General features: G+C 65.3%; 80 protein-coding genes (2 of these 80 cut by a window edge). 12 read left to right on the forward strand and 68 right to left on the reverse strand.

The genetic code is table 11. From position 1 onward, the window contains the following. Positions 1-222: the start of a potassium channel family protein gene (locus tag ASF30_RS10135; protein WP_235480320.1), read on the reverse strand. It extends 510 nt beyond the left edge of the window; the window shows 222 of its 732 coding nt (coding positions 1-222); its start codon is at positions 220-222; the stop codon falls past the left edge of the window. Between the two features lie 109 nt (positions 223-331). On the opposite strand from ASF30_RS10135, the gene ASF30_RS10140 reads away from it, so the two are divergent. Then, positions 332-922, forward strand: a complete 591-nt coding sequence (locus tag ASF30_RS10140; protein WP_055905589.1) for a hypothetical protein — start codon at positions 332-334, stop codon at positions 920-922. 55 nt (positions 923-977) lie between these two features. Then, positions 978-1,574, forward strand: coding sequence for a hypothetical protein (locus tag ASF30_RS10145; RefSeq protein WP_157497176.1), 597 nt, complete (start codon positions 978-980; stop codon positions 1,572-1,574). Between the two features lie 141 nt (positions 1,575-1,715). Here the strand turns inward: ASF30_RS10145 and ASF30_RS10150 are convergent, their stop codons facing one another. Beyond that, positions 1,716-2,387 (reverse strand): hypothetical protein, encoded by a 672-nt coding sequence (locus ASF30_RS10150; RefSeq protein ID WP_157497178.1) that lies wholly within the window; start codon positions 2,385-2,387, stop codon positions 1,716-1,718. A 93-nt stretch (positions 2,388-2,480) separates the two neighbouring features. Between ASF30_RS10150 and ASF30_RS10155 the strand changes: the two genes are divergently transcribed. Then, positions 2,481-2,768, forward strand: coding sequence for a hypothetical protein (locus ASF30_RS10155; RefSeq protein ID WP_157497180.1), 288 nt, complete (start codon positions 2,481-2,483; stop codon positions 2,766-2,768). Here the strand turns inward: ASF30_RS10155 and ASF30_RS10160 are convergent. Continuing rightward, positions 2,765-3,238, reverse strand: a complete 474-nt coding sequence (locus tag ASF30_RS10160; protein ID WP_055905600.1) for a hypothetical protein — start codon at positions 3,236-3,238, stop codon at positions 2,765-2,767. The two genes, ASF30_RS10155 and ASF30_RS10160, sit on opposite strands and share 4 nt — an antisense overlap. 263 nt (positions 3,239-3,501) lie before the next feature. Between ASF30_RS10160 and ASF30_RS10165 the strand changes: the two genes are divergently transcribed. Continuing rightward, a complete protein-coding gene (locus ASF30_RS10165; RefSeq protein WP_055905603.1) occupies positions 3,502-3,708 on the forward strand; it encodes a hypothetical protein in 207 nt (68 codons plus the stop codon). A 224-nt stretch (positions 3,709-3,932) separates the two neighbouring features. On the opposite strand, the gene ASF30_RS10170 is transcribed toward ASF30_RS10165, so the two are convergent. The 11 genes from ASF30_RS10170 to ASF30_RS10220 all read right to left on the reverse strand — a co-directional run bounded on the left by ASF30_RS10170 (position 3,933) and on the right by ASF30_RS10220 (position 12,693). After that, entirely contained in the window at positions 3,933-4,370 is a 438-nt protein-coding gene (locus ASF30_RS10170; protein WP_055905606.1) for a hypothetical protein, read from the reverse strand. Then, positions 4,367-4,795 (reverse strand): hypothetical protein, encoded by a 429-nt coding sequence (locus tag ASF30_RS10175; RefSeq protein ID WP_157497182.1) that lies wholly within the window; start codon positions 4,793-4,795, stop codon positions 4,367-4,369. The genes ASF30_RS10170 and ASF30_RS10175 overlap by 4 nt, the downstream gene beginning before the upstream one ends. A gap of 91 nt (positions 4,796-4,886) precedes the next feature. After that, positions 4,887-5,471, reverse strand: a complete 585-nt coding sequence (locus ASF30_RS10180; RefSeq protein WP_055905612.1) for a hypothetical protein — start codon at positions 5,469-5,471, stop codon at positions 4,887-4,889. Positions 5,472-5,568: 97 nt separating this feature from the next. Beyond that, on the reverse strand, positions 5,569-6,063 hold the full coding sequence (locus tag ASF30_RS10185) for a hypothetical protein (protein ID WP_055905615.1): 495 nt from the start codon (positions 6,061-6,063) through the stop codon (positions 5,569-5,571). Next, on the reverse strand, positions 6,060-6,440 hold the full coding sequence (locus ASF30_RS10190) for a hypothetical protein (RefSeq protein WP_055905618.1): 381 nt from the start codon (positions 6,438-6,440) through the stop codon (positions 6,060-6,062). Before ASF30_RS10190 ends, ASF30_RS10185 begins: the two co-directional genes overlap by 4 nt. Then, positions 6,437-6,985, reverse strand: coding sequence for a hypothetical protein (locus ASF30_RS10195; protein WP_055905621.1), 549 nt, complete (start codon positions 6,983-6,985; stop codon positions 6,437-6,439). Before ASF30_RS10195 ends, ASF30_RS10190 begins: the two co-directional genes overlap by 4 nt. Then, the gene (locus ASF30_RS10200) at positions 6,982-7,368 is read right to left on the reverse strand and encodes a hypothetical protein (RefSeq protein ID WP_055905624.1); all 387 of its coding nucleotides are present in this window, start codon (positions 7,366-7,368) and stop codon (positions 6,982-6,984) included. Before ASF30_RS10200 ends, ASF30_RS10195 begins: the two co-directional genes overlap by 4 nt. Then, complete coding sequence (locus ASF30_RS10205; RefSeq protein WP_055905629.1) at positions 7,355-7,573, reverse strand: hypothetical protein; 219 nt, start codon at positions 7,571-7,573, stop codon at positions 7,355-7,357. The genes ASF30_RS10200 and ASF30_RS10205 overlap by 14 nt, the downstream gene beginning before the upstream one ends. After that, a complete protein-coding gene (locus tag ASF30_RS10210) occupies positions 7,566-7,802 on the reverse strand; it encodes a hypothetical protein (RefSeq protein WP_055905632.1) in 237 nt (78 codons plus the stop codon). The genes ASF30_RS10205 and ASF30_RS10210 overlap by 8 nt, the downstream gene beginning before the upstream one ends. Continuing rightward, positions 7,799-8,173 carry a hypothetical protein gene (locus ASF30_RS10215; RefSeq protein WP_055905634.1) on the reverse strand — a complete coding sequence of 125 codons (375 nt, stop codon included), beginning with the start codon at positions 8,171-8,173 and terminating at the stop codon, positions 7,799-7,801. Before ASF30_RS10215 ends, ASF30_RS10210 begins: the two co-directional genes overlap by 4 nt. 125 nt (positions 8,174-8,298) lie before the next feature. Beyond that, positions 8,299-12,693, reverse strand: a complete 4,395-nt coding sequence (locus ASF30_RS10220) for a hypothetical protein (protein ID WP_055905637.1) — start codon at positions 12,691-12,693, stop codon at positions 8,299-8,301. Between the two features lie 128 nt (positions 12,694-12,821). Between ASF30_RS10220 and ASF30_RS10225 the strand changes: the two genes are divergently transcribed. Next, positions 12,822-13,493 (forward strand): DUF2510 domain-containing protein, encoded by a 672-nt coding sequence (locus ASF30_RS10225; RefSeq protein ID WP_055905640.1) that lies wholly within the window; start codon positions 12,822-12,824, stop codon positions 13,491-13,493. Between the two features lie 15 nt (positions 13,494-13,508). On the opposite strand, the gene ASF30_RS10230 is transcribed toward ASF30_RS10225, so the two are convergent. The 23 genes from ASF30_RS10230 to ASF30_RS10335 all read right to left on the reverse strand — a co-directional run bounded on the left by ASF30_RS10230 (position 13,509) and on the right by ASF30_RS10335 (position 24,931). After that, positions 13,509-14,132, reverse strand: coding sequence for a hypothetical protein (locus ASF30_RS10230; protein ID WP_055905644.1), 624 nt, complete (start codon positions 14,130-14,132; stop codon positions 13,509-13,511). Further along, positions 14,129-14,833: a hypothetical protein gene (locus ASF30_RS10235; RefSeq protein ID WP_055905647.1), complete on the reverse strand. Its 705-nt coding sequence runs from the start codon at positions 14,831-14,833 to the stop codon at positions 14,129-14,131. The genes ASF30_RS10230 and ASF30_RS10235 overlap by 4 nt, the downstream gene beginning before the upstream one ends. Beyond that, a complete protein-coding gene (locus ASF30_RS10240) occupies positions 14,830-16,194 on the reverse strand; it encodes a hypothetical protein (RefSeq protein WP_055905649.1) in 1,365 nt (454 codons plus the stop codon). The genes ASF30_RS10235 and ASF30_RS10240 overlap by 4 nt, the downstream gene beginning before the upstream one ends. Before the next feature lie 177 nt (positions 16,195-16,371). Further along, on the reverse strand, positions 16,372-16,596 hold the full coding sequence (locus ASF30_RS10245; RefSeq protein ID WP_055905651.1) for a hypothetical protein: 225 nt from the start codon (positions 16,594-16,596) through the stop codon (positions 16,372-16,374). Then, positions 16,593-17,285: a hypothetical protein gene (locus tag ASF30_RS10250; protein WP_055905654.1), complete on the reverse strand. Its 693-nt coding sequence runs from the start codon at positions 17,283-17,285 to the stop codon at positions 16,593-16,595. The genes ASF30_RS10245 and ASF30_RS10250 overlap by 4 nt, the downstream gene beginning before the upstream one ends. Further along, a complete protein-coding gene (locus ASF30_RS10255; RefSeq protein WP_055905657.1) occupies positions 17,282-17,884 on the reverse strand; it encodes a hypothetical protein in 603 nt (200 codons plus the stop codon). Before ASF30_RS10255 ends, ASF30_RS10250 begins: the two co-directional genes overlap by 4 nt. Positions 17,885-17,956: 72 nt before the next feature. Further along, positions 17,957-18,118 (reverse strand): hypothetical protein, encoded by a 162-nt coding sequence (locus ASF30_RS22670; RefSeq protein WP_157497186.1) that lies wholly within the window; start codon positions 18,116-18,118, stop codon positions 17,957-17,959. Positions 18,119-18,225: 107 nt separating this feature from the next. Then, entirely contained in the window at positions 18,226-18,408 is a 183-nt protein-coding gene (locus ASF30_RS10260) for a hypothetical protein (protein ID WP_055905660.1), read from the reverse strand. A 7-nt stretch (positions 18,409-18,415) separates the two neighbouring features. Continuing rightward, the gene (locus ASF30_RS10265) at positions 18,416-18,673 is read right to left on the reverse strand and encodes a hypothetical protein (RefSeq protein WP_157497188.1); all 258 of its coding nucleotides are present in this window, start codon (positions 18,671-18,673) and stop codon (positions 18,416-18,418) included. 87 nt (positions 18,674-18,760) lie between these two features. Next, positions 18,761-19,468 (reverse strand): hypothetical protein, encoded by a 708-nt coding sequence (locus ASF30_RS10270; protein WP_055905666.1) that lies wholly within the window; start codon positions 19,466-19,468, stop codon positions 18,761-18,763. 5 nt (positions 19,469-19,473) lie between these two features. Beyond that, complete coding sequence (locus ASF30_RS10275) at positions 19,474-19,917, reverse strand: hypothetical protein (protein ID WP_055905669.1); 444 nt, start codon at positions 19,915-19,917, stop codon at positions 19,474-19,476. 13 nt (positions 19,918-19,930) lie between these two features. Next, positions 19,931-20,428 (reverse strand): hypothetical protein, encoded by a 498-nt coding sequence (locus ASF30_RS10280; protein ID WP_055905672.1) that lies wholly within the window; start codon positions 20,426-20,428, stop codon positions 19,931-19,933. A gap of 92 nt (positions 20,429-20,520) precedes the next feature. Beyond that, positions 20,521-20,994: a hypothetical protein gene (locus ASF30_RS10285; protein WP_055905674.1), complete on the reverse strand. Its 474-nt coding sequence runs from the start codon at positions 20,992-20,994 to the stop codon at positions 20,521-20,523. Beyond that, positions 20,991-21,392 carry a hypothetical protein gene (locus ASF30_RS10290; protein WP_235480321.1) on the reverse strand — a complete coding sequence of 134 codons (402 nt, stop codon included), beginning with the start codon at positions 21,390-21,392 and terminating at the stop codon, positions 20,991-20,993. Before ASF30_RS10290 ends, ASF30_RS10285 begins: the two co-directional genes overlap by 4 nt. Continuing rightward, positions 21,347-21,643, reverse strand: a complete 297-nt coding sequence (locus tag ASF30_RS10295; RefSeq protein WP_055905678.1) for a hypothetical protein — start codon at positions 21,641-21,643, stop codon at positions 21,347-21,349. Before ASF30_RS10295 ends, ASF30_RS10290 begins: the two co-directional genes overlap by 46 nt. Before the next feature lie 320 nt (positions 21,644-21,963). Further along, positions 21,964-22,356 (reverse strand): hypothetical protein, encoded by a 393-nt coding sequence (locus ASF30_RS10300; RefSeq protein WP_055905681.1) that lies wholly within the window; start codon positions 22,354-22,356, stop codon positions 21,964-21,966. Beyond that, positions 22,356-22,655: a hypothetical protein gene (locus ASF30_RS10305; protein WP_055905685.1), complete on the reverse strand. Its 300-nt coding sequence runs from the start codon at positions 22,653-22,655 to the stop codon at positions 22,356-22,358. The genes ASF30_RS10300 and ASF30_RS10305 overlap by 1 nt, the downstream gene beginning before the upstream one ends. Further along, positions 22,655-23,071, reverse strand: a complete 417-nt coding sequence (locus ASF30_RS10310; RefSeq protein ID WP_055905688.1) for a hypothetical protein — start codon at positions 23,069-23,071, stop codon at positions 22,655-22,657. Before ASF30_RS10310 ends, ASF30_RS10305 begins: the two co-directional genes overlap by 1 nt. Further along, on the reverse strand, positions 23,068-23,289 hold the full coding sequence (locus tag ASF30_RS10315) for a hypothetical protein (RefSeq protein ID WP_055905692.1): 222 nt from the start codon (positions 23,287-23,289) through the stop codon (positions 23,068-23,070). Before ASF30_RS10315 ends, ASF30_RS10310 begins: the two co-directional genes overlap by 4 nt. Continuing rightward, on the reverse strand, positions 23,286-23,657 hold the full coding sequence (locus tag ASF30_RS10320; RefSeq protein WP_055905696.1) for a hypothetical protein: 372 nt from the start codon (positions 23,655-23,657) through the stop codon (positions 23,286-23,288). The genes ASF30_RS10315 and ASF30_RS10320 overlap by 4 nt, the downstream gene beginning before the upstream one ends. Next, complete coding sequence (locus ASF30_RS10325) at positions 23,654-23,974, reverse strand: hypothetical protein (RefSeq protein ID WP_055905699.1); 321 nt, start codon at positions 23,972-23,974, stop codon at positions 23,654-23,656. Before ASF30_RS10325 ends, ASF30_RS10320 begins: the two co-directional genes overlap by 4 nt. 154 nt (positions 23,975-24,128) lie before the next feature. Further along, positions 24,129-24,713: a hypothetical protein gene (locus tag ASF30_RS10330; RefSeq protein ID WP_055905702.1), complete on the reverse strand. Its 585-nt coding sequence runs from the start codon at positions 24,711-24,713 to the stop codon at positions 24,129-24,131. Continuing rightward, a complete protein-coding gene (locus tag ASF30_RS10335) occupies positions 24,710-24,931 on the reverse strand; it encodes a hypothetical protein (protein WP_055905705.1) in 222 nt (73 codons plus the stop codon). The genes ASF30_RS10330 and ASF30_RS10335 overlap by 4 nt, the downstream gene beginning before the upstream one ends. Before the next feature lie 194 nt (positions 24,932-25,125). On the opposite strand from ASF30_RS10335, the gene ASF30_RS10340 reads away from it, so the two are divergent. Continuing rightward, positions 25,126-26,166, forward strand: coding sequence for a hypothetical protein (locus ASF30_RS10340; protein WP_055905708.1), 1,041 nt, complete (start codon positions 25,126-25,128; stop codon positions 26,164-26,166). Positions 26,167-26,232: 66 nt separating this feature from the next. Here ASF30_RS10340 and ASF30_RS10345 read toward each other — a convergent pair whose 3' ends face one another. Genes ASF30_RS10345 through ASF30_RS10395 form a run of 11 tightly spaced genes read right to left on the reverse strand, consistent with a single transcriptional unit; the run spans position 26,233 to position 31,100 of the window. After that, positions 26,233-26,730: a hypothetical protein gene (locus ASF30_RS10345; protein ID WP_055905711.1), complete on the reverse strand. Its 498-nt coding sequence runs from the start codon at positions 26,728-26,730 to the stop codon at positions 26,233-26,235. After that, complete coding sequence (locus ASF30_RS10350; RefSeq protein WP_055905714.1) at positions 26,723-27,229, reverse strand: hypothetical protein; 507 nt, start codon at positions 27,227-27,229, stop codon at positions 26,723-26,725. The genes ASF30_RS10345 and ASF30_RS10350 overlap by 8 nt, the downstream gene beginning before the upstream one ends. A gap of 11 nt (positions 27,230-27,240) precedes the next feature. Continuing rightward, on the reverse strand, positions 27,241-27,741 hold the full coding sequence (locus ASF30_RS10355) for a hypothetical protein (protein WP_055905716.1): 501 nt from the start codon (positions 27,739-27,741) through the stop codon (positions 27,241-27,243). After that, a complete protein-coding gene (locus tag ASF30_RS22990; protein WP_055905719.1) occupies positions 27,738-28,139 on the reverse strand; it encodes a hypothetical protein in 402 nt (133 codons plus the stop codon). Before ASF30_RS22990 ends, ASF30_RS10355 begins: the two co-directional genes overlap by 4 nt. After that, positions 28,136-28,474: a hypothetical protein gene (locus ASF30_RS10365; protein WP_055905722.1), complete on the reverse strand. Its 339-nt coding sequence runs from the start codon at positions 28,472-28,474 to the stop codon at positions 28,136-28,138. Before ASF30_RS10365 ends, ASF30_RS22990 begins: the two co-directional genes overlap by 4 nt. After that, positions 28,471-28,743 carry a hypothetical protein gene (locus ASF30_RS10370; protein ID WP_055905725.1) on the reverse strand — a complete coding sequence of 91 codons (273 nt, stop codon included), beginning with the start codon at positions 28,741-28,743 and terminating at the stop codon, positions 28,471-28,473. The genes ASF30_RS10365 and ASF30_RS10370 overlap by 4 nt, the downstream gene beginning before the upstream one ends. Beyond that, positions 28,736-29,128 (reverse strand): hypothetical protein, encoded by a 393-nt coding sequence (locus tag ASF30_RS10375; protein WP_055905728.1) that lies wholly within the window; start codon positions 29,126-29,128, stop codon positions 28,736-28,738. Before ASF30_RS10375 ends, ASF30_RS10370 begins: the two co-directional genes overlap by 8 nt. Continuing rightward, complete coding sequence (locus tag ASF30_RS10380; RefSeq protein WP_055905731.1) at positions 29,125-29,511, reverse strand: hypothetical protein; 387 nt, start codon at positions 29,509-29,511, stop codon at positions 29,125-29,127. Before ASF30_RS10380 ends, ASF30_RS10375 begins: the two co-directional genes overlap by 4 nt. A 50-nt stretch (positions 29,512-29,561) precedes the next feature. Then, entirely contained in the window at positions 29,562-29,744 is a 183-nt protein-coding gene (locus ASF30_RS10385) for a hypothetical protein (protein ID WP_055905734.1), read from the reverse strand. 53 nt (positions 29,745-29,797) lie between these two features. Further along, positions 29,798-30,667 carry a hypothetical protein gene (locus tag ASF30_RS10390; protein WP_055905737.1) on the reverse strand — a complete coding sequence of 290 codons (870 nt, stop codon included), beginning with the start codon at positions 30,665-30,667 and terminating at the stop codon, positions 29,798-29,800. Positions 30,668-30,713: 46 nt separating this feature from the next. Next, positions 30,714-31,100: a hypothetical protein gene (locus tag ASF30_RS10395; protein ID WP_055905740.1), complete on the reverse strand. Its 387-nt coding sequence runs from the start codon at positions 31,098-31,100 to the stop codon at positions 30,714-30,716. Between the two features lie 75 nt (positions 31,101-31,175). Between ASF30_RS10395 and ASF30_RS10400 the strand changes: the two genes are divergently transcribed. After that, a complete protein-coding gene (locus ASF30_RS10400; protein ID WP_055905743.1) occupies positions 31,176-31,820 on the forward strand; it encodes a hypothetical protein in 645 nt (214 codons plus the stop codon). A gap of 10 nt (positions 31,821-31,830) precedes the next feature. On the opposite strand, the gene ASF30_RS10405 is transcribed toward ASF30_RS10400, so the two are convergent. From ASF30_RS10405 to ASF30_RS10470, 14 genes are all read right to left on the reverse strand, one after another. After that, on the reverse strand, positions 31,831-32,391 hold the full coding sequence (locus tag ASF30_RS10405) for a hypothetical protein (RefSeq protein ID WP_055905746.1): 561 nt from the start codon (positions 32,389-32,391) through the stop codon (positions 31,831-31,833). Positions 32,392-32,454: 63 nt separating this feature from the next. After that, a complete protein-coding gene (locus tag ASF30_RS10410) occupies positions 32,455-33,030 on the reverse strand; it encodes a hypothetical protein (protein ID WP_055905749.1) in 576 nt (191 codons plus the stop codon). A gap of 35 nt (positions 33,031-33,065) precedes the next feature. Beyond that, positions 33,066-33,629, reverse strand: a complete 564-nt coding sequence (locus ASF30_RS10415) for a hypothetical protein (protein WP_055905752.1) — start codon at positions 33,627-33,629, stop codon at positions 33,066-33,068. A gap of 62 nt (positions 33,630-33,691) precedes the next feature. Continuing rightward, entirely contained in the window at positions 33,692-34,219 is a 528-nt protein-coding gene (locus ASF30_RS10420) for a hypothetical protein (protein WP_055905755.1), read from the reverse strand. Next, positions 34,219-34,659 (reverse strand): hypothetical protein, encoded by a 441-nt coding sequence (locus tag ASF30_RS10425; RefSeq protein WP_055905758.1) that lies wholly within the window; start codon positions 34,657-34,659, stop codon positions 34,219-34,221. The genes ASF30_RS10420 and ASF30_RS10425 overlap by 1 nt, the downstream gene beginning before the upstream one ends. After that, entirely contained in the window at positions 34,659-35,447 is a 789-nt protein-coding gene (locus tag ASF30_RS10430) for an ImmA/IrrE family metallo-endopeptidase (protein ID WP_157497193.1), read from the reverse strand. Before ASF30_RS10430 ends, ASF30_RS10425 begins: the two co-directional genes overlap by 1 nt. A gap of 17 nt (positions 35,448-35,464) precedes the next feature. Continuing rightward, positions 35,465-35,668: a hypothetical protein gene (locus tag ASF30_RS10435; RefSeq protein WP_055905764.1), complete on the reverse strand. Its 204-nt coding sequence runs from the start codon at positions 35,666-35,668 to the stop codon at positions 35,465-35,467. Positions 35,669-35,804: 136 nt separating this feature from the next. Next, positions 35,805-36,212 (reverse strand): hypothetical protein, encoded by a 408-nt coding sequence (locus ASF30_RS10440; protein ID WP_055905767.1) that lies wholly within the window; start codon positions 36,210-36,212, stop codon positions 35,805-35,807. After that, positions 36,212-36,514: a hypothetical protein gene (locus ASF30_RS10445; RefSeq protein WP_055905770.1), complete on the reverse strand. Its 303-nt coding sequence runs from the start codon at positions 36,512-36,514 to the stop codon at positions 36,212-36,214. Before ASF30_RS10445 ends, ASF30_RS10440 begins: the two co-directional genes overlap by 1 nt. After that, the gene (locus ASF30_RS10450; RefSeq protein WP_055905773.1) at positions 36,511-36,828 is read right to left on the reverse strand and encodes a hypothetical protein; all 318 of its coding nucleotides are present in this window, start codon (positions 36,826-36,828) and stop codon (positions 36,511-36,513) included. The genes ASF30_RS10445 and ASF30_RS10450 overlap by 4 nt, the downstream gene beginning before the upstream one ends. Then, on the reverse strand, positions 36,825-37,358 hold the full coding sequence (locus tag ASF30_RS10455; RefSeq protein ID WP_055905777.1) for a hypothetical protein: 534 nt from the start codon (positions 37,356-37,358) through the stop codon (positions 36,825-36,827). Before ASF30_RS10455 ends, ASF30_RS10450 begins: the two co-directional genes overlap by 4 nt. A gap of 16 nt (positions 37,359-37,374) precedes the next feature. After that, on the reverse strand, positions 37,375-37,581 hold the full coding sequence (locus ASF30_RS10460; protein ID WP_055905781.1) for a hypothetical protein: 207 nt from the start codon (positions 37,579-37,581) through the stop codon (positions 37,375-37,377). Continuing rightward, positions 37,578-38,120: a hypothetical protein gene (locus tag ASF30_RS10465; protein WP_055905784.1), complete on the reverse strand. Its 543-nt coding sequence runs from the start codon at positions 38,118-38,120 to the stop codon at positions 37,578-37,580. The genes ASF30_RS10460 and ASF30_RS10465 overlap by 4 nt, the downstream gene beginning before the upstream one ends. An 82-nt stretch (positions 38,121-38,202) precedes the next feature. Continuing rightward, complete coding sequence (locus ASF30_RS10470) at positions 38,203-39,657, reverse strand: hypothetical protein (protein ID WP_055905787.1); 1,455 nt, start codon at positions 39,655-39,657, stop codon at positions 38,203-38,205. A 135-nt stretch (positions 39,658-39,792) separates the two neighbouring features. Here ASF30_RS10470 and ASF30_RS10475 point away from each other — a divergent pair, with 135 nt between their 5' ends. The 4 genes from ASF30_RS10475 (at position 39,793) to ASF30_RS10490 (ending at position 45,591) form a co-directional block, all read left to right on the forward strand. Further along, positions 39,793-40,281, forward strand: coding sequence for a hypothetical protein (locus tag ASF30_RS10475; protein WP_055905790.1), 489 nt, complete (start codon positions 39,793-39,795; stop codon positions 40,279-40,281). A gap of 314 nt (positions 40,282-40,595) precedes the next feature. Next, positions 40,596-43,091, forward strand: a complete 2,496-nt coding sequence (locus tag ASF30_RS10480; protein WP_055905793.1) for an endo-1,3-alpha-glucanase family glycosylhydrolase — start codon at positions 40,596-40,598, stop codon at positions 43,089-43,091. Positions 43,092-43,153: 62 nt separating this feature from the next. Then, positions 43,154-44,332: a hypothetical protein gene (locus ASF30_RS10485; protein ID WP_055905796.1), complete on the forward strand. Its 1,179-nt coding sequence runs from the start codon at positions 43,154-43,156 to the stop codon at positions 44,330-44,332. A gap of 110 nt (positions 44,333-44,442) precedes the next feature. Beyond that, the gene (locus ASF30_RS10490) at positions 44,443-45,591 is read left to right on the forward strand and encodes a hypothetical protein (protein ID WP_055905799.1); all 1,149 of its coding nucleotides are present in this window, start codon (positions 44,443-44,445) and stop codon (positions 45,589-45,591) included. A 71-nt stretch (positions 45,592-45,662) separates the two neighbouring features. Here the strand turns inward: ASF30_RS10490 and ASF30_RS10495 are convergent, their stop codons facing one another. Then, on the reverse strand, positions 45,663-45,920 hold the full coding sequence (locus ASF30_RS10495) for a hypothetical protein (protein WP_162240750.1): 258 nt from the start codon (positions 45,918-45,920) through the stop codon (positions 45,663-45,665). A gap of 214 nt (positions 45,921-46,134) precedes the next feature. On the opposite strand from ASF30_RS10495, the gene ASF30_RS10500 reads away from it, so the two are divergent. Then, a complete protein-coding gene (locus ASF30_RS10500; protein WP_055905809.1) occupies positions 46,135-46,686 on the forward strand; it encodes a hypothetical protein in 552 nt (183 codons plus the stop codon). Between the two features lie 61 nt (positions 46,687-46,747). Here ASF30_RS10500 and ASF30_RS10505 read toward each other — a convergent pair whose 3' ends face one another. The 5 genes from ASF30_RS10505 to ASF30_RS10525 form a co-directional block, all read right to left on the reverse strand. Then, positions 46,748-47,101, reverse strand: a complete 354-nt coding sequence (locus ASF30_RS10505; protein ID WP_157497195.1) for a hypothetical protein — start codon at positions 47,099-47,101, stop codon at positions 46,748-46,750. A 67-nt stretch (positions 47,102-47,168) separates the two neighbouring features. Then, complete coding sequence (locus ASF30_RS10510) at positions 47,169-48,245, reverse strand: hypothetical protein (protein WP_055905815.1); 1,077 nt, start codon at positions 48,243-48,245, stop codon at positions 47,169-47,171. Further along, positions 48,242-48,847: an exonuclease domain-containing protein gene (locus tag ASF30_RS10515; protein WP_055905818.1), complete on the reverse strand. Its 606-nt coding sequence runs from the start codon at positions 48,845-48,847 to the stop codon at positions 48,242-48,244. The genes ASF30_RS10510 and ASF30_RS10515 overlap by 4 nt, the downstream gene beginning before the upstream one ends. Positions 48,848-48,849: 2 nt before the next feature. Next, the gene (locus ASF30_RS10520; protein ID WP_055905821.1) at positions 48,850-49,323 is read right to left on the reverse strand and encodes a hypothetical protein; all 474 of its coding nucleotides are present in this window, start codon (positions 49,321-49,323) and stop codon (positions 48,850-48,852) included. Positions 49,324-49,325: 2 nt separating this feature from the next. Next, positions 49,326-49,444: the final stretch of a S8 family peptidase gene (locus ASF30_RS10525; RefSeq protein ID WP_055905825.1), read on the reverse strand. Its footprint extends 1,273 nt past the window's final position; the window shows 119 of its 1,392 coding nt (coding positions 1,274-1,392); its start codon lies off the right edge, out of view; the stop codon is at positions 49,326-49,328.

Here is a 49,444-nt window from a genome sequence, read left to right on the forward strand (position 1 = left end):
CAACCGGTGTTCCGCCAGGTAGAAGTTGACGAGGTAGTCGACGACGAACACCACCCAGGTGATCCAGATGATCACCTCAGCGATCGTCACACCGGTGGCGTCCGGGTTTGCGAGGACCTCATAGGAGTACGCGGCGAGGAACACGAGGGCGGCGACCGCCAACGGTGCATCGACGAGCTCCTGCCAGTCGGCTTGGGTGGTGCGGCGGAGGCGGGCGAACACGGGGGTCCTTTCGGTTGTCCTCACCTGCATGTGCGGCACAAACCGGAACTGCCGTCATGGCATGCTGTCAATCCACCCGGCGTCCGCACATGAAGGTGTCATGGAGAAAATGAGCGAAGAAGACAACCGCGCCCTCAGCGAGCTCGTGGACGAGATCTACTGGCTGCGGTGCGAGTTCGCGTACGAGTCGCTGGTGCTGCCGGACGCCCTGCAGTACAAGACGTTCCCGAAGTCCCGACGCAGGTTCGCCGACGAGCAGATCAAGCGGATTCAGCTCTCCGCCGGCGGTAAGGTGGCCGCCGCCTACGCTGACACCTCCTACCTGTCGCTCAACCATTCCTCCAAACGTCTCGGCATCCCGCACTCCGACGAGGAGTCATGGAAGATCGAGAACAAGGTCGTCCGACACGCATCGGAGGAGCGATTCGCTCTTCGCCGTGCCGCATCGTACGAGGCCGATGTCCTCGAAGCCCACCTCACCGGACACGAAGCGAAGAAGGTACAGGTCATCCTGTTCGAGCAGGCTGCTCGGCTCCGCGAGGCTGCGAAGGGGGAGGCGTACAAGCTGGGCCTGTGGGTGCAGACGTACGAGCGCGCCGAAGGCATGGAGGAGCGCTCCGGGAAGCATGCCCTCCGAGCGCTCGGGATGGACGAACTCCTCACCAACCACGGGTACGCGACCTCGGTCGCCAGCCGCTGACCAATCGCGGCCGGCATTCGCAGATGGTTCCGCACATGTTGGTGCCATGGACAACATGACCGACGCAACCGTCAAGGCACTCAGCCTGCTGGTGGATGACATCTACGCGCTCCGGTGCCTGTTCGCGCACCAGTCGCTCGAGCTGACCGAACTGCTGAAGTTCAAGACGTTCCCGCGGTACCGCCGCCAGTTCGCCGAAGAGCAGGTCCTCCGCTTCCAGGAGATCGCCGCGGGCGATGCTCACCTTGCGTACTTCGGCACGTCCACCCTGTCGCTCGAAGGGGCGATGAGACGTCTCGACCTGCCGCACAGCGACGAAGTGTCCTGGCGGTTGGAAGACCCGCTCCGTCACGCCTCCGAGGAGCAGTTCGAGATGCGCCGCGGCGCAGCCTACGAAGCAGACGTGCTGGAAGCGCACGTGTCGACCGCAGCGCCGAAGAAGGTGGTGTCCGGCATTCAGGAGCTCGCGTTCTGGCTCCGGAAAGCAGCGGCCGGTGAAGCCGGCGCTGCCTACAAGCAGATCCAGGAAGTCGCCAAAGCGAGAGGGTTGACCGGTTTCGCCGGGCAGCACGCGCTGGAAGCGATCGGCCTCGACTCCTGCCTCACAAACTCCCAATACCTGACCGAGATCGCAACACACCGAACCCGGTGACGGCGACCCCAACTAACATTCGAAAGACCATGGCAGACATTCACATCTCCCCCACACCCGACCCCGACAAAGGCATCCCCTTGGTGGTGTTCATCGAACCGCCAGCGTTGTCAGGCGGCGACAGCTGACCGGGCCCGAACGCTACTGAACTTCGGAAGGCTTGGAGGCCGTGTTCGGAGCGAACATGCTCCACCTCTCGGTGACGTAGCCGAGTTTCGAGGCAGTGACTTCGAGTTCCACAGCATGTCCAATGTCTGCGGCGACCTGAACGTAGGTGCTCTTCGTGGCACCGCGGATCGCAACCCGGTCCCGAACCCACTGATACGTGAGCTTCGGCTCAGGTGAGATCGTTGAGAACACCGACTCGGTCAGCGTCTCCCCGACAACTCTGGCTCCGGCAACTGCCGGCCAGAGCTCACCAGTGAAACGCCCGATCTTCGCGGTCTTCACCTTCGAATTGCTCACCCAGGTCCGTGCTGCGTACCCGGCCCGATGGGCGGTGACCTTCACGTTCGTGACGGTGGTCCCGTCCTCCCATTTCTCCTTGTACGCGGCTCCGGTCGCCCCCTTGATCGGCTTCCCGTTCCTCAGCCACTGGTAGGTGACACTGGTCGGTTTCGGTGACCAGGATGCCGGCGCTTTCGCCTTCAGCGTCAGGCCGACCCGGTGCTCGCCGGAGATGGTGGGTGCTGCGCTGCCGGAGAACGATTTCAGCGGGGCGGCCATCGCAGCTGATGGTGACGCGACTGTGAAGGCGAGAGCGGCTGCGAGGACGAGTGGGAGGAGGCGACGTTTCGACATTGAGGTGCGCATGTTCGGGAGTCATGTGGCGAACGGCACCAGAACGGTCGATGACCGCGCATGTGGGTGGTGAAGAAATCACGCCCTGACCGGAAGGCTGCCCCTGTGACCTCTTACCTCGCCATCAATGCGGAGACCTTCGTCCCCGTCCACTTGATCGAGCGGTTCAACATCGAGCTGGTTCTGTCCGACTATCCGAGCGACCCGGAGCAGCAGTACCGGATCATGATGAAGATCGTCGGCACGAAGGGCTCGCAGGCGATAGCGCCCCGATTGAACCTCGATGTCGCCCAGGGCGCTCTCAGGCACCTGGTCGAAGCGATCGCCGCATCGGGTGACGGGGCGATCATCGAGATGATCCCCGCGATGAAGGGTGAGCTGAAGGCTGCTTAGCCCTGGTCCGGCTTCGGCCGGTCATCCTCGACTGCGGCTGGGGTGGCGGCGTCCATTGCAGCCATCATCGCTATCATCGCCCGCACATGGCTGCGAACCCGGCGGAGGAACAGAAGGTACAGCCCCGCTGACACCAACGTCAGCACGGCGCCGATGAGAATCGGTCCGGTCCACAGCCACGTCTGATGTGCAACTGTCAGGAGCACGGGCGTGCCGATGGTGATGGCAGCAGACAGCCCGATCTTTCGGAACGTCGGTGCTGGCGGCTGAGGCGGTCTGATTACCGAGCTCGGCAGCAGTCCGACTGCACCGCCGACTGCGGCGCCGAGCATGATCCTGAGCGCGAAATCATTCGCACCAGGGAGGAAGGTTGCTGCGCCCACCACGAGGACCAGCACGAGCAGTGCACGGCGTACATGCTCGATCACCGGGATGTGGTGTGCGGCAGGTGCGGTCTCGTCGACGGTCAACAGCTCTCCTTGGAAGATCACCGCCAGTGTCCCACACTCCCGGCTGAAGCACCGGGCACAGAACGACCCGCCTCGCGGACATGTCTACACGGGGCGGGTCGATGCCCTCTGAATGTTTGGGCTGTTGCTTGAAGGGTACGCCGGTGGCGCGAAGATCACCAGTGTTCTCCACCCCGGCTGTAACTCCGTCGTGACAGGTGTTCCGGATGTGAGACAGGTGGCCAGGATTTAGGCGTGCTCCGCGACGTCTGTACCCTCGACAGGTGCAACAGATCACCTTCACCCCCGATGACGACCTGCGAGCTCGGGCAGAGGAAGCCCAGCAGCGACTGCAGATGGACTGGCAGGAGTTCCTGGCGACAGCTACGGACGTGTTCCTGGATGCGATGGTCGCCGCGGATTCGGGGATCTCCGCAGAGGAAGCAGCGAACCGCCGGACGCGCGGCCGGCACCTGAGGATCGTCGACTAGCTCAGCTCGTCACGATCGGGACCTCTCAGTGCCGCTTCCGGCAGAACTGGCAGGCGGGGACGTGCCCGTTGATGGCGAGGGTGCCGCCTCGGATGGCGAACCCTGACCCTGGGCTGAACCAGATGGCCAGGCACTTGTACTTCCCGCACGAGCATTGCCGCACTGACGGTGTGACCCGCGTACGGTACCGGTGAAGGTGGAGATGGAGATGGACTCGTGCCATGTCAGCGGGACCTGGGGCGCCGGATCGGTTCCTTGTTGGACAGCAGCACGTACCACTTGTCGTTGGTGTGGTCGTAGGCGATGACGAACTTCACCGTGCTTTCCGTCGTGTAGTAGTCGCTGCCGCCGTAGTGGGTGGCTTCGACGTGGAACCGGGACACCGTGGCTGTCTTGCTGTACCCGGCGTCCTCGACCCCGTAGGAGTACTTGGTGACTCGGGCGGTCCGCTCCGTGCTCACGACCTGCCTGGCGGTGAACGTCGCGATGAGTGTCCCGTTGTCCTGCTCGATGACGGTGTCCGGTTCCAGCTCCGCCCAGTGGGAGGACGGTTCGGAGTAGTGGGAGAACTCGAACGTCTCCCGGGTGCCGGTGATCTCCCGGAGGCGGTCGACGGTGAGTTCGGTGAGGAGACGCTGGTCGCGCGGCCAGTTGGCGGTCATCGGATGCTCTCGGGGGCGTCGCCGAACCAGTGGGCGGGTGCGTTCCGGAGTCGTTCCAGCTCGGCAGCGAGAGCGGCCTCGCGGATGGTGGCGTCTTCGAGGAGCTGGTTCCGGGTGTCGGCGAGCTCGGCCAGGTCAGCGTTCTGGGAGGCGAGGGCTGCGAGACGGGCCAGCAGATCTCCGTCCACAGTCTCGTCGGCCCCGACAGAGGCGACGCCAGTGTTGAAGCTGGGGATGTGGACCGGGGTGCCGAGGTAGGAACCCCAGGCGCCGACAGGCTGGTTCGCGGACGCTTCACAGGCGGCGGTGATCGCATCGCGGAGGTCAGCGACGAACCGCCACGCATCCTCAGCGAACCCGCGATCCGAGTCGTAGTACTGGTCGAGCAGCTTCTCGAGCTCCATCACGGAGACAGATACGGGCATCGTCAATCCTCAGGTCCGGGCAGCAGGCGCTGCGACAGCACCTACATGTGCGGAATGAGGACGTTTCGCGTTGCTCTGCTGAAGGAAGGGGTCAGTCGATGACGACCACGTCATAGCCCTTGGCGGCCGCCCACGCCTCAGCGGCGACAAGCGCCGACGCTTGGTCCGGGGTGGCCTTCGTGATGGTCGCCTTCGTGTTCGAGGCGAGCACGCCCCAGACCATCCCGTCGGAATTGGAGTAGACGTGGATGACTGCGACCACGCCGCGCCCCGCTTGGTCAGCCTTCGTGTTTAGGTACTCACGCACGGCCTCAACCCCTTCGCCGGCGTCGGCGTTGAACACGTCCACGGCTGGTGCGGCGCCGGACACAATGTCGGCCTTCACCGAGTCCGGCAACGGCTGCGCCGGGTCGACAGTCATCACGGTGCCGTCAGCCAGCGCGTAATCCTTCGGTGCGTCCTGCGCCAGCACCTGCTTCTCGAACTCAGACAGCCGCCCGTCACCGTTCTTGTCGCCGGGGACCAGCGTCGGTGTTGGTGTCGCCTCGGCGGTCGCGGCGGGCTTCATGGTGAAGTCAGCCCAGGAGTTGCCGGGTGCCGGCGTGGAGCATGCTGCCAGCGCGGTGATGGCCGCGGCGGCGAGCAGGGTCGCCCCGGTGATGCGTGCGGTGTTCAAGTTCGCTCCCCCAGTGGTTCTCGGTCGAGAGTATCGACGTCCTTCGGTTCCACCTCCTACATGTGCGGCATGCCGCGGTTCAGCTGCTGTGCTGGTGTCAGGGGCGGGCGATGTCAGCGATCCGCTGCAGGTGCCGGACGAACTCATGCGTCATGGTGGACGAGTCCGCCGCCATGCACTCGGCGAAGATCTGATTCAGCTTCGCCCGGAGCTCGGAGGCCTCATCGGTGTCCGGCTGGTCAGGCTTTTTCGGGAACCCGGCGTCGGCGCCGAACACGTCCCGGAGGCCGGCGCCGGCTTCGTGCGCGAACTGGGAGATGTCGGAGGCGGTGACATCGACGCTCTCCTCCTCTGGGTGGCCGACCTTGCGGTGGCCGTCGAGGTTCCAGACCCGGTTGAGCGCCCAGCCGGCGCCGTCGCCGAACGTCCCGCCGACCTTCGGCCGCGCTGCGGTGAGCTCACCGATGCGGTTGCCGAGGCGGACGACGACACCTTCGAGCGGGACCCCGTCATGGTCGATGCCGTGCTTCTCCGCCTGCATCTTGATGCTGACGCCCAGGTTGACCAGGTCGTTGAAATCCTGCTTGCTCATCGGGTGCTCCTTGTGTGGGGTCGCGGGTGCTTGCTGCGGAGGTGGGCGACCCGGTCTGCTTCAGCTTCCTGGTGGGTGTCGAACGGTTCCTTGGAGTCCCATCCGCAGATGAGGCAGCGAGCGGCGTACTTGCGGACCTCAACAACTCCGGTGCGAGCGTCGAGCTCGGGGACCAGGTCGTCCAGGTACTGCCACCGGTTCGGGCCGTTGGGTTCGTCGTCCGGGGTGACCCAGGCGACGTCCTTGCCGGTGTGGTCGGGTGTGCCGATGTGGTGGACGGTCGCCCACCCCCATCGGGACATGACGTGGTCGCCGGCGACTGGTGTTTCGGATCTCTTGCGTCGGCCGGCGGTGAACGTGACAGGTGGTGTGGTCATGAGCGGGCTGCTTCCTGGTGGTCGATGGCGTCGATGATCTTCAACGCCACGGCGGCGACTTGCACCATCTCGGCGCGGATCTTCTGCGGGTCCGTTTCAGCGAACGCTTCTTCGATTTCTTCGCGGAGGATGTGCTCCCAGGTGAGAGTGCCTTCCTCGGTGTGCCGGTCGGTGCGCTCTTTGGCGTCGTTCGCGATGACCCATTGCAGTTCGCCGTCGCCGCCGACCGGGAGGTCGGGGCGGTACCCGTGGAGGGTGACTGACCTGTGGGCTTCAGCCACAGCTTCCGATGCGGCTGTGCTGAACCGTTCATCGCGGGGCGGCTCTTGCCGCCGTTCGGTCAGCTGGTACCTGTAGACGGTCTCGCCCTCGGAGGCTTCGAAGTATTCGACGTACTCCGTTTCGTCGATCTCCGCATATGTGACTTCGAAGGTCGTCGCTCCATGAATCAGAGCACCGAGGCTGAGCTCTTTCAGGCTGTGCATCCAGAAGCATCCGTGGTCGTCGGCGGTCACCTCGTCGAGGAACCGGATGGGACGGCTCACAGGGTCACCTCGATGGTGCGGGCGGCGGTTTCGGTCTCCAGTTTCGCGACGTGTGCGGTCCAGTAGGCGACAAGGTCGCGGGCGGACAGGAGGGCGCCCGCGTGACGGGTGGTGTCAGCGATGAACACCCGCTTGAACTCCTGTGCTGTGGTCAGGTACTGCGGCAGGTACTCGTCGGGGATGTCGGCCGCGAACCCAGCAAGTTGGTTGGCTGCTGCGATGAGGGCTTCCTCGGCGATGTGCGCGTCGGATGCCTCGACGATGTCGGCGACGGTCGGGTGGTGTCCGAGGTTGGCGATGTCGAGGCCGCAGTCGCATTCCAGCCACACCCCGTCGTCCGTCGCCCGGTATGCCACCGAGGTGGTGTGATCAGCGATGGGCACGTCCGTACCCCCCGAGTCCCTGGTGTACGGCCTGCGCGGCGGCGTACTCAGCCTCTCCGAGCTCGCGCTGGACGGCGTTGACGACCCCGTCGTTGGTGAAGTCGTCTCCGGAGACGACTTCGAGGAGGACGCGGAGTTTCATCACCCGGTCGATGTGGAGGAGGCCGGCGTTGACGGCACGGATCTCGGTTTCGCGGTCAGCCATGGTGGTGCCTTTCGGTTCGGTTGTGGAACAGGTCGTCGTCGTACTCCCAGCCGTAAGCGGCTGCGCATCGGGCGCAGACGAAACCGGCGGTCCTGTAGGTGCTGCAGGATTCCTCGTGGGCGAAACCGTCGGTGCAGTGCGCCCATCCGGACCCGCAGCACGGGCAGACGGGTGACCCGTCGTAGTCGGCGGGGTTGCGGAGCTCCGCAACGGCGGTCGGGGCGGTCATCGGGCGCGGCTCCGTTGGACGGTCACAGCCATCCAGGCGGCCCAGGGGACGAAGACGGCTCCGATGGCGGTTGAGCTCCACAGATGCGCGTCCCAGATGATCGAAGCGACCATCGGCAGGACGATGCCGCCCACTCCGGTGGCGGCGATGTTGACCCAGCTGTCACGGGTGCGGAGGTGGCTGACCGCCCAGGTGAGGAGGATGGCGGAGGCGGCAACTGAAAGCCGCATCATGACGAACAGAGCCTCACGGCGTTCCGGGGCGATGATCGCGGCGGCGAACGCCACGAAGACGATCGCGAGTGCAGCCTTCCGGATGACGTCGGATACTCGGATACGGTCGTCGTCGGTCGACGTGTCGATGGTGGTCATCGGTGCCCTGCCTTCTGCATGGCGCGCTTGCGGGTTGCGCGGGGCTGGGCGGTGGAAGTCTTCACAGCTCCCACATGTGCGGAACAGCCGGTTCCTGCTCGGCGGCGTTGAGATCTCCGGGCGGCTCAGCCCCTCGTGGCGGTGAGGGTGCAGGTGACGATGTCGCCGGGGGCGAGGTGGAGGCTGACGCTGGGCCCTTCGATGGTGATCCCTGATGCTCGGGTCTTCGAGGTGCACACCGGGGTGGGGTAGCCGGCGAACCCGTCAGCTTGCACTGCCTGGAAGTACCACAGGTCTCCGGCGGCTCGGATGAAGCTGGAGTACCCGGGCGCCTCAGGTGTGGCGTCCAACCGGAAGTCGTTCTGGCCGTCTTCGTCTTCGTCGCCGTAGGACAGGTTGCCGTCGAACTTGAACGACCCAGCCCCGCCGGTGACGTTCTGCGTGACGATGATCTCCCCGGCTGTCGGTGCGAACCCGGTCGCCGAGTAGGTGACAGGTTCGGTGTCTGTGGTGGTGAAGCTGTCGACCTGCGTTTCGCCGTTCCAGGCGGTGACGGTGACGTTGATCACATGGTCGATGTCTTCAGGCTGCAGTTCGTACATGCCGGAGTTCGCGTAGATGATCGGTTCGCCGTCGCGGAGCCACTGGAACAGCAGGTAGTCGGCTTTCGGTGCCCAGGACCAGTCAGTGTTGACGGTGAGGGTGGCGCCGTTCTTGTGGATGCCGGAGATGGCGGGGTTGATGACAGCCGGAGCTTGCGGCCCCCCAGCAAGGACCGTCATCTGGTCGCTGCCTGAGTGCCAGGTCCTCTCGTCCCAGCCGGACATGACAGCGGTGGCTGTGGCGGAGATGATGTGGCCGGCGTCCGTGGCCCTCTGCGTGTACCGGTTGTAGTCGGGGTTCTCGAACGCGACGCCGTCCCGCATCCAGGTGAACCGGAAGAACGCCGGGATGGGGAAGCTGTGGGTGGCGGGCTCCGCTCGGAGCTCGGCACCGACCACGCGGTCGCCGGTGAGTGTCGGGGTGGCGTCGCCGTAGAAGAGTCCGTTGGTGGCTTCGTCGCCAGCGGATGCAGCTTTCTGGTCGATGACGCCGGAGCGGTGGGCGGTGGTCTCGACAGAGATGACGTGGCCCTTGTCGGTGGTGCGCTGGGAGTAGTGGTCGCGGGTCTCCCCCGCCACTGCGACTCCGTCGCGGAGCCACTGGTACGTGAACGACGTCGGCGCCGGCGTGTACGCGGCGGCCGCCGGGACTGCAGTGAGCATCCCGGTCATCGTCCGGTACCCGGCGACGGTAGGGCGGCCGCCGGCGGTGACAATGAACGCCCCGGTGGTCACGGGAGCGGCAGCTGATGCTGCAGTCTTCGTGGCGTACCCGTACCGGCTCGCGGTGACCTTCACGGTGACCGACGTGCTGTTGTCGGCCAGCTGCTGCGCGTACGTCTTCGCGGTTGCCTTGGCGATGGCGGCGCCGTTCCGGTACCACTGGTACGTGTACGTGGTGGCGGCCGGCGACCAGGTGCCGGTGCTGGCGGAGAGGACGGATCCGACCTTCCGGGTGCCGGAGACAGCCGGGGCGGTCTTCACGGCGAACCCGGTCAGGGACCCGATGGACACGGTCGGTGCGCTGGAGACGCTGCGAGCCAGGTAGCCGGTGCGGTGCGAGGCGACGTGCACGGTGAGCTTCTTGCCTTTGTCGGTGGCGGTGACGACGTACGTCTTGCCGGTGGCGCCGGCGATCGCAGCACCGTTCCGGTACCACCGGTAGGTGTAGCTGGTGGCGGCCGGAACCCACGTGGAACGGGCTCCCGCGGTCAGGGTGCGGCCGACGAACGGTTCGCCGGTGATCAGCGCCGGGGCGGTGCCGGTGAACACGTTCACAGTCGCGGCACCGGCGGCGGCCTTCCAGGTGCGGGACGTGGTGCCCTTCCGGTCAGCGGCGACGTTCACGGTGATGACCTTGCCGACATCCGACCCGGTCTGCTTGTAGGTGGCGGCTGTCGCCTTCGAGATGGCGGCCCCGCTCCGGAACCACTGGTACCGGTACCCGGTCGGTTTCGGCGACCAGCCGCTGTTCGGATGCGCCGTCAGCGTGGACCCGTTCGCGCGGGTGCCGGTGATTGTTGGGAGGCCGTCACCGACGAACACGTTCAGGCCGACGGTCTTCGCGGCGGACGGGCTGGTGGTGATCAACGGCAGGTATCCGGCGCGGACTGCAGTGACCTTGACGGTGATGACGCGGTTGGTGTCAGCGGCGGTCACCACGTAGGTGGCGGCTGTCGCTTTCGAGATGGCGGACCCGTCGCGGAACCACTGGTAGGTGTACCCGGTCGGGGCCGGGGTGACGGATACGGCCTTCGCCGCGGTGAGCTTCTGCCCGATCTGCCGGTAGCCGGATACGGACGCGGTGAGTGAGCCCTTCAGGGACGGGGCTGCCGGGACGATGACTGACGATGAGAGTGACGTCTTGGGTTTGTAGCCGTCAACCCACCCGGCGACGTACGCCATGATCCGATGGCCGATGTCGGCGGATGTCAACTTGTAGGTCTGCGTCCGAGCGTCTGTGATGGCGACGCTGTCCCGGTACCACTGGTACACGTATCTGGTCGGCTTCGGAGACCAGTCGGTGCCGGCGTGAGCGGTCAATGTCTGGTCCAGGCCGGGGGTGCCAGTGATCGTGGCTTTGGTGGTCCCGGTGACACTCGGGGTGGGGAGGATCGTGGCGGCGGCGCTGGTGCGGGTGCGTGTCTCGTAGCCGTCACGGATCGCGGTGACCGCGACGGTCAGGGTCGTTCCGACGTCAGTCGGCTGGACCCGGTACGTGCCGGTGTTTCCGACCTGGTCTGTGATCGGTGAGCCGTTCCGGTACCACTGGTAGGTGTATTTCTGCGCTGCGGGTGACCAGCCGGCGCCGTTCGTGGCAGCGACCGTCTCGTACGGCCATGCGTGACCGGTGATAGTCGGTTTCGCGTCACCGGTGAACTTCGACTGGTTGACGTCGGTGAGCGTGACAGTGACGGAGGCGCTGCCGGATGCCTTCGAGTTCACCTTCACCTTGACGCCGCCGGAGCGGGACGTGAACGTGTACCCGGGCGGGAAGGTGAAATTGCGGGCGGAGGCGGTGCTGAACGGGAGAACTTCGCTGGCGGACCCGACCGCTTTCAGGATGCGGACGCCGGCGCCCATGTTCCCGAGACGGGCGTAGACGGAGTTGGCGTCGCGGCCTTGCGCGTTCCGGTATTCGACGTAGTAGTGCTCCCCGTTGTTCGGGTCGGTGATGTCGATGCCGCGGACTCCGGATGTCGCCGCGGCAGCGCCGATCGTAAAAGTCCCGGTTGCTGTCTTCGTCGGCGCGGTCAGGTACGCCTGCTTCAGGTCGGCGGTGGAGAGGATCCTGAGACGGGCTTTGCTGGTGATGTTCAGGGCGGGGGTGTTCGCGTTGCCGTGGCAGGACGGGTCGCAGAACATGTAGCCGCGGCCCATGACGTCGTACAGGTCCGCGTACTCGTTGAATGAGCACCCGTTGGTGTACGAGTTGGTGGTCTGGACGTACCCGTCGTACTTCGGGAACGGGCATTCCTGCAGGTTGGCGTGGAGGAGGCTGAGGTTGTGGCCGAGCTCGTGGGTGACGGTGAGCTCGTCGACGTACCCGCCGCCGAGCGCCGCCCAGGCGAGACCTCCGGATGCGAGGCCGGACCCTACCGAGCCGAGGCCGCCGTCGAGCCCGCATTCGTCGGGGCTGATGACGAGGAGGTGCTGCGCGGCGCTGGAAGCGGTTCCGGGGTTGCTGTAGTAGAAGTTGGTTCCGGTGCGGCCGAACTTCTTCGCCCCTTCAGCCCACAGGGCGGACTGGTTGCAGCCGTTCGCGGAGCTGTACCGGATGATCTTGTTGATCTTCACACCGGACACCTTCCCGGCGGACTGCTCCTTCCAGAACGCCGAAACGCGGGTGATCACACCGGCCAGGTACGCGTCAGAGGTGTTCGGCCAGTTGCCGTTATCGGCGACGACAGCGATGTCCAGCGCATGCGCGACAGGTCCGGTGGCCGTGGGCTCTTGCGCAGCGACGGTTCCAGACCTTGCGGTGAGCGGGTCGCCGGCGGCTGATGCAGCCGCAGCGATCGTCTTCCCGGTGCTCGAGGTGGCTTCGACGGTTCCGACCGCTGCCACGTCAGCGTCGTCGAGGACGGCCGCGGACGGGATGGCGACGATGTCGACGGTAGCGCCGGAGGCGGTGTCCACGGGGATGAGCGACCCGTCGACAGGGACGAAAGAGCCGTCGGCGGTGACCACCTGGAAGCCTGCGAGATCATCAGCTGTGCCGACGGCCCCTGCTTCAGCTTCGAAGCGGACGAGGCTGCCGGTGATGTGGACGTTGACGTCCGCGGAGGGGTTCGTGACTGACGGTGCAGCGAAAGCGGGAACCACGGTGCCGCCGGTGATGGCGGCGACAGTGGCCAGGGCGATGGCCGCGAACCACCGGCTCGTGTGGTTCCGGGCGGCGGTGGCAGTGGAGCTCATGCTCCAAGGACATGTGGCGGCTCTGCTGGGAGCCGCTCGGGAGAACGCTGAACAGAGCGCGTGTCGCTAGCGCTGCCTACCTATGTCGTTCCGAGCAGATACTCTCAATCCGTCAGAGGAGGATCCCGGTGCAGATAGCCGAAGGTTGGTACGACGACCAGGCCACGCCCGGTGTGGAGCGGTGGTGGGACGGAAACACCTGGACCGGCGCCACGCGCCCGTCGTCCAGTCAGGTGCCTCCACCGTATCGACCGACTGAGCCGACCGTCACCCTGGCGCCTCCGGTCGGGGCGCCGGTTGTCGCTCTTCCGGCTAAGCGGAGCAGCACCCTGCTGGGGCTGATATCGGGGATAGCGGGAATCGTCGGGTTTGTCCTGTCGTGGTTCTGGATGATGCCCGGCGTGCTGGTGTCCGGCGCCGCAGTCGCCGCTGGAATCGTGGCCTTGGTCCGGGCGAAGCAGCAGCACCTAAAGCGTGCGTGGGCGGTCGTGGCCGTTTCGGTCGGCGGGGTTGGGTTCCTGCTGGCGGCGTTCTGGGTTTTCAGCCTCACAGACGGGTACAAGGAGCTGTACAACTCCAGCGCCGTCACTGAGGTCGAGGATGGCATCACCGCCGATTGGAACCGTGATGCGATCGAGAACGACCGCGCCTTCCGGGCCGTGGAGACGGAATGCCCGCCTGCTTCGTCAATGGTTGATGGAGATCTGTGGCTCTGCACTACCACTTTCGACGACAGCACTACGCTCGGTGTGACCGTGACGTTTGCGGAGGGGAAGTACACGTGGGATCTCACCCAGTGAGCCCGCGGGGTGTTGTCAGCGGTTGATTTCCCGGCCTGCCGGGTCCACCCAGTCGGCTGTGGTTCGGTTGGGGAACACCTCGAACGGTGGCAACGGGTCGGACAGGTGCCGGGTGACGTACCCGCCGGCGTCGACCCAGTCGAGCCCTGAGAGGGTGTTGATCGCGTTCAGGAAGTCGATCGCTCGGACAGCCATCACCGTGTGGCGCATGTACCCGTCGGGTTCAGAGTCGTAGATGCCGAAGCTGACGGTGGCTGCATGGTTTGACGGGATGACGACTGGGTTGCCGCGGTCGGAGAAGAACGTGCCGGGGCCCTGGATGCGGGTGTCGAACGCGAGGTCGGGTCCGAGCAGTCCGATGATCCGCCAGTGGTTCCGGTCGGGTCGGGCGCTGCGTCGTTCGGCGAGGCGAACGTCGGTGAACTTCACCTCCAGCTCCTGTGTGATGACGTGGAGGATGTCGGAGAGGAGGACGATGGTGGCTCGCGGGTCGGTGTCCGGTCGTCCCTTGATGCGGATGGTCACCATCAGGTAGTTGGGGTCTCCGGCGGATCCGAGGTCGAGCTCGTACAGCCCGTCGCTGGACTCCAGGGTGATCTGCTGTGTGGGTGCGGCCAGCGCACCGGTGCTCGCGGTCACGGCTTCGTGGGGCGGTAGTCGGAGTACCGGGTGGTGACCTGGCGGACGAGGTAGATGTCCGGCTGGGCGGCGACGTGCACGTCGTACCACTTCTCGGCTTCCTCCTGCGTGCCGACGCGGAGGTTCCCCGGCCATGCCGGGTGGCCGAGGCACAGCCACTCCTCAGTGGTGTCGGCGGCCTTCTCGTACGCGGGACGTTCGGGGATGAGGACAGGCTGGCGTTCCGGCTGCAGCGGTGCGGTCTCCGGGTCCGGGTTCGACCAGATGTGCCACACCGGGTCGCGAAGGATCCAGGCTGGCTCGATCGAGCCGATGCCGTCGGTGCCTTCCATGTCGGACCAGCCACCGAAGTTCTGGTAGATCTCCGGGGAGTCTCCAGTGCCGGCGACGATGATCGACCGCTGCGGGAGTTCGCCGAGGCTGTGCTCGGTCATGACCGCGGTCGCGGTGTCCCCGGGCGCCCACACGCGGGCGATGTTCTTCCGGTCGCGGACGGTGGCGATGACGATGATCGCCTCGTTGTCGTAGCCTCGGCCGGCATCATGGTCGGCTTCCGGGTCGACAAGACACCACTGGCTCCCCCACTTGCGGTAGATGTTCGTGCTGATGAACATGCCGTCGTTCGACCAGAGGACGATGATGCCGCCGGACGGAATCTCGGCGAGCTGCTCGACGGTGGTGATGGGGGTGCCTTGTGTCATGCGCTGAGGGCTCGCTTTCGTACGTTGGAGGACTGCTTCGTGTTGGAAAAACGCTTGGGGGGAGTGCTTGCTTCGGCGAACTCGGCTGGCCAGTTCGTCTTCAGGTACGCAGTGGCGAACGCCACCTGAGCGAACGGGTAGGCGTGAGCTGCGGTGAACAGGGACGGAGCGTCGCGGTTGATCGAGTCGACAATCTTCGCGGTGGTCTCTTCGGAGAACGCCAGCTTCGGAGATCCGTCCGCTGCGGTGTCTCGCAGCGCTCCGGACCGGAAGTCCTCCATCGTGCGGGTCCACAGGTCCCCGTCCTTCTTCGCCACTGCTCGCCGGAGTATGCCTCGGCCCCGGATGTCCAAGCCTGCGACAGCGGTTCCGAGCCGCATCAGCTGCTCCAGGTACGTCCAGACACCGCGGGTGTCGTCGAGGATGCTGGCGATCACAGCACGTTCAGCCGGGTCGGTGGTGTACTCCGAGTAGTCGAGCAGGTCACCTGAAGCCCGGCCGGCGAACAAGTCGGTGAGGCCGGCCTCGAGCGGTGCGGGACGGAACAGTGCGATGGTCGCGGCGAGATCGTGGAGTGAACCCGGTTTCACCCGGGCGGCGAAACCCTGAACACCGGCAGAGTCCAGGCAGAAGCACTCGTTGGTGTCCCCGTTGGCGATTGCATCCCAGGTCTTCCGAACGCGGGAGTCGTCCATGTTGGTGTGGGCGAGGAGGGCGGATGCGTCGATCCGGGTTCCGGTGCGCTGTTCGATGAGCTGAACGGTGTCGGTCACGATGTCGATGTGGGCCAACCGGAGGATCTGGACGGTCAGCGGTTCGGCGCCGAGGTCCACGACCTCTTCGAACCAGCGGGGCGACTCAGACCTCCATGTTGAGGAAATGAAGCCGTGCAGCTTGTCGCCGCCGCGGCCGACGGGGAGACCCACCTCCGGGAAGTTGTTCCGCCCCTGGCTGATGAACAGGTCGAACAACAGGTTGGTGGCGATCGGGTCGACAGCGGTCACACCGAGGACGTACAGGATGATAGAGCCTGCCGCGGTTCCGCGTCCCGGGCCGACGACAACGTCCTCCCGTTCTGCGGCTTCCACGATCGCGTGCATCGTCAGGTAGTGGTCCACGAACCCGACGGTGCGGATGTACGCGAGCTCGTCGTTCAGCCTGGTCCGCACGGTGGCCGGAAGGTCTGTGCCGTAGCGGCGCTCAGCTCCTTGTCGGACGAGGGTGACGAGGTGCTGTGCGTTGGTCGCCTCTGGGTCATCCGCAAAGCCGATGCTTGTGGCGGCGTGAGCAGCTGTGTACTTCTCACCGGTCTTTCCGGCGCGGGTGCGGGCGATGCTCTTCGCCTTGCGGTTCTTCGTCATGGTGCTCTCCATCTGGTCGGTCCCGCGCCACAACCGTTCTGGAAGGTGGTGTGTGTGTCGTCTGCGATTCCGTGAACCTTCCCCTCTGCGGTGGCAGCCGCGCGGGGGCGAGACACCTCAGGTGGAGGCGAGCAGATCCGCCTCACCACCTGCATGCGCGGATACGCCAGGTTTTGATCAACCTGCCGAGGTCGTGCTCGCTCCACAGGGGCGCGAGACATCCGCCGTCGCTGTCCCATCTGACTGGGAGATCACCTGCTCCAACGCGATGATGGCGAGCGTGATCCGGTGTCGGACGATGGCCGAGGTGATGTCGTTGCGGTCCAGGGTGCTTCTGAGAGCGTCCGCGATGTGCGGGTAGTCCTCCGGCTGGACCGCCCTGGAAGTGAATCCGTCAGTCATCGGCCGAGGGCCCGGTTTCGGAGGAACTGCATACGCTCCTTCGAGACGGGGGTGCCAGGTCGGCTGTGGGTCGCTTCGAGCTTCCGGGTGACCCGGTCGTAGACGGCTTGCTCGTCGAAGACGTCGGCCGGGTCAGCGTTGATACGGGCGGTGCCGGTGAGGTACTCGAACAGGTCCAGGAACCGGCGCTCCGCCACCTCCGGCGCCCACCCTTCGATGCGTACCGGCAGCTGGGTGACGAGGTCGTCCAGCTCCCACCGGTCTGCCCGGGGCATGAGTGCGTTCCGTTCGGTCAGGAGGATGCGGGTGTCCGCTTCCTTGACCGCCGCTTTGATCTCCGGGGTGATGGTCAACCCGAAACGGGCGGCGATCGCATCTGCGACCTTGTTCTCCACCCGCTTGTACTCGGGAAAGAACTGCTTCAGCGGGGTGATCATGTCGCCGACGTACGCTTCGGTGCCGTCGTGCAGCAGCCCGTACAGGGCGGTGTCCCGGTCGGTGAACTGCTCGCTGACGAGGACGCTGTGCTCAGCGACGGAGTAGAACGAGTCGATCTGCCCGTTGAACCGGCACAGCAGCGACAGCCCATGCGCGATGTCTTCCAGGTGGATGTGGTCCGGGTTCGGGTCCATCGGGGTGAACCGCTGCCCGGTGTACGTCTGCATCCAACCCCACTTCACGTCCGTCATGCGACGCTCGCGGCGGCCTGGCGGGCGAACAGGTGCGGGGCGACGGCAGCTGCCTTGTCGACGAACTCGGTGAAGTCGCGTCCTCTGACTTCGGATGGGTCGAGAGTGCGGGTGTAGCCGCCCACGACGTCGACTCGGTTTCCCCGGTTGTCGGCGACGTGCTCCGCGAGCAGCCTGTTGTGCCGTTTCACTCCTCCGGCATGCCAGGGGCTGTAGTGGTCGACGACCCTGACGGCTACCGCCTTGAAGACGGTGTATCCGTCCTGGAACTCGAAGCCGTCGTCGATTGTGACGGTCTGCTCGGTGGTTCCGGTGAACTCGGTCGGACCGGTCACGGTTGCAGCGCCGACCGCGATCACGGCGGGCAGTGTCTGGGCGGGCCTCCCGGTGTACGGGTCGATGATCTGTTCGGGGATGCCGATACCGGCGGCGAGGAGAGCTCCGACGACCTTGTCGGCCAGTTCGATCCTGTCGAGGTCGGCGACGTTGATGTGCTCGAGGGCGTCGACGATGACGTTCTTCGCGGCGCTCACCTCGGCGGGTTCGTAGAACTCCGGAAGTTTGTCGGCGGCGATGGTCGCAGCGGTGGTGAAGGTCACGGGGCTCCTCAGTGAAAGGTTGTTGCCCCCTTCATGTGCGGAACCGCGTGATTGTGCTGGCTGTCGCCCGCCCTAGCTGTTGACGTTCGCCTCGTACTCGGCGTCACGGTAGCCCTCAGACCACTTCTCCTGCTGAGCGTCGCGGAGCACCTTCACAGCCTCATCAGTCGGCTCAACATCCCAGAGCCCCTGGGCGCGGAGGATGTCCCGGACGATGTTCTTGTCGGTCTTCACAGCGGTGGCCTTCCTGTCTTCTCAGGACCTACATGCGCGGATGGTGGATGTTGTGACGGGCTAGGGCGCGGTAGTTCGGATGGCCGCCCACGTCACCACATCGAGGATCACTTCCTGGATGCCCGCTCGCGCCGTCTCAGCACGATGCCGTACATCCCTTGGGTCGCAGCTACCGCCAGGAAGATCCACGCCAGCCATCGCTTGTCATCCTCGTAGATGAAGGCGAGCACGGAAAGCCCGGCCCAGACCAGCGTCAGCTGGAACTGGACACCGCTGGTGCGCCATGACATCTCGACGTCAGCTGTTTGAGGCGTACGCCTGAAGGTCCTGGTCGCTGTACCAGCCGGTGCGGCCGGTGGCGGGGAACAGCACCTGGGTGCGGCTAGCCTGCCGGCGGATGACCCACGCCCACGAGTCCGGTCCTGCGCCGACGTGCTGGACCTTCTCGTCCGTGTGCTCCGGCAGTTCGCTGTCGGGGAGCTGCGGACCGCCGGCGGTCATGATCACAACAGCAGGGGTGTCTGAAGGTCCGTCTGCGGACGGGTTCGAGGTCATGCTCTCTCCGAGTTCTGTGGATGATGTGGCGCCGGCGTCGACGAGGTCAGCGTAACGGCTACCCACTCACCGCCGCGGCGTGTGTGGTTAGGAGTTCTGTGCGGCGGCCGACAAGTCGTACACCACGTTCTTGCCTTCGAATCGGACGCCTGTGGCCAGCGGTGGGAGATTCTCAGTGAGCGGCGCCGCCGTTTCCAGGTTGACGTTCGCGGAGAACATACCCTGCTCCGATCTCTGGGTCAGGTACTGGATGACGTCCTGCTTCACCGTCGGGTACAGGTTCAGGTCGTCGAGGTCGATCTTCGCGAAAAGGTTCGCGTCCTTGTTGGTGGCGTCGGTGCCGAGGAAACCCATCTCCATGCCCGGGTCGCGGTCCCAGAACTGAAGGTAATGCGGGGCTACTCGGGAGAAGATAGAGATCGACCAGGTCGCGTAGCGCACCTCCGGGAGCGGCACAGTGTCCGTCAAGGCCTCATCACCGAGTGCCGGGTTCAGCAGCCCGCGGTACTTCACCGGCCTCTCGAACCGGAGGAAGCTGAGGTTGCTGTCGACTTCGAAACGGATAGCTTGCTGTGCCCTTAGGAACCGCTTGTTTCGTGCCTGGATGAAGAACCCGCCACCGACAATGAACAGTGGAAGGAACCCGACGGTGATGCCGAACCAGCGGACAGATTGGCTGAACAGATCCGTCGGGACGTCGTGCCGGTTCAACAAAGCGATCGCCGGAACCAAACACACCGAGACGATGGCAAGCAACCCGATTGAGATGAAGATGTCTGTTTTGCTGATGCGCATGTCGTTCAGCCTTTCGTCTCGTTGATCGCTTTCGCGAGGTTGATCGCGAGGGTGTTCGTTTCCGCCCAGTCCTCCGAATGGTTTGAGAGCGCCGCGCCGAGGATCTCGATCTGCGCGTTGATGATGTCGGGGCTGGACAAGCGGACGAGTCCAGAGGCTGCGTAGGCGTCGTTGCCGCCGAGTTTCGCCCACCGGACGACCGCCTTGCGGACGCGGGGGTGGACCGGGTAGTCGCGGACGATGTCGAGCTTGTTGATGGCTCGACCGATCTGCTCACGGCCGTAGATCTCAGGATGGGTGTTCAGGTCAAGCTCGCCGAAGTCACCGGTGGACCCGTCGTCGAACTTCACCCGGTACGACCACGGTTCAACGAGGTCGGTGACGGTGCCGCCCCGGCCGTCGACATGCCGGATGCGGTTGCCGGGGTGGAACTTGTCGATGTCGCTCATGCACGTTCTCGGTTCAGGTTGCGGGGCGGTCGTTGATCGCAGCGACGAGCTCGCCGACGAGATTCTCGTCGAACGTCCACATCAGCTTCGCGTCGTACGCCCACCATGCGTCAGTACGCCGGAGGTGGTCGTCGAGGTCTCCTGAGAACCGTCCTTCGAGGCGGGTGTACTCCGAAGCGTCAATGTGCGGCTCAGCGACCCAGTCGGAGAACGCTTCGATGGCCTGGTCGATCGACTGGGCGGGACCGGCGAAGTGCACGGGGACGGTGTTTCCGTCGCGGGTGACGTCTTTGCTGCGGGTGACGATCTCGCCGGCGGCGCGGAGCTCACGGAGGTGCCGGCCGGGGCTTTCGAACTCGGTCGCACCCATGTATTCCAGCTGCACGTGGGAGTCGAAACCGGTCTTGAACGTGCGGGCCTGCACGCCCATCCGATGCGTACGGTAGAACGAACGCGGGGTAGCCGGGTCGATGACGGGGGCGGCCGGTGTCTTCTGGAACGGGTTCTTCATGTCACCAACATGCGCGGACGCCGGTCGTCTTGTGCGGCGGCGCGCCGAGCCGTTGAGTCATGTCGGGCGCTCTGATGCGCTGCCAGGCTCCGTCAGTCTCCTGCAGACCGGACGAACTCTCGTCGGGTCGATTGGTCGTCAGGGTCACCGACGTTGATGACGAGCTTCACCGTGTTCGGGTCTGGCTCGATGACGATGATCAGGTTGCTGATCGTGGTGGGGTCGGACGGGTCGAGCTGGCCGTCGATCCAATCGAAGGTGATGTCGACCTGGGTGTCGTCGGTGGACGTCCGTTCCCAGACTCCTGCGCCAGATCGGTGCTTGCCTCGGAAGTTCCAGCCGATGACGTTGTCGATCGACGCCGTGCCGTCAGTGTTCAGGATGATCGTTTGGCCTTCGGCGGCGCCGATTCCCGACCATGATCCGGTGAGCTCGCCGTTCTCGACGAACCGGTCTGAAGCGACGATGTGCGTGAAGAGGAACGCTGCCACCGGGACCAGAACTAGCGCGGCGGCGCCGAGGAAGATCAGCAGAGGCGCATGGCGAGACCAGTCTGAGCGAGTCATCGCAGGCGCCGGCTTCCCACATGACCTGCGGCGCGAATCACTCGCCCGTCTCGGTCAAGCTGCGGCAACTCCGGGTACATTCCCGCGGTGGTCGTGTAGCCGGCACGGGATTCGCGGATCGCTTTGACCATCGCGGTGAAGTAGAAGACCAGGGTGAGCACGAAGGATGCGACAAGCAGGCCGATCAGGATGGACAGCCACCAGGTGACGGCCTCGGCGGTGCCGCCGACAGCGAAGTAGCCGATGAGGCACACCACGGTCAGGCTGAGCATCACGTGGGTGGTCGGGCGGAGCGGCCGCGCCCATTCGAACGCAGTCCAGCCTTTCAGCATCGGCGTATCAGTGTCCGTGGTCACGCCGTTGCCAGAGCGTGCTGCTGCAGCGCCGCCTCCGAGCATGTCGGGCAGTAGCGGGCGGTCTCGTGCTGGTTCGCCAGCATGTGCGGGAGCCGATCGAAGTCGACGATGAGGGTGTCCCAGGCAACCTCGGCGCCGCACAGGGCGAGGGTATCCGCACCGCCGCCCTGCTTCATGCCCACTTCTGTGAGCTGACGGATGTGGTTCGGGCTGGTCGGGGTGGCGGTGACTCGTTCACAGAACGCAAACACCGGACCGGCCGGCTTGGCGGTCTTCTTCTTGATGCCGAACACGGGTCTCCTCAGAGGTGGCAGACCGGCTCGTGCCGGCGTCTTCTTCACCACCATCATGCGCGGTAGGCGACAGTTCCGTCGACAGCCTGAGCTCAGCGGTCACCTGTGGCGAGGACGGTGAACTCGGCGCCCTCCATGAAATCGGCTAGGCGGTAGCTGGTCATCGTGTCACGCTCACCGGTCACCGACCAGACGAGACCGTTGCTGCCCCACTGCTCCTCGCGGAGGGCGACGACAGTCTTCGATGAGAAGGACGGGTGGGTGGGTGGCCATGACGACGGCGCCTACGGTCATCGTCTGCAGCGCGTTGGCGGGGATCTTCATAGGTGCTCCTCAGGGTTGTAGTCGGCGGCGAGCTGGATGCCGTCCTGGTGGTCGACAAAAGTGGGGTTCGGGTAGCCGTGGCGGAGGCTCCAGAATGTCACGCCGTCCCGCCTGTTCTTCGCCGGGTCGGCTTCGGTCTTCTTTGATCCGCCGATGGACCTCAGCGGGATCTTCCCGCCCATGCTGACGCCGCCCGCGTAGCGGTGCAGCACCTTGCCGGCGCCGACGGTGACAGCGGCGTCCTTCGGGAACCCGAGGAACAGATCGACGGGCCGGAGGGTGTGGTCACGGCGGAGATGACCCTTGATGGCGTCGACGGCTTCAGCGTCGGTGTCTCCGACGCGTTCCCCTCCGCACACCGGGCAGGTCCGGGCGATCAGAGCATCCATCAGCAGACCGGCATCTGCGCAGGCGCAGTGGAGCGGCCTGTACGGGCATCGTGGTGGTCGGCGATCCGGTCCATCACATGAATGATCAGGATGACGGTGCCCATGAGCGCGGCGGCCGCCACACCAGCCCCCACGGGGAAGGTGATGACCGTCGACCAGTCATCATTCAACGGGCCGGTGATGAGCGCGCCTGTCGTGATGGCGACAGCTGTGAGGAGGATCGTGGCACCAGTGAACGCCGCCCCGAACCGAGCACTGGAGCGGAGGTCATCCGCGCGGCGTTCCTCGGGTGAGAGCATCAGCTTTCCTCGCCGAGCTCGTCGGAGAGAGACATCAGCTCATGGAGTGCCTGCCTGCGCTTCTCCTGTTGAGGTTCGCCGTCCCGGTAGTACGGGTTGGGGATCCTCCCGCCGCCGATAGCGACGGCGTGCTGGTCGATGTACCCGTCGAGAGGTCCGTCGTCGGCCTGGACGCGCTTCATCGCGTGGTCGATGACCGCGTGGCGGCCCTCGTCGAACTTCTTCGCGTCGCGGAGTCGGAGCCAGTCGGAGTCGAGGATCGCGGCGACGATCCGGTCGCGGTCCTGGACGGACATGAACGTGGTGACGGACCGGGCGAGCCCGTCCCCTTCGGTGAACGATGCGGTGATCGTGTCGTAGCCGATGGCGCCGCCCAGGTCGACCTCGTCGGCGATGCGCTGGTAGTCGATGCTCATGCTGGTTGCTCTTTCCGGTGGGTGCGGAGGTGGGCGCGCATCTTCATGCGGGACAGGAATGCCGGCTCGCGGCTCTCTGCGGGGTCGAGACCGCCGGTGACGTAGCCGCATCGGCATTGGATTTCAGTGCGGGCGGCGAGGAAGTAGGACGCGTACGCGAAGGCGAGGTAGATGACGGGGAACGCGATGAACCCGATGAGGATGCCGAGCCAGATCATGCGTTGCTCCAGGTGAGGATAGGCGCCCAGATCTGGCGTCCGTTGTGGAAGGTGATGGTGGATTTGCGGCGGCGGGCCCGCTGGACACGGGATCCGTGCCGGCCGACGGCCTTCACAGGCATCGACGGTTTCGCCCGCCCTGCCGGATGGACAGCCGACCAGCCGGGGACGTGGTCGCAAGGGCAGGCGATCTGCCCCCAACCGCCGGTGACCTTGCCGTCGAGGACTTCGTCGGTGCAGTTGCCCCACGCGCACAGGATCCTGGTTGCACGGTCGCGGTCGGCGCGGAGCTGGGCCATCCTCTGCTCGTGGGTGACCTCCGGCATGCGGCGTTCCTGCCTGGCCTCGGTCTTCGTCTTCCGGGTCATCGGTCCACCTCAACGGTGGCGTCCGGGTGGGCGTTGCAGGCGTCGAGCAGGTCGTGGAGGAACAGCAGGGTCGTCTTCACGGTGCCCCACTTGTTGTCGGGGACGTACTGTTCGTGGTGCTCGGGGCGCGCTTCGATGTCGGCGATCGCCGGGGCGAGAGCGGCAGCGAACTCAGCGGCGGTCTTCCCGTGGAACTCTGCGATGTCGCAGCCTGCGTCACGCCACATCTGCGAGGTGTTCCGGGTGTGGTTGCGCCAGTACAGGTCCTCGAAGAGGCCTTCGCTGTTCTCAGCGACCAAGGTGACGTCGTAGCTCATCGTTCAGAGTTCCTTCCTTCTCCCACCACCATGTGCGGATCCCCGCCGATTCGGGGACAGGAAAGCCCCGCGGCGCTGGGCCGCGGGGACTCTCCATGGGAAACAGCAGGAGACTTTGTTCCTGCACAGCCTTCAGGCATGTGGCAACCGACGGTCACACGCCGACGAGGTGCATCTGCGCTCTCCGCCCGATTGCTTCCAGTTCCGCGGCGAGATCGTCGAACAGCATCCGGTCCCATGCGACACCTGGCAGCAGGAAGTCCAGCTGCGCCGAGATGACCTCCACGTCGGCGCCGATGCCGACGACGAACGGGACGGTGGCGGGGAACGGAGCGTCAGACACTGCCGCCCACCGTTGCTTCTGGTCTTCGATCGCGGTGAGCGCGTCGTGGAGGTCGTCCACCTGCATCCCCGGTTTCAGCAGCAGGGTGCCCTGCTGGAGGAGGTCTTGGCGGCGGCCGAACCCCATCCCGCGGCGGGCAGCCCGGGTGGGTGCGGCGGCAGCGATCATGGTGCGGAGGTCGACGGCCGTCGCGATCGGACGGAACTGCCACAAGGTGCGTTCGATGTCGCGGAGCAGCCACAGCCGGTCTCGCATGTCCGCGAACATGGTGAACGGATGCAGGCCGGCTTCGCCGATGAGCTCTGCAGCGTTCTCTACCAACATGGTGAGCCGGGAGGCGATCACTGCCGGGTCGGCGGCAACGGTGAGGGTCCGGGCGCTGAGCCTGGTGTTCATCGGCCGAGTGAGGCGACGTCCGTGAGCTCGTACATGTAGATGGTTCCGACGCTGTCGGCGCCGGTCATCCAGCGGGACTCGACGATGAACTCGCGGCCTTTGCCGTCCTGGATGCGGGAGCCGTGCATCAGCTTCCGGTGGGTGCGGATCTGGTCGACGTAGCCGAGAGCGTCCTTGTGGACGGTGTCGAGCGGGGCGGTGAGGGTCGGAGCGGACACGTGTGTCTCCTTGGGTGCGGCGGGGTGGTGCAGGGTCATCGAAAGGGCATGTGGCGACCCGGAGACCGATGTCGGTGGCGCACAGGAGACTCGGAGCTCACTCCCGGACTGGGGCATGTCGTTGACCGAACAACGGCGCCGCCGTCCGTAATGTGCGAACCTGACCGCCGCTCCACCAGCAGAAAGATGTCTCCTTGACAGCCATCCAAGAACCACAGCAAGCCGACCAGCCCGGATCTCCCGACAGGACCGGGAAGAACCGGAAGGCGATCATCGTCTCCGTCGCCGCCGCCGTCGTCCTCGCGATCATCGCGGTGATCGTCATGGTCACCGCCTCGAACCAGAAGCCCGACGCGGAAGCCACCGCCCAGAACTTCGTCAACGCCCTCGCCGCCGGCGACGCGGACACCGTGGCGAAGCTGACCAGCGCTGACGATGTGCCCAAGGCGTCGGTCGCGGCGTTCGCCGGCGCCAAGTCGTACATCACCGACGTGAAGCTGAAGGCTGCACCGGAGAAGCCGAACACGGACAAGTCCATCTCTCGGGAGCTCACCTACACGCTGGATGGCAAGAAAGGGTCCGCCGTGTTCAACGTGAAGCCCGGCAAGGACGACACATGGTCGGTGGTACCCGTGTACATGGGCGGTGTCACCGGCTGGGGAGTCACCGATGGTGTGGTGACCGCAACCGTCGGAGGCCAGAGCATCGCCGACGCTGACCGACTCCTGCCTGCCGTGTACCCGATCACAGCCAGCACCGACTCGCCGTACTACAGCGTCACAGACGCTGACACCGTCGCTGTGTTCTCCGACCCGAACGACCCGTTCTCCGTCTCAGAGCAGAACACCGACGCCATCAGCGCGAAGCTGAACGACCAGTTCGCGGCGATCATCACCGACTGCGTCTCCACCGACGACGCCAACCCGGACGGATGTGGGTTCACCGCCGACATCGTTTTCGCCATGGATGACCCGGACGCGACCATGGACTGGAACATCGTCAAGGAGCCCACTTTGGCTCTGACCGACAAGTACGCCCTCTACAACATCGAAGGCAGCTTCAGCGCTGAAGGCCAGGTGGCCCACCCGGACTTCACCACGTTCCTCGATGAGTTCGAGTACGGGTTCGTCGGGAACTGGGACTGGAAGGACGGAGAGCCGACCATCACCAACCTGGAACGGGACGATAACTCCTACACCTTCAACGGGGACACGACGGTCGCCATCACAAACTGATCATCCACAAATGATGAACGCCGCCTCGACACTGTCAGGGCGGCGTTCTTCGTTGAGGCGCGCGTATCAGGCGCCGTCAACGGCGACTCGGTACGAGCTGGTGATCGCCGCCAGTCGGCTGTCGTTGAGGCGGTGAATGGTGGCGATCGCAGTCGCCCAGGTGACGCCGTATGTGCCGGCGATGTGGTGGGCGAGGGCTGTGGATCTGACATCACCGCCGTTTGCCAGGATCCAGGCGAGGATCTCGTCGGTGTTCACACCTGCTCGCTCGTCCGCGAGCTTGCGGTTGAGTTCAGCGGCCCCGCGAAGGCGTTCCTGCTGTCGTTGTTCTGCACCGGGCAGCGGCACTCCAGGCCGCAAGCCGAGCGCCACCCTCAGGATGATCTCCAGCGTGTCTGCGGCGTCGGACAGTCCACCGTTGTAGCCGCGGTCGAAGACTGTCCTGACCGGCTTGCCGGTGCGGAAGGTGTCGGCGAGCTCGATGATCGCCTCCACCAGTTGCCCATGGGCTGCGTGCGGTTGGGTGTTCTCGGAAGTGAGCTCAGCGATCGTCGGTTCAGGCATAGTCGGTGTCCTCGTCGTAGTAGCCGACCATGAACTTCATTATCTGTCGGCCGCGGAACACAGTCACTTCCTGCTTCCGGCGCCGGGCCCTTTGGACACGGGAGCCGTGACGGCCGACAGCTTTCACCGGCATGGATGGCTTACCCATCCCGGCCGGCCATTCGCTGTTCCAGCCGGGGGTGTTGTCGCAGGGGCAGCCGGGCTGACCGAACCCGCCGGTCACCTTCCCCTGCTCGTCGAGGGAGACGGTGCAGCTGCCCCACGCACAGGTCACGTGTGAGCCGTTCCTACGGCGTGCGCGTGCCTGCTCCTTGGCAGCCGCGCGGAGCTGTCCACCGAACGCAGGGTGGTTGGAGTCCATGCCGAGCTGCTCGGCGAGCTTCGACTCGTACGCCGGTTCGTAGCCCGGCTGCTCGGTGAGGGCCTTGAACGCAGCCATCTCCGGGGTTCGCCAATATCGGACGTCGTACCGGATGCGGGTCTTGCTCTTCCTGGTCACGAGGCTGCCTTTCAGCGGGAAGTGGGGATCGGGTCACCGTCGAGGTCGGTCGGCGGTGCGATGTCGTCGAGGCTGAACGTCACCTCGGCCGGTGCGAACCAGCCGTGGTGGCGGATCACGGCTTCGGAGATCACGTCGTCGACCGTCTTGCAGTGCTTCTCAGCGAGCTGCTCGGCGAGGATCGTGGCGGCCGGGGACAGTTTCACGACGGACGGGTCACGGTCGTACCATTCGACGTAGTCGCCGAGGCGTTGGAAGTAGCGGCCGAGCCCGGTCACCTGAGCCCAAGCCGGGCCGAGGTTGGCACGGTCAGCTCCGAGCTCCGCGACCGCGTCACCGAGCATGTGCTCGTTGTGAGTGTGGTCGGCGAGGGCGTGAAGGACCGCAGCGACCTGGTTCCGGGTCGGCGCCGGATCACCGTGCAGGTACACAGGGCTGGACAGCTTCTGGGCTTCCAGCAGACGATCAGCAGGGTGCTGGCCGGCGAGGACGAACGGGTCGAGGTCGGTCATCGGGTTCCTCTCGGGGCGAGCTCGAACGCGACGGCCTGGAGCGCGTCGATGGTGTCGGCTTCCGGGTCATGCAGGTAGTCGGTGATGATGGCGCGGGCTGCAGCGATCTGGTCGCGCAGGACGGCGTTCTCGGCAGCCGGGTCGGGATCGGCCGGCGCTGGCAGCGTCAGGATTCGGGTTTCGAAGTCGAGGTTGACCGCGCCGGTGTTCTTCGCGTAACTGAGGCCGAACTTCGCCTGGGATACGGTGGTGCCGGCGGTCAGCGCCAGCTCGCGGAGTGCTTCGCTGACAGTGATGCCGGGGTTCCTTCCGACGATCTCCACCATGAGGTCTTTCATCGCCTCGAGGTGCTCGATCTGCTCGGTGCGGAGCATGTCGTCGATGGTCTTGAGGTTCACGCCTTGGCCGCCTTCCGGGTGCTGCGGATGTCCCGGCGAAGCGCACGACGGTAAGCGCGGCGGAAGCCGAGCTCGTGCAGGTCTCCGGGGATCCGCGACCAGATGGCGCGTTTCGCATTGGACCCGTGCGACTGGTCGTCCCAGCCGAGGGCCCGGGCGATCGAGTCGATGTCGGCCACAGCTTCAGCGGCCGCGTCGCGGGTACGGGTCACCCAGTCGTCGAAGTCGAGATCGCCGGCATCCAAACGTTTCTGCGCGTACCGGCGGATCTTGTCGACGGCGTTCCGGGCTTCGCGGAGTTCAGCGAACCCCGCAGGGAAGGTTGGGCCGCTCATCGGTCGCCTCCGTCGTCGGGGTCTGTGGGAGACGTGACTTCGTAGGTGACGAGAAGTTCGGCGGCGTTCGCCAGGTATCGAAGTTCCGTCAGCGTCATGTCGAAGGAGCCGGCGAGGTACGCGCGGGCGACGGGTTCCGTGACGCCGAGGCGCTCTGCGATGACGTCGAGCGGGACGGTTGTGGCGTCGCGGATCTGTTCGAGCAGTTCCACCTGGGCTGAGTAGTTGCCGACGGCGGTGTCAACGGCAGCATCGGTGAGATCAGACATCGGCGGTCTCCTGCTCTTGGACGATTGCTGCGATGTCGCTGCGAAGCTGGCGGTTCTCGGCGTGCAGCTCCCGGTTGCGGGCGACTGTCACAGACTCTGTCGAGGTGGAGCGGGCGTACACACGGATGAGGTGCATGATCCCGACGGCGCCGCGCGCCATCTCCAGGTTCTTCGGCGCCCACGCGCGACGGAGCCTTTCGGCGATCTCGGTTGCGTCAGACAATGCTGTGGAGCGCGCTTCAGCGATCTCGGCTGCCGCGCCAGCACGGAGTCTGGTGATCTCGGCGACGAGATCGTCGTAGTCGGGGCGGGGTGTGCCGAAGCAGCCGCCGCAGTCGCACCCGGTGACCGGGAGGGTGTCGTGCGGAACGAGCTCGAAAGTCATCGGCCGGCCAGGAGGGCGCCGGCGGCGACACCGGCGGCGTACGCGTCCGACTGCACTTTCAGGAGCCCGGCGAGGACTCCCTCTTCGTTGTCGACGAGGCTGACCTTGCCTTCCTCGCTGCGGAGCGGGTACGTGTGCGCGTTCTTCGCCACCTGATACTTGACCAGCAGCTCACGCTGCAGGGCGTTTCCGATGTCGGGAACAGTTTCCCCGTTGACGGCGCCGGCGATCATGCCGGTGCGCATGATCCCTGTGCTCATCCGCTGGTACCACGGGGTGGCGATCAGCCTGACGACACCGTTCGCGATCGTGACGGCGGTGATGTCACGGGCGCGGCCGATCACGGACTTGTCCTGAACGGGCCTGCGCTTGGGCTTGGGCATGGTGTGCTCTCCTGATCGGCGGTGTTGATCCGCCACCTACATGTGCGGAATCAGCGGGTGCTGACGAGGAGGATCGACTGCCCGGCCGGGACTTCGTGGAGCCGGAGGCCGAGCGTGTCGAACGCGTCGGAGATCACCGTCTCCGGGGTGTCCGGCCCGATGCCGAGGACGGCATCCAGGTCGGCGGTGTCAGCGAGGGCATGCGCGAGGTCGCGGATGGCGGCAGCGGTCATGGTCGTGGTCCTCCAGTGCGGGTGGGTTCGCAGAGGAGCCATGTGGCGACCGGTCAGCTGGCGGGGGAACGCTCGATCCACGCACTGTCGGAGTGGTGCGCCCACTTCTTGCCGGTGATGACGTACTCGGCGGCGCCGGGGTGCAGCCCGGCGGTCACCTTCCGGCGGCCGCCCTCGACGGTGACGGTCCACACCTGACGCGGGTCGTACTGGGAGGCGGCAGACTCGTCGACGGTGGTGGGGACGCTGTTCTCGATGCGCGGCTCGTAGATGCTGTAGAACTTACCGAGCGACGGGACGAGGTTCTCGTCGTACCCGTTATCGGCGCAGTACGCCTCGAGCTCATCAGCGAACTTGCCGTCCGGGAGGATGTCCTGCGCCCAGAGGACGCCGGTGTTGCCGGACATCTCCTTGGAGACCTGCTCCCAGGAGAGCCCGTTGGTGATGTGCAGGTTGTTCCAGACGGACACGGAGCTGGGAGACCAGATGTTGCCGGCGAGTTCGGCCCCGTGCCTGCTGAAGAACTTCTTGATGGTCTGCTCGTTCTCGCGGACCCACAGGCGGCCGCGGAGCACAGCCTCGGGGCTGTCCTGGTCGCCGCCGCGGGAGGCGGCGATCTGGTCCCAGATGGCCAGGTCGGGGAACGTGACAGTGACCTTCGCCATGTGAGGGTCGGAGGATGCGATGTTGACGCTGACGGCGGCCGCGCCGGGGATGACGGATTCGACGTCAGGCTGCCCGTCGTCACCGGCTTCCAGCCACCACTTCTCCTTCAGAAGCGCTGTGAAGTCGGTGGTGAACGGGTCGGCGGTCACAGTCACCTCGGCCGCGGAGTTCTCGACCCCGTAGAACTGGCCGGACCCGTCGGGGTTGCGGACGATGTCCTCAGGGGTTCGGTTCGAGCGGCGGCGGAAGATTTCCATGATGCCTAAGTATGCGGCGCGGTCCAACACCCGCGAGGTTCAACCGTCAGCTCTGCGGCCGGAACCCGACCGTGTTCCCCATCAACGCCGTCGGCATCCCCTGCGTCGTCTCGAACACCGGGTACAGGTTCGCGCTGTCGCCAGGGTCGGCGATCGCCTCCTCCACCGTCAGGTCGATCTGCGACGCGAACCGGGTCGCCTTGAACCCGAGCAGCGAATACAGGTACAGGCTCTCCGACTTCACCGGCTTCGGAAGCTTCCCGGACTCCTCGACGAGGAACGACTCGACCGCGCCATCGACGTAGGCGACATCAAGCTGCCACAAGGCCGGGCCATCCGCAGTCGGTTCGAGGCGGAGCTCAGCATCGGACAGGTTCTGCTTCCCGTACCGGCCGTTCGGCTGCCGGGCGTCCTCCTGGTCGTGATCCGTCATCGGAGCCTCCTCTTTCAAAGCCTAGGTGTGTGGCCGGCGATCTCAGATGTCCGCAGCAGGTGCCAGTATGAGCGGATGCGCCGAACCCCACTCCTGCTGCTCAGCATCGCCGCCCTCCTGGCTCTCGCTGCATGCACAGCCGCGCCCGAAGCCACGGACGTCGAGCCCGCAAGCACGCCAAAGATGTTCGTCGCGCGCACGCCGACGCCAATACCGACACCCGACCGAGGTGAGACCCATCCCGGCCAAGTGGCAAGGCTTTGCGTAGACGCGCTCGGCGACAGTGCGCAGGCCACCGCCTACGACCTCGAACAAGTCGGCTTGACGTTCAACGGCGACGACACCTTCACGGTTCGCTGGGCCTACGACACCGGAGTGGACTACTCACCGACCGACAACGTGGAGTATTCAATCGGCCTGAAGCCGCTGTCCGGAGAGAACGGATACACCGACCTGACCACGTTCATCGGCGGCGGCGAGAGGATCAGCACCACAATCTGGGGTGGACCACTCGATGTAGGGAAATCGGACCTCAACGACTACTCGTACGATGTGGGCACTGGATACGCAGCCTTCACCTACCAGACCAAATACATCGAACAGCTGGGCCCGTCATTCACGTGGTCCGCGCACGTCGTCTACAACCAGAACGGGCATGACGAATGCGGGACTACAGAGCAGACGCTCGATTGGGACACCGGCTGGCTGGTCTACGAGTGAAGCGCGGCCGCTAGACGCTCGGCAGCTCTTCGCCCTCAGCCGGCTCGTCTACCTTGTCGGAGATCCGGTCCTTCAGCTTCCGCTTCAGGGCCGGTCCGTATTTGTAGATCAGGAAAGCGCTGGCTGCGGTGGCTGCAACCCCGCCGACGATGAGACCGAGGTGCTTCAGGTCGATCTCCGGGCGCTCCAGTGATTCGCTAGCTGACTGGGCTGCACGGTAGGCGGCGTCGGCTGCGTCCTGTGCTGCTTTCGTGGCCGCTCTTGTTGCGGCGCTCTGCGCGGCGACGGCGGCTTCTGCTGCTGCGATCTTCTCCGGGGAGACGTTGAGTGCGTCGACGATGCTGGAGTCGAAGGTGGTCACGTCCCAGTACTTGTTGTAGACCGAAGAGGTCCCGCCGGGGCCTCGATGGTGGGAGGTTTCAACTCCGAACGTCTCGCCTTTCGGAGTTAGGCCGTATGCGCCCGGTTTGCCGTAGAGGATGTCTTCGTCCTTCAGCAGGTGGTTCATCACGCGTGCTGAGACGCCGTAGATGCGGCCAAGGGCCGTGGCTGTGTACCCGCGGTCGCTCATCGTCGTTTCCTCCGTCGTCTGGCTAAGTGGTCATCATCCTATGGTCGCCCGGCGACACCTCGGTCAGCCGCCGAACCGTTCCGGCAGTCCGTCCGGGTGGAGCAGGTTGATGATCTCCTGGCATTCGCGGCACCAGCCGCCCGCGCGGGGCGGGTGCGGGCAGCCCTCGGTGATGCGGGTGGTGGCCGCGTCGATGCGTGCCTGCAGGGTGCCAGCGAACCCGGTGGTGGTCTCGAGGGTGTCAGCGATGGCTGTGATGTGCTTCGCTGCGCCGGCTTCGATGACGTAGCAGCCGAACTCTGGGTAGCACTTCGTGCGGACGTCGTGTCCGTGCGCTGCCTCCCAGGCGGCGAGCTTGTCGGTGTCGTACGGCAGCTCAGTGCCCAGCTTCTCGTCACGGTCGAACGCGACGTACTCGGTGGGGATGCCGTCGACTTCGCCGCGGGCTGATGCGATCAGGCTGGCGATGTGGTCCGGGTCGAGGGCGTCGATTGCGGCGAGAGCTGCTGCCGCGTGACGGTACTGCTCGACGGCGAGAAGGGCGTCCCGGGCGAGTGAGTAGGTGGTGACGGATTCGGGGGTCGATGACGACATCCGGTGGGCCCGGGCGAGGCGGGCGAGGATGTCGATGTCTTCCATGTCTCCTACATGTGCGGTTGCCGGCTGGACTGCAGTCACGGTTCGATGATTTCGATCCGGCAGTCGTACACCAGGTCGGTGTCCCAGATCGGGGTGCCGTCGAGGATGGTGTCGGCGAGCTCCAACGCGGCTGTGTGGATGTGGGATCCGACGTCGTGACGGTGGTTCTTCAGGTCGGTGGCGGCTGCTTTCATGATCTCCAGCAGCACCGGTGCGGTGCGCTGCAGTGTGGCGAGCAGGATGCCGTGGGTGAAGTCGAGGGAGCCGACAGTGCCGAACTCCGGGTGGATGCCGCCGTCGGTGACGAGGTTGTTGTCTCCGCTGACGAGGTCGTAGGTGTTCTCGACGAAGATCTCACGGTCGTCGTTGTCTTCATCGACTTCGTCATCGAGCTCGTCCTCGTCTTCGACGAGGCTCTTCGCCGCGTCCATCTCAGCGATCGACCATGGGCCCGGATCGGTGAAGTCAAGCAGGAACTCGAGCGTCTTGATCGCCTCACCGATGCGTTCGACCGGGGTGAGCTCCTCCGTCGGAATGTGGGCGAGGGAGGACTCGTCGCCGTCGGCGACGGCGACTGTGAAGTATTCGATGTCAGGCACAGGCTTTCCAATCGGTGGTGTCGCCTGTGAGCCATGTGGCGAGGTCGCTTGCCGGCTGCAGGTCAGCTCGACCGGTCAGCGATGGCGGCCAGCGCGGCGACGGCCGCCTTCTCGGCGATCATCCGTGACAGTTGATCCCGGCGGTCGGTGAATGATCTCCAGTCGCCGTTCCGGTAGAGCTCCTGCTCGTCGGCCGGCCAGTCGGCGACATGGTTGCTCTCGCGGATGAGGGTGCCGACCTCGCCAAGGATCGCGTCCGCGACCGCTTTGATCCGCTCGTCAGTCTCCGCGTCGTTGAACGTCACGGCGAGGTTGTGGATTTGGGCGGCGTGGCTGAACTCTCGGGCGAACGCCGGGCTGGCGCCGCGCACGGCGACGGTGCTTGGTCGTACCAGCCTCAGAAGATTCGCGAGCTCGTCGGCGAACTCGTTTGTGACGGTCTCGTTCTCGGACGCGTCGATGACCACAGTCCCGCCGAGCATTGACTTCGCCCAGGATGTGTCCTTGTCCTGGAAGGTCGCGCGGACGAGCTCGCGGCTGCCGGCGAGCTGCGGGATGATGATGTTCCAGCTGCTCGGGATGTCGCTCATCAGTGCTTGTACCCGGTGATGGTGAACGGTTCCACGGGCAGGAACACGTACACGGATGCGATGTGGTCCTTCTCCCAGTCGTGGTTCGCTGCGGAGTCGAAGTCGAACTCGAACCCGTGGTCTTCCCCGTTCGGATCGATCGACGTGTCGGGATACTTGGCGATCGACGTCCAGTACTTGAACCCGAACAGGCGGCCGTCCGACTTGCGGCGGATGACGGCCATGACGTCGAGGCCTTGGTAGAAGTCGGCGTTCGGGTCGGCCAGGAAGTACCCGGTCGGCTTGACGACGTCGAACAGCTCCAGGAACCCGGCTGCGGCCTCAGGGATCTCGGAGTACTCCAGCATCTCGTTGATGACCTCGACGGCGAGCTTGTCGCAGATGACCACCCGGTCGTCTTCGACGATCAGGTGGTTCTTCGGGATGGTGTTGGTGAACATCAGACGGTCTCCTCCGTGGTGTTGGTGAGTTCGAGGACCTGGGCTTGAATGTCCGCCATCTTCGGGCTGACGTCGAACTGGGCTGCCACCTTCACGATGTCGCCGCCAGTACGCTGCCAAGCGTCGGTGAACGGGTCGACCGGCATCAGGAGAGCGGCGGCGAACACGTTCGCCTGCACCGTCTTCCGACCTTTCAGGCCGTGCGGAAGCATCAACTTCCCCGTCCAGATCCTGTCCGGGTCGTGAACTGCGGGAATCTTCTCGGTGCGGCCGCCGACAGCCAGGTAGTGCAGACAGTAGTGGCCGATCGCCCGAGCGATGTCGAACCTGGTGCGGCGGTTCGACTGGATGGTGTGGATGTGCACGGTGAAGGTGCCGTCCTCCTCGACTTCGAGGTACCAGCGGCCGTCGTCACGGGTGTACACACCGCCCATGTTCCCCAGCAGGTGGGAAAGAAGAGCTGAACCGCTCTCGTCGTAGGCGTTGTTGTCAGCGCCGAACTTCCGGGCGGCGAGGCGGATGCCGTCGAAGTGGTTCAGGGAGGTGAGCAGCTGCTCGTGGGTGACCATGACGCCGGCTGCGGCCCACAGGCGCTTCAGCTCATCGCTGAGGGTGTCAGCGGCGACCTCGATGCCGAGCTTGTAGGCGGCGGTGATCGGGTCGTCGTGTCCGCGCATGTCAACGCTGTGGTCTGCTGCACGGGCGGCCAGGTTGTGGAGGATGTCCTGTGCGCGGCTGATGCCGTCCACCTGGTCGAACAGGCGGGCGTGAGATTCGGGGGTGTCCATGTAGGACGTGACCTCGGTCAACGGGTGGCCTGCAGGTCGTGGAGGACTTCCACCTGCACAGGGGTCGACGGGGCGAACATCCGCTCGAACATCTGGTGCATCTGCGTGCCGATCAGGGCCGCGGTCTGCGAGTCCACCGGGGTGTCGCGGCGGGCTGGGATGCGGTCGAACATGTACAGGGCCGCCTGGGTGGCGAGCACGTCCTTCGGGTACTGAGGCATGAGGGTGGTCCTTTCGTCACACCCTTCATGCGCGGACCGACGAAGTTTCGGCTCAGCGGCGCAGAGGATACGTCCAGGCTTTTTCAATCGCACGCCGTTATCATTCCGATTGAAAACCGGTCGAAGTTGAAAACGGCTACGCGGCGGCGATCGGCGCCTGGTCGGTGATCTCCCACGCGCGAGCTTCGACCGCGAACTTCGGCCCGTTCTTGACAGTGAAGATGAGGACGTCGTCGACGATCTCGAACCCATCCACGTATGCGAGGAGCTCACGGAAGTACTCCGGCGGTACCGGCTTCTCCCGCCCGTGCACCGGGTTGACCTCCGAGGCGAGCTTCAGCTCGTGGCGCTTGTAGTAGGTGTACTCGTCCTTCGGTACTGCGTCCCACTTGATCTTGAACTGCGGGTCCCACCCCTTCATCTGGCGGAAGATCTGAACGATCGTCCCGATAGTCCGGTCGGCGAGCTTCCCGTCGATCGTGCGGGAGGCGACGACGCGGTCGCCGACGGACAGCCTGTCGTAGTAGCTGAGGTCTCTGGACATCAGGCGGCCTTCCGTTTCGTTGGGAGTTTCCGGACTGGGCGGCCTTCGATGATGGCGTCGCCGATCTCATCGAGGACAGGTCCGTCGAGGTGGTAGATGCGGCCGGCGTCTTTCGCGCGGGCGATTACCTTCCGGACAATCGAGCTGTCGTCGGATGTGAGGGTGCGGCCCTTCCGGTCGTCCTCCAGTTTGCGGAGCGCGCTGAACAGCACGGTCTCCTGCTTCTCGGTGGCGTTCGCGCAGGCGTCGCCGATGGCGTCGAGGACCGCGCGCCATTCCACGTTCGTGAGGTTCTGAGTCATCGGTCGTCCCGGTCCTGCTTCGGGCCGATCTTGTATGCGGCTCGGTTGATTCGGTACTCCATGATCTCGGTGGGGTGGCCGGACCAGCGGAGCTCGTCAGCGGCGAGCAGGTCTGCTTCGTCGAGGGTGTCCACGAACTCCTGGGAGCCGGGCACGCCGACAACCCCGACGGAGAAGGTGATGCGGGTGTCTGCCGGGTCGACGATGAACCCGGCTTCGGTGAGGATGCGGGCGACGTTCTCGTAGCCCACGCCGTTCGCTCCGAGGGTGGAGTCGGCGACAGCGTCGCGGATTGCGGTGGCAAGCTCGTTCATACGGTCCCCCAGTCGGTGAGAGCTGCGGTGCGGCGGTTCCGGAGTGCCGTCTCGACATGCGGGGTGGTGGGGATGGTCATCTCCACCTCCACACGGAACGGAGCGAACCGCTTCACGGGCGGGGTGAACTTGTAGCCGTTGTTGGCGGTGTGGTCGTTCTCGTCGTCCTGCTTGACGGCGCCGGCGAGCGGGTTCTGGTCGCCCAGGCCGTAGAAGTTCGCACCGGTCAGCCAGCCGTAGAACTTGACGTTCCGTCCCAGGGCGGAGTGGAACGTCAGGTCCTGGAAGGTGTACTGGGCGACCTTCACGGTGTCGCCTTCGACGTCGCAGGCGAACTCATGCCACACGGTGATCGCGGACAGTTCCGGTTGGGACGGGTGGATGGACAGTTCACCGCCGAAGATCACAGCGACGTCGGTGCCGTGCTCAGCACGGCCGTCAGGTGCGCGGCGGATGACGATCTCGACGAGTCCGCGTCCGTCGGCGACGTTGAACTCCAGGTCGCCTTCGAGGTCAGGGTAGTAAGTCACAGTGGTTCTCCTTCGATCAGCACATGTCGTTGATGGCGCGCTGGCGTTCACGGTCGACGGCGCGGGCGCGAGCCCGGTCCTCCCGGTACATGAGCTTCAGCTGCTTCTTCAGGTGACGAGGGATGGGCTTCCCTGAGAATGCGATCCCCCGGATGGTCTCGGCGGTCGTGGAGATGAGCTCGTCGAGGTTGTCGTTGGTCAGGTCTGCGTAGAGGTCCTTCATCGCGTGACTCCCGTCCCGGACGTGGGGAGGTACTTGGCGGCGTCAGCGACGAGGCGAGCGGCGCGGTCGCGGTACTTCGCGACCACAGCTGCGGAGTCGCCGTCCGGGTTGCGCTTCGCGGCAGCCACCCATGCGGACCAGTCGCGCGTCTCACCGCTGGAGTCCGAGTACATCCGCTGGGCGAGCTCCTCAACGGTCAGCGCCTGCTGCGGTGCAGGCGTCACAGCCCGAGCAGCGATCCCGACGTCGATGGTCGCTCCGACATAGGCGGCGACAGCCTCCAACGCCTTGTCGAACCCGTCGCCACCGTCGTAACCGTCGAACTCGGGGACGTTGATCATGACGGAAGTGACAGCGTCCATGACGAGACGACGCTGCAGCTGGTCGACAGCATCCTCCGGGGTCATGTTCAGCAGCGGCTTCAGCTGCTCCATCTCCTCCGCGGACGCGGTCGGGGCGACACGCAACTGCCAAGCGCGGATCAGTGCCAGGGTCGCAAGCAAGCCGTCAATCTCAGCGGCCGGTGCATCGTTGGTCATGGGGTCTCCTTCTTCCACCACCAACATGCGCGGATGAGAACGAAACCGGTCAAGATCGAGGGGACTGGCCGGTCAGCGATCGCTAGCGGATCGTCCAGGCTTGGTTCTTCATGTTGAACCATGTCGTTTGGTCGACCGTGGACCCGATACCGAAACCGATTTGACCGGCCCACGGAGTCAGGTTCACGGGGAACAGCGTGGTCCCAGACACGACCACGCTGTTGCCAGTCGGGGTAGCCCACACGTCAGCGGTCTTCGGGAAGAACTGCTGCGTGACGGTCGGCTGCTCGCTGGTCAGGTAGTCGGTCGAACCGTCTGCGTTGCGGATGATCGCCAGCCAGCCCTGCTTCCGGGTGGTGAAGTAGGTCGGCAGGTAGAAGGTCTTCACGCCACCGATGACGTCCATGTGGTATCCGACGTTCACCGTGACGGCGTCAAGGTCGATGGTGGTCATCGCGGCGCCGTAGTTGACGCTGCCGAGGGTGATCCGCATGCCGGCGGTGTTCGCTGGCGATTTGATTGCGACGGGGCCTCCGATGCGCGCCCACTGGCCGGCGGTAGACACCGTGTCGGTTCCAGTCAGCTGGGTGCTGATGACGGTGCCGGAGGCGTTGACGAACTGAACTGAAATGCGAAGGTTGGTGGCGAAGCTGGCGCGGGCCATAGCCGACACGGTGTACTGGACCCCGACCGCGGCGGGGATCACCTTTCCGGTGCCGGCACCATCCAGCGTCATCACCTTGGAAACCTGCAGCGATCCTGCTGTGTTCTGAGTGGCGCGGATGTAGGAGCCGCCGTCGGGGGCATCCGCAGCGGTAACTCGCGTGATTGGGGCTCCCGTGACAAGGGGGAACCGGGCAGCCCCGGTGGTCTCATTCTCGAAGGACCCGTCCACGACGAGGTTGGAGAAGTCAGCGTCAGGGCTGATGAGAAGCTTCGCAGCTTCACCAGTTGCGAGGACAGGCTTGCCGTAGGCCGCCTCGATCGCGGAGATCGAGTTGCTGGGGACTCCGTTCGCTGTCTGGAAGGCGGCTTCCGCCTCGGCGATCTTCTGCGCCGAGGTGAGCACGGTCGCCGGCGGGACGACGGGCGGGACGGTGATGCTGACGCCGGGGAGTTTGTTGAAGGTGACGGGGACGGACACGCACGGGTTGGTGGGGACTGCGTCGCCGGTGTGGAACTTCTTGACGGTTTTGTCGTCGCTGGATGTCCAGAAGATGGTTCCGGTGTTGGAGAGGACCGCGGCGAGGTAGCAGGCTCCGTTGGGGTCGGTTTCGACGGCGGCTCGGGTCTTGGAGACGATGCCGTCGGCGTCGAGGGCGTCGGTGTTGACGTACCGGTCGGAGCTCATCTTCGATGCGGCTTGGGCGGTGACGACGGTTCGGAGTGAGGTTCGCGCTTCCTGGTCTTGGGTCCAGGGGACGACGGCGGAGACGGTGATGGTGGCTGCGCCGGTGATGATGGAGAGGACGAGGACGCCGACCATGACGGAGGCGAGGTCGAATGCTGCGCGGATGTTTCGGGTGATGGATGGCATGCTGAAGCTGATTTCGGGTAGACGGCTGTCGGGTGGCGGCCGATCTCAGGACATGTGGCGCAGAACCTCTGTTTTCAGCTGTTACTCAGGGGTCACACAGGGTCTGGTGTCGGTGCAGCACGCCAGACTCAGGGCATGGACTGGACACGGGCAGGGCTGGAACGGGCTGGATTCGACGGGTGGGTCCGGTTCGCAGACCTTCCAGACGCGGGTGTCCCTGCCGGGCCCGGTGTGTACGTCATCGTCCGACCGACGGACGCGGAGCCGACCTTCACGCCGACCAGCACGTCCGCATGGCACAAGAAGCGCGACCCGGTCGTGGCCGTCAGCAGGCTGGAGAAGAACTGGGTCCCGGGCAGCCAGGTTCTCTACATCGGGAAGGCCGACATTGGAACCGCCGGCGACCGCGGTCTCGCCCAGCGGCTGAAGGAGTACCGGCTGCACGGCACCGGGAAGTCAGGCCATCACGGCGGACGGTTCATCTGGCAGCTCGCCGACGCGGGCGAACTGCTCGTCGCATGGATGGAGACACCCGGCCGTCCACCTCGAACCGTGGAGAAGCAACTGATCGCCGACTTCAAAGCCCAGTTCGGGGCGCGGCCGTTCGCGAACCTGACCGGTTGAAATAACGATCGACCGGCACCTCGACCTCAGCTCGCACTCGCGGCTGAGGCTCTTTATGTTTCTGCCACATGGCCTCCGTGTACTCGAACCATGGAGGAAACATGCCGTTGGCCAAACACCGCCGCAGGACCACAAGTGCTGGGGTGGCGTTAACGGCGCTGGCTGTCACTGCCTGCCTGATCGCATCCGCCACACCCGCAGTAGCAGCAACTGCGCCGCCAGCCCCTGCGGTAACGGCAGCTGCAGTTCGCACTGAGATCACCCTCGCCCCAACCGAAGTTGCGTGGACCACCACCCGAACCCCGGACACCGTCATGGCCGCCGGCAGCTACATCTCCTTCACCAACGGCGCAGACCGCGCCTACTTGAAGTTCGACACCAGGACCATCGGCAACGGCAAGGTAGTAGCAGCGTCTCTCGACCTGCTCGGCCGCACCACCCAGGCGACACAGCCGGGCGTGCAGGTGTTCCCGGTTCCCGCCACCTGGTCGGCGAAGACACTGACGGACAGCAACCGCCCCGCCGACCCTGCCGCAGCGCTGAACACCGAACTGGTGAAGACGATCCCCGGCGCCCGGGTCACCGTCCCGCTCACCGACCTCACCAAGTTCACGAACACGGACACCGCGTTCGTTCTCCGGTACTCGCAGCCGTACGTCGGGACCACCGTCACCTCCACCGCTGCCGACCCGATCCGGTTGAAGCTGACGGTGGAAACCCCCGCACCGGTCGTCGTCCCGCCCACACCAGCGCCAGCGCCGACCATCGGTACGCTCCCGTTCGCCCCTGCCGGCGCCATCGACACCAGCAAGAAGGTGTTCGCGCACTACTTCCCGCCGTACCCGGTGTCGTTGGACAACCAGGCTCCTGCCGCCGACTACTACACCCGCAACTACCTGAATCCGGCCGGGAAGTCCGGGAAGCACGCCGCTTACGGCGGTCTGCTCCGCGACCGGCCCCTCGGACGGACACCGGTCGCCGGGAACTACCAGCTGGCTGATCTGACCACGGAGGTGAAGCAGGCCACCGACGCCGGCTTGGACGGGTTCACCGTCGATGTTCTCTCCTTCTCCGGCCGGAACTGGGACATCACCAAGGGGCTGCTCGAGGCGGCGAAAACACAGCCGTCCTTCACGATCGTCCCGAACCTGGACATGAACTCCAGCTCCGGGAAGTCCGACCTGGGGACCGTCGCTGCGAAGCTCGACGAGCTGTTCGATTCACCGTCGTCGTACACCCTCGCAGATGGCCGAAAGGTGCTGTCGACGTTCAAGGCCGAAGGGCAGACGGTGGACTGGTGGACGCAACTGGAAGCGAAGCTGGACACCGAATACCACCACAAAGTGGCGTTGATCGCTGTCCTCTTGGACGCATCCACGACCAACATGACGAAGTTCGCACCCATCAGCTACGGGCTCGGCGACTGGGGCACCCGAAACCTCGACGGTGTCATCGCCCGCTCTGACCGTGCCGCGGTCGCGCACCAGCTCGGGGTGAAATGGATGCCGGGCATCGGTGTGCAGGACATCCGACCGAACCAGAGTGTGTACGCCGAGTCGGTCGGCACCGCCACACTGCGGGAGAACTGGCGCCGCGCCATCATCGAGAAGGCAGACCTGGTGCAGCTCGCCACCTGGAACGACTACTCCGAGAACACATCCTTCGCCCCGTCGATGAACCACGGCACCGCGTTCCTCGACATCAACGCCTACCAGATGCTGCAGTTCAAAACCGGCGCCGGCCCGTCCATCGGGCAGGAGCGGGTGTACGTCACCCACCGGGTCCAGCCGTACGCCGCGCAGCCGACCGGAGGGCAGACGAAACTGACCGCCCCTACCCTCGGCGGATCCAAAACCCAGCCGGTAGACATCGTCGAAGTGCAGACGTACCTGAACACCGCATCAGCTGTCACCGTCACCGTCGGCAACACCGTGCACACGTACACGGCACCGGCCGGAGCCACCATCAAAACGTTCCCGCTCGTTGCCGGCACAGTGAAAGCTGTCGCCGTTCACGGTTACACGACGATCACTGCGGCAAGCCCGTACATGGTCACAGCGCAGCCTGTCATCCAGGACCTGTCTTACCGGGCGGTCACCGGCACCCCAGTCGTCGACATCGCAGCTGAAGCGAAGGACAAGACGGCCGCCGAGGCAGCAGCGAAAGCCGCAGCGGAGAAGGCGGCAGCGGAGAAGGCTGCCGCTGAGGCTAAGGCTGCCGCGGATGCCGCCGCCAAAGCTGCTGCCGAGAAGAAGGCAGCTGATGCGAAAGCAGCTGCTGACGCCGCAGCCAAGAAAGCCGCAGCAGAGAAAGCAGCTGCTGACGCCGCAGCCAAGAAAGCCGCAGCAGAGAAAGCAGCCGCTGACGCCGCAGCGAAGAAGTCCGCAGCTGAAAAGTCCGCAGCCATCACCGCGGCGGCCACTGCCACGAAGAACGGAGCGGCCGCCTACTCCAAGTACGGGACCACCGCCACACCGGCGACCGTCACCACATGGAAAGCCGCTAACACGAAGCTCACCGCAACGGTGAAGACCGGAACCACCGCCCAGATCGCCGCAGCCACCAAGACACTGAACGACCAGACCGCGCTCCTCAACAAGTCAGGAGCGGCGATCGCTGCAGCGAAGACCGCGGTGGCCAACGCACCGAAGACAGTGAAAGCCCACCCGAAAGCGACCACGGCGCAGAAGACCGCGGTGACGAGGGCTGTGTCTGCTTTGAACGTCGGCGTCTCCAGGAAGTACGCCCCCGAGCAGCTCACTCCGCTGCAGAAAGCGCTGGCGACGGCTGTGGCGAAGCTGACTCGCTGACGCCTCCTGGATGTGCGACGCCACATACCTACGTGGTGCCCACACTAGGAGGGGGCTCAACGATGAACTCATTTACCCGCAAGGCCGCTCTGGCGTGCACGCTGGTCGCCGCCATCACACTCGGCACTGCCGGTGTTTCGTACGCTGCGACACCGATCCCGGTCGGACCGCCGAACATCCAGGTGGTGGCGACCACACCGGAGGTGACGCAGGACCCGGCAGAGGTGTACCTCGTCACCAACGAAGACAACCTGTCCGAGATCGCCCGAGTGCAGCTCCGCGCTGCGATCGAGGCTGCACAGTCCAACACCAGCACCAACCCGATCACCATCTCCATCCTGAAGAAGGCGGAGGCCGACAAGCTCGCGGCCGCGAAGGCGTCTGTCGCCATCTACACGGCGGGACGCGCCCAGATCGCGCGGGCCCTCACCGCATACGACGGCTACGTCAAGGCCGGCCCGATCCCCTTCTACATGACCAAGGGGTGGGACAACAACCTGATCGCTCTCGACAAGCTGATCGGTGCGCACGCCACGGACGCTGAAGTGAAGACGAAGACCGCTGCCCTGAAAGCGTCCATCGACGCTGTCCCCGCCTACCAGCAGAAGTTCTACGAAGCGGTCGCATGGCAGGAGCGCGCAACCACCCTGAAGGGTGTGGTATTGACGTACGCCACCCGGGCGAACATCGACGCCATCAAGGCTGCCGGCAACGCGATCGTCACGGAGATCCACTCCGCGACCACCTCCACCGCCGGCCTCGACAAGAGGATCACCGCCGTGAAGACCGCGATCACCGCCGGCGAGAAGAGCAGCGCCGACCGGTCCGGCCCGATCCAGGCCGGGAACAGCATCTACTCGAAGGCGAAGGCTGCCAGCGACACCTACGGTGCATCCGCGAACCCGGGCATCCAGAAGCAGCTGTCCGCTGCTCTGGCCGCGTACAACACCGCCAAGACTGTCGGCACCGGCGCTCAGGTCAGTGCAGCGGCCAAGACCGTCCAGGTGAAGAGCGCCGCCGTCACCGACTCGGCGCAGGCGCTGCGGGCCAGCAAGCGGCTCGCCGGCAAGGCCACCACGGCGTACTACTCGAAGACGCGGGCGCCGAAGGCGAACCGCGCTGCCCTCTGGAAGGCGAACGGTGCGCTCGGCGCAGCAGTCCGCGCGAAGGCAACCCCGGCAACGCTCGCGCCGCTGAACAAGAAGGTGCAGGACGCACTCAACCGCGTCATCACCTGGTGAGCTGAACGGTGAAGGGGAGGTGGCCAGGTCGGTCACCTCCCCTTCATTTTGTCTGCCGCAACCCTGTCGCCACATGACCTCCTGATGCGCCACCAAGGAGGGCCTACCCGATGAAGACCACCACGAAGAAGATCGTGCTCGCCTGCACGCTCATCACCACCATCAGCCTCGGCTCGGTCGGTGCAGCTTTCGCTGCGAGCAGCCCGGAGCCGGTGCTGTCGATCACCACAGCAGCGCAGGCTTCCGTCGTCGACGGGAACGCCGTCGCGAACAGCAACCTGTCCGCCGCTTCCCGCGCTGCGCTGGAGAAGGCTGTCGCGAACCTCGACGCCGCCGTGAAGGCCGGTAAGGCTGACCCGGAGATCGCAGCTGCCCGCGCTGACCTGCTGTCGAAGCTCGCAGCCGCGAAGACATCCGCCGCCGTGTACCTCACAGCGATCAACAACCTGACGCAGACGTACGCCACCTACAACCCGCAGACTCTGCCGGCCTGGCTGACCGCTGACCTCGCCAAGGCGCAAGCGGCACTCAACAAGGCTGTGGACGCCGGCGCTTCCGACGCTGACGTGAAAGCCCTCACCGTGAAGGTGGAAGCTTGGCTGGCACTGGTGAAGGACTGGCGTCCGGCGAACGCTGCGGCTTCCAGCACCATCCAGCAGACCGCAACCCTGGTCAACGAGAACACCGCCCCGTACGCGACCTCAGCTGCCCTGGCCGCTGTTGTGAAGGCGCAGACCCTGCTGAAGGAGTCGTCCGCGGCGACCGGGTCGACAACCTCGAACCTGAACGCTGCCATCGCAGCAGCGCGGACCGCGATCGACGCTGCTAAGAAGTCGTCCGCTGACCGTGCCGCATCGGTGATCGCTGCGAACGGCGCCACGAAGGAAGCCGCTGCCCTGTACGCGAAGTACAAGTCGACTGTGATCCCCGCTGCGGTCGCAGCCCTCCAGGGGGCGAACACCACCCTGACTGGTGTGCTGAAGACCGCCACCCCGGCCCAGCTGGCGGCGTACACGAAGCTGCTGAAGGACAAGGCTGCGATCGTCGCGAAGGCCGGCGCCCAGATCGACGCTTCGAAGAAGCTGGCCGCTGACGCTGGCGCTGCAGTGAAGAAGCACCCGAAGGCGACCGCCGCCCAGAAGGCAGCCGTGACGAAGGCTGTGGCGGCACTGAACGCCGCCGTCAAGGCGAAGGCGGCGCCGGAGAAGCTGGTGTCGCTGCAGAAGGCTGTGGCCGCGGCTGTCGCGAAGCTGAAGTAGACCGCATACGAGAGAAGCCCCGCCTCGGAGATGATCCAGGCGGGGCTTCTTCTGTGTCTGGGGCGTGCGTCCTAAGCGCCGAGGAACATCAGCATGGATGCGATGACGAGCCCGGCGGAGGCCACACCGCCTGCAGCTGGAATTGCAACCGTGACGATCAGTCGGCGGCGGTCGACAGCGAAGTAGAAGTCCTCCTCCTCGAACGCCTTCCCGTCAGCCGAGAAGATCGGAGGCTGGTACTTCCGGACGAAATACCTCTTGTCAGACACGTTGGACCACACCATCGCGATCGCCACGGCGACTCCGACGACACCGATTACGAGCAGCACCACTGGCATCGTGCCCGCTGGGGCCACGAACTGAATCTGCGTGAGGTGAGCGGGAAGCATCATCGTCGTCATAGCACCTTCATGCGCGGCGGCGCCGAGATCTGCTCGATCACGGCTGGTGCACGTTCTTGGAGCAGTTCTTGGAGAAAGTGCTTGTGCTCTTGGAGCAGTGCTTGGTATGGTAGGTGAAACAACCTCAAGCACAGGAGAACCCGTGACCGACACCGACCCCCAGTTCCCGACAGCGGGCGACGTCCGCTACCTCCCCGTGCCCACCGAGCACGTCCCCGAAGTCCTCCGCTACATCGCCGACCTCATGACAGGAGCCACCCCCATGACCGCAACACTCACCCCCGAAGCGCCGACCGAAGCCACCCCCGCGGCCGGCGGACTCAACCTCACCGACTGGCACGAGATGGAAGCGCAGCGCTGGGAGGACATCGACGTCGTCGACCTCGCCAACCGAAACACGAAGACCGCGAAGCACTACCGGGCCATCATGGACGAGCTCGTCGACAACCACGTCGGCGAATGGCGCTCCATCGACGACATCGCCGACGCCACCGGCCTGGACCGAGACGTCGTCAAGAACTTCCGCACCCAGATCTACCGCCACCTGCACGCGCACACCGACTACATCCTCGCCCCGTTCCCCGGCGCGTGGGGTGCCGACCTCACCCCACGCCGGAAGCAGGTCGTCTGGTACCGGGTGTCCGAAGCGCAAGCAGCGCAGTGGCGCCGGGTCCTCCCCCAGCTGCACAAGTAGACACCGACGAAGAAGCCCCGCACCGGACAGATCCGGACGGGGCTTCTTCGTGTTCGTGGGGCTATCGGGTGCGGTCCGTGAGCTCTCCGACGTCGACCTTCCCGAACAGCTGCACCTGGGCGATCGCCGCGCTGAGGGTGTCGGAGAACATTGCGAACGGTCGGTCCCCGATAGCTCCGGACGCATCCACCCGGACAGTGCAGCCCTCCCAAGACTGCTCGACCGTAGAGATGTGCACGGTGATGTCGTGTCCCCATGTTCGGGTGGCTGGTAGGAGTTCCACCGGGAGCATTAGGGCGAACCATTGCTTGATCGGGCTGCCGAATGTGAGGACGGCCGAGTCGGTGGTTCCCGGAGACCGCAGGGTGAAACCGCGGTTGACGAAGACCGAGGCGATCACCGCGACGGTTTTCAAGGCTGGAACTCCGGCTGTGATCTCCCGACCCGGATGCGCCATCCGATTCGGTCTCAACGGCGAGCTCTCAGACACTGTTCTCCTTCTTCTGCTGCCGGATCTGGTCCAACGTCATGGTGATGTACGGCGCCATCCGAGGCAGCCACCGGTAGTCCGGATCGTTCGGGGCTTCCGCCCACCCGCCTGGCCATTCCAGCCTGAGGAGCCGGCCGTGGTCCACCTCTGTCAAGGTGACGTCAGCGGGCAACGGCAGGTTCCCGTAGCGGCCGGGGAGGCAGAGCAGGGCGACATGGACGTCGGCGGCGTGCTGGGAGTTGGTGCGGAAGATGACCCGGTCGTTCTGCCGCTCCCCTGCCTGCAGCGCTTGGATGATGCCGTTCCGGTACCGGACCCTGTAGGTGTCCATCCCGACATGGCCGAACCACACCGCCCCGTCGCGGACCAATGGGCCGGACCGGTGAAAGTGGGTGACGGCGTACTCGTCGAGGATGGCCAGAGCCTCAGCGGAGATCGGGTCGCCAGTCGCCGGTGCGGTCGCCCGGTTCAGCCACGGTTCGAAGTCGTCCCACTCGTCCGGGCTCTTCCCCCACGAACCCTCGGGGACGCCGGGGGTGTTCCATTCGCAGAAGAACGGCAGCCCGTGCTCGGAGCGGAGTGCCCGGGCGACCTCCCAGGTGAACAGGCTGCTGAGCAACGCCAGTTCGAACAGCGCCTCGAACCCGTCGATGGGTCCGGTGGCTGTGCGTTCAACCGGATACGAGAGCGTCAGTACGCCCGGTTCGGTTTGGGTGATGGTCGTGCGGTCCGGGAGGGTGCCGGGCGCCAGGATGATCCGGCACCACCGGAGCCCCAAGTTCATCCTTTTGTTGGTGCTGGTCTTCCACAGCAGCCATCGGGTGAGGAGCGCCCGGTCGGTGAGCTTGAACAGCTCCTTCCGGTACGTCTCCGACCACACACGGTGCACCGTGTAGGTGCCGGCATCCAAGGTGACGGAGTATCCGACGCTCCCGTCACGGAGCTGGACGGTGGACCCGTTCACCGGGTCGCCGACGACATCCCACCGGGCGGTTGTGCGGCCCATCTCGGCTGTCGCATGCAGGTTCTCGATCACCCGTTTGTCGAGCAACGGTTTGCGGCGGCTCATGCGGCTCCTTGGAACAGGTGTCGGTAGGCGCGGCCTTCCTCCAGGTGGAGGCGGATGTCGCCGAGGGCGCGGTGGTCTTTCAGGTCGTTCACCGGGGTGAGGTCCTTGCCGGTGGCCTCCTGGTAGAAGTACCGGAAGATGCCGACGTCGACGATGCGGCGGTCGGCGAGCATCTTCCGAAGCCGTGGTGTGTGCTTCGCGAGGACATGCTGATCAGAATGCCAGACTCCGGAGCCGGCGAGGATCAGCGGCCCTTCGGAGCGGCGCTTGTAGGCGCGGAGGATCTGGATGATCTCTCGCTCCACCTGTTCGATCGAGTTGGGTCCGTGCGCAGCTTTGTAGACGTCCAGGAGGAGCCCGTTGTCGGTGTGCATCTGCATGACCACCGGTGTCTGCTCCAAGTGCTCGAGCGCAGCCGCACTGGGGCGGACCACCCGCTGGTACTCGAACATGACGTTCAACCCGACGTCGGTGCCGATGATCCCGAACTCGATGATCTCGTCGATGCTGCGGTCCTTGCCGGTGAGCTCCAGGTCGATCCACACGTAGTGGAGGCGCTGGATGCCGTCGGCGTCGAGGACAGCCTCGGTGGTTTCGGTCATGGTCAGAGTCCCCAAGTGTTGTCGGTGGGCGGTGTCAGTTGGTGGCGGCCGAGGGCTGGTTCGATGCGGCGGATCCCGGCTTGGTGGAGGGCTTCGCGTTGACGTTCCAGCTCCTCCGGTGAGATGTTCCGCCGGAGGCCGGAGCGGCGTCCTTCGGCGGACTTGATGACGATGAACGCGGCGCGGCCGCGCGGCTTCATCGGCTCGGCAGGTGCTGCTGCCCGCCATCCGATGAAGGCGACACTGGTGCCGGCAGCCACTCCGAGTACGCCGATCCCGATGAGGAACGTCATGGCAGCCCATGCCGGCCACAGCGCCTTGTGGCGCGTGCCGGCGGTGATTGTGGCGGTGAGGTCACCGTGGACTCGGTGTGCGATGACGATGGAGCACAAGCCGATCAGGATCCCGAACGAGGCGATGAGCGCGCCGACAAGGACGGAACGGGTGCGCGATGGTGTCAGACGGTCTGTGGCCACGGTCAATGTCCGTCCTGCGGCGGCTGAGGCGGGAAGCTGTCCCATGGTGAGGGCGCGGCTTTCGTCGCTGGCTTCCGCTTCTTCCGGCGGGTGACCACAAGGATGAGGATGACGACCCCTG

Source organism: Leifsonia sp. Leaf264, assembly GCF_001422325.1.
In the GTDB taxonomy this organism is placed as follows: Bacteria; Actinomycetota; Actinomycetes; order Actinomycetales; family Microbacteriaceae; genus Orlajensenia.

Coding starts and splice junctions, on each gene's coding strand:
- ASF30_RS10420 (WP_055905755.1), bottom strand. CDS start 34,219: ATGAGCGACATCCCGAGCAGCTGGAACATCATCATCCCGCAGCTCGCC.
- ASF30_RS10470 (WP_055905787.1), bottom strand. CDS start 39,657: ATGCCATCCATCACCCGAAACATCCGCGCAGCATTCGACCTCGCCTCC.
- ASF30_RS10220 (WP_055905637.1), bottom strand. CDS start 12,693: ATGAGCTCCACTGCCACCGCCGCCCGGAACCACACGAGCCGGTGGTTC.
- ASF30_RS10275 (WP_055905669.1), bottom strand. CDS start 19,917: ATGAGCGACATCGACAAGTTCCACCCCGGCAACCGCATCCGGCATGTC.
- ASF30_RS10465 (WP_055905784.1), bottom strand. CDS start 38,120: ATGACCAACGATGCACCGGCCGCTGAGATTGACGGCTTGCTTGCGACC.
- ASF30_RS10315 (WP_055905692.1), bottom strand. CDS start 23,289: ATGATCTGGCTCGGCATCCTCATCGGGTTCATCGCGTTCCCCGTCATC.
- ASF30_RS10170 (WP_055905606.1), bottom strand. CDS start 4,370: ATGACCGCCAACTGGCCGCGCGACCAGCGTCTCCTCACCGAACTCACC.
- ASF30_RS10480 (WP_055905793.1), top strand. CDS start 40,596: ATGGCCGCCGGCAGCTACATCTCCTTCACCAACGGCGCAGACCGCGCC.
- ASF30_RS10385 (WP_055905734.1), bottom strand. CDS start 29,744: ATGACCGCTGCCGCCATCCGCGACCTCGCGCATGCCCTCGCTGACACC.
- ASF30_RS10345 (WP_055905711.1), bottom strand. CDS start 26,730: ATGCCTGAACCGACGATCGCTGAGCTCACTTCCGAGAACACCCAACCG.
- ASF30_RS10395 (WP_055905740.1), bottom strand. CDS start 31,100: ATGACGGATCACGACCAGGAGGACGCCCGGCAGCCGAACGGCCGGTAC.
- ASF30_RS10435 (WP_055905764.1), bottom strand. CDS start 35,668: ATGCCTCAGTACCCGAAGGACGTGCTCGCCACCCAGGCGGCCCTGTAC.
- ASF30_RS10175 (WP_157497182.1), bottom strand. CDS start 4,795: ATGCCCGTATCTGTCTCCGTGATGGAGCTCGAGAAGCTGCTCGACCAG.
- ASF30_RS10235 (WP_055905647.1), bottom strand. CDS start 14,833: ATGACACAAGGCACCCCCATCACCACCGTCGAGCAGCTCGCCGAGATT.
- ASF30_RS10305 (WP_055905685.1), bottom strand. CDS start 22,655: ATGCTCTCACCCGAGGAACGCCGCGCGGATGACCTCCGCTCCAGTGCT.
- ASF30_RS10475 (WP_055905790.1), top strand. CDS start 39,793: ATGGACTGGACACGGGCAGGGCTGGAACGGGCTGGATTCGACGGGTGG.
- ASF30_RS10145 (WP_157497176.1), top strand. CDS start 978: ATGACCGACGCAACCGTCAAGGCACTCAGCCTGCTGGTGGATGACATC.
- ASF30_RS10405 (WP_055905746.1), bottom strand. CDS start 32,391: ATGAGCGACCGCGGGTACACAGCCACGGCCCTTGGCCGCATCTACGGC.
- ASF30_RS10190 (WP_055905618.1), bottom strand. CDS start 6,440: ATGACCACACCACCTGTCACGTTCACCGCCGGCCGACGCAAGAGATCC.
- ASF30_RS10390 (WP_055905737.1), bottom strand. CDS start 30,667: ATGGAAATCTTCCGCCGCCGCTCGAACCGAACCCCTGAGGACATCGTC.
- ASF30_RS10280 (WP_055905672.1), bottom strand. CDS start 20,428: ATGAAGAACCCGTTCCAGAAGACACCGGCCGCCCCCGTCATCGACCCG.
- ASF30_RS10450 (WP_055905773.1), bottom strand. CDS start 36,828: ATGAACGAGCTTGCCACCGCAATCCGCGACGCTGTCGCCGACTCCACC.
- ASF30_RS10370 (WP_055905725.1), bottom strand. CDS start 28,743: ATGTCTGATCTCACCGATGCTGCCGTTGACACCGCCGTCGGCAACTAC.
- ASF30_RS10430 (WP_157497193.1), bottom strand. CDS start 35,447: ATGGACACCCCCGAATCTCACGCCCGCCTGTTCGACCAGGTGGACGGC.
- ASF30_RS10320 (WP_055905696.1), bottom strand. CDS start 23,657: ATGACCCGGAAGACGAAGACCGAGGCCAGGCAGGAACGCCGCATGCCG.
- ASF30_RS10210 (WP_055905632.1), bottom strand. CDS start 7,802: ATGACCGCCCCGACCGCCGTTGCGGAGCTCCGCAACCCCGCCGACTAC.
- ASF30_RS10205 (WP_055905629.1), bottom strand. CDS start 7,573: ATGGCTGACCGCGAAACCGAGATCCGTGCCGTCAACGCCGGCCTCCTC.
- ASF30_RS10515 (WP_055905818.1), bottom strand. CDS start 48,847: ATGACCGAAACCACCGAGGCTGTCCTCGACGCCGACGGCATCCAGCGC.
- ASF30_RS10310 (WP_055905688.1), bottom strand. CDS start 23,071: ATGAGCATCGACTACCAGCGCATCGCCGACGAGGTCGACCTGGGCGGC.
- ASF30_RS10290 (WP_235480321.1), bottom strand. CDS start 21,392: ATGCTCGGAGGCGGCGCTGCAGCAGCACGCTCTGGCAACGGCGTGACC.
- ASF30_RS10215 (WP_055905634.1), bottom strand. CDS start 8,173: ATGACCACCATCGACACGTCGACCGACGACGACCGTATCCGAGTATCC.
- ASF30_RS10285 (WP_055905674.1), bottom strand. CDS start 20,994: ATGACTCGCTCAGACTGGTCTCGCCATGCGCCTCTGCTGATCTTCCTC.
- ASF30_RS10140 (WP_055905589.1), top strand. CDS start 332: ATGAGCGAAGAAGACAACCGCGCCCTCAGCGAGCTCGTGGACGAGATC.
- ASF30_RS10440 (WP_055905767.1), bottom strand. CDS start 36,212: ATGTCCAGAGACCTCAGCTACTACGACAGGCTGTCCGTCGGCGACCGC.
- ASF30_RS10485 (WP_055905796.1), top strand. CDS start 43,154: ATGAACTCATTTACCCGCAAGGCCGCTCTGGCGTGCACGCTGGTCGCC.
- ASF30_RS10460 (WP_055905781.1), bottom strand. CDS start 37,581: ATGAAGGACCTCTACGCAGACCTGACCAACGACAACCTCGACGAGCTC.
- ASF30_RS10445 (WP_055905770.1), bottom strand. CDS start 36,514: ATGACTCAGAACCTCACGAACGTGGAATGGCGCGCGGTCCTCGACGCC.
- ASF30_RS10270 (WP_055905666.1), bottom strand. CDS start 19,468: ATGCGCATCAGCAAAACAGACATCTTCATCTCAATCGGGTTGCTTGCC.
- ASF30_RS10365 (WP_055905722.1), bottom strand. CDS start 28,474: ATGAGCGGCCCAACCTTCCCTGCGGGGTTCGCTGAACTCCGCGAAGCC.
- ASF30_RS10400 (WP_055905743.1), top strand. CDS start 31,176: ATGCGCCGAACCCCACTCCTGCTGCTCAGCATCGCCGCCCTCCTGGCT.
- ASF30_RS10425 (WP_055905758.1), bottom strand. CDS start 34,659: ATGTTCACCAACACCATCCCGAAGAACCACCTGATCGTCGAAGACGAC.
- ASF30_RS10240 (WP_055905649.1), bottom strand. CDS start 16,194: ATGACGAAGAACCGCAAGGCGAAGAGCATCGCCCGCACCCGCGCCGGA.
- ASF30_RS10260 (WP_055905660.1), bottom strand. CDS start 18,408: ATGTCATGGCGCACCAGCGGTGTCCAGTTCCAGCTGACGCTGGTCTGG.
- ASF30_RS10490 (WP_055905799.1), top strand. CDS start 44,443: ATGAAGACCACCACGAAGAAGATCGTGCTCGCCTGCACGCTCATCACC.
- ASF30_RS10375 (WP_055905728.1), bottom strand. CDS start 29,128: ATGACTTTCGAGCTCGTTCCGCACGACACCCTCCCGGTCACCGGGTGC.
- ASF30_RS10250 (WP_055905654.1), bottom strand. CDS start 17,285: ATGACGGACGTGAAGTGGGGTTGGATGCAGACGTACACCGGGCAGCGG.
- ASF30_RS10325 (WP_055905699.1), bottom strand. CDS start 23,974: ATGAGCTACGACGTCACCTTGGTCGCTGAGAACAGCGAAGGCCTCTTC.
- ASF30_RS10380 (WP_055905731.1), bottom strand. CDS start 29,511: ATGCCCAAGCCCAAGCGCAGGCCCGTTCAGGACAAGTCCGTGATCGGC.
- ASF30_RS10410 (WP_055905749.1), bottom strand. CDS start 33,030: ATGGAAGACATCGACATCCTCGCCCGCCTCGCCCGGGCCCACCGGATG.
- ASF30_RS10510 (WP_055905815.1), bottom strand. CDS start 48,245: ATGAGCCGCCGCAAACCGTTGCTCGACAAACGGGTGATCGAGAACCTG.
- ASF30_RS10185 (WP_055905615.1), bottom strand. CDS start 6,063: ATGAGCAAGCAGGATTTCAACGACCTGGTCAACCTGGGCGTCAGCATC.
- ASF30_RS10300 (WP_055905681.1), bottom strand. CDS start 22,356: ATGGATGCTCTGATCGCCCGGACCTGCCCGGTGTGCGGAGGGGAACGC.
- ASF30_RS10150 (WP_157497178.1), bottom strand. CDS start 2,387: ATGCGCACCTCAATGTCGAAACGTCGCCTCCTCCCACTCGTCCTCGCA.
- ASF30_RS10245 (WP_055905651.1), bottom strand. CDS start 16,596: ATGACTGACGGATTCACTTCCAGGGCGGTCCAGCCGGAGGACTACCCG.
- ASF30_RS10330 (WP_055905702.1), bottom strand. CDS start 24,713: ATGAACACCAGGCTCAGCGCCCGGACCCTCACCGTTGCCGCCGACCCG.
- ASF30_RS10355 (WP_055905716.1), bottom strand. CDS start 27,741: ATGACCGACCTCGACCCGTTCGTCCTCGCCGGCCAGCACCCTGCTGAT.
- ASF30_RS10265 (WP_157497188.1), bottom strand. CDS start 18,673: ATGACCTCGAACCCGTCCGCAGACGGACCTTCAGACACCCCTGCTGTT.